The 50153-nt window shown below is 64.7% G+C and carries 41 protein-coding genes; 18 read left to right on the top strand and 23 right to left on the bottom strand.

Annotation, left to right across the window (positions count from 1 at the left end; translation table 11 throughout):
• Together ABE459_RS15370 and ABE459_RS15375 are read left to right on the top strand one after the other, a co-directional pair.
• The coding region (locus tag ABE459_RS15370) for an amino acid adenylation domain-containing protein (RefSeq protein ID WP_346648057.1) at positions 1-5136 on the top strand (5136 nt) is incomplete at its 5' end.
• A gap of 56 nt (positions 5137-5192) precedes the next feature.
• Positions 5193-6152, top strand: coding sequence for an alpha/beta hydrolase (locus tag ABE459_RS15375; RefSeq protein ID WP_323831139.1), 960 nt, complete (start codon positions 5193-5195; stop codon positions 6150-6152).
• Between the two features lie 233 nt (positions 6153-6385).
• Here the strand turns inward: ABE459_RS15375 and ABE459_RS15380 are convergent, their stop codons facing one another.
• From ABE459_RS15380 to pvdM, 6 genes are all read right to left on the bottom strand, one after another.
• Positions 6386-8776, bottom strand: coding sequence for a TonB-dependent siderophore receptor (locus ABE459_RS15380; protein ID WP_323831138.1), 2391 nt, complete (start codon positions 8774-8776; stop codon positions 6386-6388).
• Between the two features lie 302 nt (positions 8777-9078).
• Positions 9079-10731 carry a cyclic peptide export ABC transporter gene (locus tag ABE459_RS15385; protein ID WP_323831137.1) on the bottom strand — a complete coding sequence of 551 codons (1653 nt, stop codon included), beginning with the start codon at positions 10729-10731 and terminating at the stop codon, positions 9079-9081.
• 12 nt (positions 10732-10743) lie between these two features.
• The gene (locus tag ABE459_RS15390) at positions 10744-12087 is read right to left on the bottom strand and encodes a SidA/IucD/PvdA family monooxygenase (RefSeq protein WP_323831136.1); all 1344 of its coding nucleotides are present in this window, start codon (positions 12085-12087) and stop codon (positions 10744-10746) included.
• A 110-nt stretch (positions 12088-12197) separates the two neighbouring features.
• Positions 12198-13082 (bottom strand): formylglycine-generating enzyme family protein, encoded by an 885-nt coding sequence (locus ABE459_RS15395; protein ID WP_323831135.1) that lies wholly within the window; start codon positions 13080-13082, stop codon positions 12198-12200.
• A 13-nt stretch (positions 13083-13095) separates the two neighbouring features.
• Positions 13096-14373 carry an aminotransferase class V-fold PLP-dependent enzyme gene (locus ABE459_RS15400; protein WP_323831134.1) on the bottom strand — a complete coding sequence of 426 codons (1278 nt, stop codon included), beginning with the start codon at positions 14371-14373 and terminating at the stop codon, positions 13096-13098.
• Positions 14374-14390: 17 nt separating this feature from the next.
• On the bottom strand, positions 14391-15737 hold the full coding sequence (gene pvdM / locus ABE459_RS15405; RefSeq protein WP_125858320.1) for a pyoverdine-tailoring dipeptidase-like protein PvdM: 1347 nt from the start codon (positions 15735-15737) through the stop codon (positions 14391-14393).
• Positions 15738-15917: 180 nt separating this feature from the next.
• Here pvdM and ABE459_RS15410 point away from each other — a divergent pair, with 180 nt between their 5' ends.
• From ABE459_RS15410 to ABE459_RS15420, 3 genes are all read left to right on the top strand, one after another.
• Positions 15918-16352, top strand: a complete 435-nt coding sequence (locus ABE459_RS15410; protein WP_323831133.1) for a hypothetical protein — start codon at positions 15918-15920, stop codon at positions 16350-16352.
• A gap of 60 nt (positions 16353-16412) precedes the next feature.
• Positions 16413-16907 (top strand): GNAT family N-acetyltransferase, encoded by a 495-nt coding sequence (locus tag ABE459_RS15415; protein ID WP_323831164.1) that lies wholly within the window; start codon positions 16413-16415, stop codon positions 16905-16907.
• A 451-nt stretch (positions 16908-17358) separates the two neighbouring features.
• Positions 17359-17991 (top strand): LysE family translocator, encoded by a 633-nt coding sequence (locus ABE459_RS15420; protein ID WP_125463698.1) that lies wholly within the window; start codon positions 17359-17361, stop codon positions 17989-17991.
• Positions 17992-18027: 36 nt separating this feature from the next.
• Here ABE459_RS15420 and pbpG read toward each other — a convergent pair whose 3' ends face one another.
• A complete protein-coding gene (gene pbpG / locus ABE459_RS15425) occupies positions 18028-18954 on the bottom strand; it encodes a D-alanyl-D-alanine endopeptidase (RefSeq protein WP_125463699.1) in 927 nt (308 codons plus the stop codon).
• 272 nt (positions 18955-19226) lie between these two features.
• On the opposite strand from pbpG, the gene ABE459_RS15430 reads away from it, so the two are divergent.
• Positions 19227-19523, top strand: coding sequence for a hypothetical protein (locus tag ABE459_RS15430; RefSeq protein ID WP_323831132.1), 297 nt, complete (start codon positions 19227-19229; stop codon positions 19521-19523).
• A 908-nt stretch (positions 19524-20431) separates the two neighbouring features.
• Here the strand turns inward: ABE459_RS15430 and ABE459_RS15435 are convergent.
• From ABE459_RS15435 to ABE459_RS15445, 3 genes are all read right to left on the bottom strand, one after another.
• Positions 20432-20758 carry a DUF2388 domain-containing protein gene (locus ABE459_RS15435; RefSeq protein ID WP_323831130.1) on the bottom strand — a complete coding sequence of 109 codons (327 nt, stop codon included), beginning with the start codon at positions 20756-20758 and terminating at the stop codon, positions 20432-20434.
• A 157-nt stretch (positions 20759-20915) separates the two neighbouring features.
• A complete protein-coding gene (locus ABE459_RS15440; protein WP_323831129.1) occupies positions 20916-21098 on the bottom strand; it encodes a hypothetical protein in 183 nt (60 codons plus the stop codon).
• A gap of 101 nt (positions 21099-21199) precedes the next feature.
• Positions 21200-21544, bottom strand: coding sequence for a hypothetical protein (locus ABE459_RS15445; RefSeq protein ID WP_110994624.1), 345 nt, complete (start codon positions 21542-21544; stop codon positions 21200-21202).
• 162 nt (positions 21545-21706) lie between these two features.
• Here ABE459_RS15445 and ABE459_RS15450 point away from each other — a divergent pair, with 162 nt between their 5' ends.
• Entirely contained in the window at positions 21707-22528 is an 822-nt protein-coding gene (locus ABE459_RS15450; RefSeq protein WP_323831128.1) for a shikimate 5-dehydrogenase, read from the top strand.
• Positions 22529-22704: 176 nt separating this feature from the next.
• Here ABE459_RS15450 and ABE459_RS15455 read toward each other — a convergent pair whose 3' ends face one another.
• The 3 genes from ABE459_RS15455 to ABE459_RS15465 form a co-directional block, all read right to left on the bottom strand.
• Positions 22705-22947, bottom strand: coding sequence for a hypothetical protein (locus tag ABE459_RS15455; RefSeq protein WP_125463705.1), 243 nt, complete (start codon positions 22945-22947; stop codon positions 22705-22707).
• A gap of 94 nt (positions 22948-23041) precedes the next feature.
• Positions 23042-23569 (bottom strand): lactoylglutathione lyase, encoded by a 528-nt coding sequence (gene gloA, locus ABE459_RS15460; protein WP_110994621.1) that lies wholly within the window; start codon positions 23567-23569, stop codon positions 23042-23044.
• A gap of 207 nt (positions 23570-23776) precedes the next feature.
• Positions 23777-24136 (bottom strand): histone-like nucleoid-structuring protein, MvaT/MvaU family, encoded by a 360-nt coding sequence (locus tag ABE459_RS15465; protein ID WP_110994653.1) that lies wholly within the window; start codon positions 24134-24136, stop codon positions 23777-23779.
• Between the two features lie 356 nt (positions 24137-24492).
• On the opposite strand from ABE459_RS15465, the gene ABE459_RS15470 reads away from it, so the two are divergent.
• Positions 24493-25782 (top strand): OprD family porin, encoded by a 1290-nt coding sequence (locus ABE459_RS15470; RefSeq protein WP_258706343.1) that lies wholly within the window; start codon positions 24493-24495, stop codon positions 25780-25782.
• A gap of 65 nt (positions 25783-25847) precedes the next feature.
• Positions 25848-26597, top strand: a complete 750-nt coding sequence (cobF, locus tag ABE459_RS15475; RefSeq protein ID WP_125858325.1) for a precorrin-6A synthase (deacetylating) — start codon at positions 25848-25850, stop codon at positions 26595-26597.
• A 30-nt stretch (positions 26598-26627) separates the two neighbouring features.
• On the opposite strand, the gene ABE459_RS15480 is transcribed toward cobF, so the two are convergent.
• Together ABE459_RS15480 and ABE459_RS15485 are read right to left on the bottom strand one after the other, a co-directional pair.
• Positions 26628-27842, bottom strand: coding sequence for a glycosyltransferase family 4 protein (locus ABE459_RS15480; RefSeq protein WP_323831127.1), 1215 nt, complete (start codon positions 27840-27842; stop codon positions 26628-26630).
• Positions 27843-28257: 415 nt separating this feature from the next.
• Positions 28258-28608 (bottom strand): response regulator, encoded by a 351-nt coding sequence (locus tag ABE459_RS15485; RefSeq protein ID WP_323831126.1) that lies wholly within the window; start codon positions 28606-28608, stop codon positions 28258-28260.
• A gap of 257 nt (positions 28609-28865) precedes the next feature.
• Here ABE459_RS15485 and ABE459_RS15490 point away from each other — a divergent pair, with 257 nt between their 5' ends.
• Genes ABE459_RS15490 through ABE459_RS15510 form a run of 5 tightly spaced genes read left to right on the top strand, consistent with a single transcriptional unit; the run spans position 28866 to position 35374 of the window.
• The gene (locus ABE459_RS15490) at positions 28866-32333 is read left to right on the top strand and encodes a response regulator (RefSeq protein WP_346648058.1); all 3468 of its coding nucleotides are present in this window, start codon (positions 28866-28868) and stop codon (positions 32331-32333) included.
• A 4-nt stretch (positions 32334-32337) separates the two neighbouring features.
• Complete coding sequence (locus ABE459_RS15495; protein WP_110994616.1) at positions 32338-33159, top strand: protein-glutamate O-methyltransferase CheR; 822 nt, start codon at positions 32338-32340, stop codon at positions 33157-33159.
• Positions 33156-33731, top strand: a complete 576-nt coding sequence (locus tag ABE459_RS15500; RefSeq protein ID WP_125463711.1) for a chemotaxis protein CheB — start codon at positions 33156-33158, stop codon at positions 33729-33731. Before ABE459_RS15495 ends, ABE459_RS15500 begins: the two co-directional genes overlap by 4 nt.
• Complete coding sequence (locus tag ABE459_RS15505) at positions 33725-34951, top strand: hybrid sensor histidine kinase/response regulator (protein ID WP_125858330.1); 1227 nt, start codon at positions 33725-33727, stop codon at positions 34949-34951. Before ABE459_RS15500 ends, ABE459_RS15505 begins: the two co-directional genes overlap by 7 nt.
• Before the next feature lie 45 nt (positions 34952-34996).
• The gene (locus ABE459_RS15510) at positions 34997-35374 is read left to right on the top strand and encodes a response regulator (RefSeq protein ID WP_125463713.1); all 378 of its coding nucleotides are present in this window, start codon (positions 34997-34999) and stop codon (positions 35372-35374) included.
• Positions 35375-35459: 85 nt separating this feature from the next.
• On the opposite strand, the gene ABE459_RS15515 is transcribed toward ABE459_RS15510, so the two are convergent.
• From ABE459_RS15515 to ABE459_RS15535, 5 genes are all read right to left on the bottom strand, one after another.
• The gene (locus ABE459_RS15515) at positions 35460-36191 is read right to left on the bottom strand and encodes a proteasome-type protease (RefSeq protein ID WP_258646228.1); all 732 of its coding nucleotides are present in this window, start codon (positions 36189-36191) and stop codon (positions 35460-35462) included.
• Between the two features lie 68 nt (positions 36192-36259).
• Positions 36260-37057, bottom strand: a complete 798-nt coding sequence (locus ABE459_RS15520; RefSeq protein WP_323831124.1) for a transglutaminase family protein — start codon at positions 37055-37057, stop codon at positions 36260-36262.
• Positions 37054-38004, bottom strand: coding sequence for an alpha-E domain-containing protein (locus tag ABE459_RS15525; RefSeq protein WP_125463716.1), 951 nt, complete (start codon positions 38002-38004; stop codon positions 37054-37056). The genes ABE459_RS15520 and ABE459_RS15525 overlap by 4 nt, the downstream gene beginning before the upstream one ends.
• 3 nt (positions 38005-38007) lie before the next feature.
• Positions 38008-39417, bottom strand: a complete 1410-nt coding sequence (locus tag ABE459_RS15530) for a circularly permuted type 2 ATP-grasp protein (RefSeq protein ID WP_125463717.1) — start codon at positions 39415-39417, stop codon at positions 38008-38010.
• A 394-nt stretch (positions 39418-39811) separates the two neighbouring features.
• On the bottom strand, positions 39812-40516 hold the full coding sequence (locus ABE459_RS15535) for a FadR/GntR family transcriptional regulator (protein ID WP_125463718.1): 705 nt from the start codon (positions 40514-40516) through the stop codon (positions 39812-39814).
• Between the two features lie 273 nt (positions 40517-40789).
• On the opposite strand from ABE459_RS15535, the gene ABE459_RS15540 reads away from it, so the two are divergent.
• Genes ABE459_RS15540 through ABE459_RS15555 form a run of 4 tightly spaced genes read left to right on the top strand, consistent with a single transcriptional unit; the run spans position 40790 to position 43615 of the window.
• Entirely contained in the window at positions 40790-41578 is a 789-nt protein-coding gene (locus tag ABE459_RS15540; protein ID WP_323831123.1) for a transporter substrate-binding domain-containing protein, read from the top strand.
• Between the two features lie 9 nt (positions 41579-41587).
• A complete protein-coding gene (locus tag ABE459_RS15545; protein WP_323831122.1) occupies positions 41588-42253 on the top strand; it encodes an amino acid ABC transporter permease in 666 nt (221 codons plus the stop codon).
• Positions 42250-42900: an amino acid ABC transporter permease gene (locus ABE459_RS15550; RefSeq protein ID WP_189654566.1), complete on the top strand. Its 651-nt coding sequence runs from the start codon at positions 42250-42252 to the stop codon at positions 42898-42900. Before ABE459_RS15545 ends, ABE459_RS15550 begins: the two co-directional genes overlap by 4 nt.
• Positions 42887-43615 carry an amino acid ABC transporter ATP-binding protein gene (locus ABE459_RS15555; protein ID WP_258646232.1) on the top strand — a complete coding sequence of 243 codons (729 nt, stop codon included), beginning with the start codon at positions 42887-42889 and terminating at the stop codon, positions 43613-43615. Before ABE459_RS15550 ends, ABE459_RS15555 begins: the two co-directional genes overlap by 14 nt.
• A 251-nt stretch (positions 43616-43866) precedes the next feature.
• Here ABE459_RS15555 and ABE459_RS15560 read toward each other — a convergent pair whose 3' ends face one another.
• From ABE459_RS15560 to mexE, 3 genes are read right to left on the bottom strand one after another with little or no spacing between them, the layout of a single operon-like run.
• The gene (locus ABE459_RS15560; RefSeq protein WP_323831121.1) at positions 43867-45282 is read right to left on the bottom strand and encodes a TolC family protein; all 1416 of its coding nucleotides are present in this window, start codon (positions 45280-45282) and stop codon (positions 43867-43869) included.
• Complete coding sequence (locus ABE459_RS15565) at positions 45279-48458, bottom strand: efflux RND transporter permease subunit (protein WP_346648059.1); 3180 nt, start codon at positions 48456-48458, stop codon at positions 45279-45281. The genes ABE459_RS15560 and ABE459_RS15565 overlap by 4 nt, the downstream gene beginning before the upstream one ends.
• A 12-nt stretch (positions 48459-48470) precedes the next feature.
• Positions 48471-49712, bottom strand: coding sequence for a multidrug efflux RND transporter periplasmic adaptor subunit MexE (mexE, locus tag ABE459_RS15570; protein WP_125463725.1), 1242 nt, complete (start codon positions 49710-49712; stop codon positions 48471-48473).
• Between the last annotated feature and the right edge of the window lie 441 nt (positions 49713-50153).

A 50153-nucleotide genomic window follows, 5' to 3' on the forward strand; every position in this document is an offset into this window, starting at 1 on the left:
CTGGAACACCACGATGCGCTGCGTTTGGGCTTCGTGCAGGAGCAAGGCCAGTGGCAGGCGACCTACCACGGCCTGCCTGAAGGCAGCGTGCTGTGGCGCCGCGAGGTGGCCGATGCCGCCGCACTGGAGGCGCTGGGCCGTGAAGCCCAGGCCAGCCTGGACCTGGCTAGCGGCCCGCTGCTGCGGGCGGTGCTGGCCGAGTATCAAGGCGAACAGCGGCTGCTGCTGGTGATCCATCACTTGGCGGTGGATGGTGTGTCGTGGCGGATCCTCTTCGAGGACCTGCAACAGGCTTACGAGCAAGGTACGCAAGCCCAACTGCCAGCGCGCACCAGCAGCGTGCGCGATTGGGCGGGGCAACTGCAGGACTACGCCCGAGGCGACGCGGCGCAACAGCAACTGGATTACTGGCAAGCGCAACTGCAAGGTGTCGACACCGACCTGCCGTGCGAACGCCCTGAAGGCAGCCTGGCCAACCAGCACGGCCGTTCGGTGGCCACCCAGCTGTCGCGGGAAACCACCCGCAAGTTGCTGCAAGAGGCCCCGGCGGCCTACCGCACCCAGGTCAATGACCTGCTGCTGTGCGCCCTGGCCCGAGTCATCGGGCGTTGGAGCGGGCGTGACGACACGCTGATTCAACTGGAAGGGCACGGCCGCGAGGCGTTGTTCGACGCGCTGGACCTGACTCGTACGGTAGGTTGGTTCACCAGCCTGTTCCCGGTTCGTCTGGGCCGCTGCGAGGCACTGGGCAGCAACCTGCGCCTGGTCAAGGAGCAACTGCGAGCGATCCCGGACAAGGGCCTGGGCTGGGGCGCGCTGCGCTACCTGGGCGACGAAAGCGTGCAGGCCGACCTGGCAGCGCTGCCGGTGCCGCGCATCACCTTCAACTACCTGGGCCAGTTCGACGCAAGCTTTGCGGGCGAGGACGGCGCGCTGTTCGTGCCGGCCGGCGAAGCCGTGGGCCCGGACCAGAGCCCGCTGGCGGCACTGGGCAACTGGCTGACGCTCAATGGCCAGGTGTACGGCGGCGAGTTCAGCATGGGTTGGCGTTTCAGCACGCAGATGTTCGACGAAGCCACCGTGCAACGCCTGGCGGATGACTACGGTCGCGAGCTGGAAGCCCTGGTCGAGCACTGCTGCACCTTGCAGGAGCGCTCGGCGACGCCGTCGGACTTCCCGCTGGCCGGCCTGGACATGACCGGGCTGGACAGCCTGCCGGTGCCCCTGGCGCAGATCGAGGACATCTACCCGCTGTCGCCGATGCAGCAGGGCATGCTGTTCCACACCCAGGAAAGCAGTGGCGCCGACCTGTACATCAACCAGATCAGCGTGCCGGTGCAAGGGCTCGACCTGCCGCGCTTCGAGGCGGCCTGGAACCAGGTGATCGCCCGTCACGAGATCCTGCGCACCGGTTTCTGCGCCGCCGCGACCCTCGCCCAGCCGTTACAGCTGGTGCGCCGCGAGGCCAGGCTGGCGTTGCAGGTGATCGACTGGCGCGACCGCGAGGCCGACCCGGCGGCGCTGCAAGCCGTGGCAGCGGCTGAATGTGCCAAGGGCTTCGACCTGCTGCAGGCGCCGCTGACCCGGATCACCCTGGTGCGCACTGCCGAGGACGCCTACCAGCTGATCTGGACCAGCCACCATATCCTGATGGACGGCTGGAGCACCTCGCGCCTGCTGGGCGAAGTGTTCCAGGCCTACGCCGGGCAGGCACTGCCGGAGCGCCAGGGGCGCTACCGCGATTACATCGACTGGCTGCAGCGCCAGTCGGCCGAGGCCGACGAGCAGTTCTGGCGTGCACGCCTGGCCGACCTGGACGGGCCGACCCTGCTGGCCGGCACCCTGGCGCCACAGCCGGCACCGGGCGAAAGCGGCCATGGCGCGCTGTACCTGAACTGGGACGCGGCCGCCACGGCGCGCCTCAAGGCCCAGGCCCAACGCCTGCGGGTGACCAGCTACACGCTGATCCAGGCCACCTGGCTGCTGCTGTTGCAGCGCTACAGCGGGCAGTCGAGCGTGTGCTTCGGCGCCGTGGTGGCGGGCCGTCCGGCCAGCCTGGCGGGGGCCGACGAAATGCTTGGCCTGTTCATCAACACCTTGCCGATCGTCCAGACCCTCGACCCGCAATTGTCGGTGGGCGAGTGGCTGACGCAATTGCAGGCCTACAACCTGGAGGCCCGCGATCACGAGCACGCGTCGCTGGCGGATGTCCAGCGCTGGTCAGGGCAGGGCGGACAGGCGCTGTTCGACAGCATCGTGGTGTTCGAGAACTACCCGATCGACGAGCGCCTGGCCGATGCCGGTGACGATCAGTTGCGCTTCGGCGAGGTCAAGGGCCGCGACGTGACCAACTACGCCATGGACCTGGCGGTCAGCCTGGGCAGCACGCTGTCCATCGAGTTCCTCTACCTGCGCGAGCGCTTCACCGAAGCGGCCTGCGCCCAGGTGATGAGCAGCTTCGAAGTGCTGCTGCTGGCCATGCTCGACGATGCCCAGGCGACCCTGGGCAGCCTGGGCGTGCTCGATGCCCAGGCCTGTGATGGGCTGCAACGCGGTAACGTGCTGGCCGCCGGCGAACCTGAGCCGCTGCTGGTGCATGCCATTGCCCGCCAGGCCGCCCTGCGCCCTGATGCCGAAGCCGTGACCTGCGCAGGCCAGAGCCTCACCTATGGGCAGCTCGAGCAACGCGCTGCGGCACTGGCCACACGCCTGCTGGCCGCCGGCGTCGGGCCGGAGACCCGCGTGGGTGTGGCGCTGGAGCGCTCGGTGCAGATGATCGTGGCCTTCTATGCGGTGATGAAGACCGGTGCGGCCTATGTGCCGCTGGACATCGACTACCCCCGTGAGCGCCTGGACTGGATCATCGAGGACTCGGCGATGAGTGTGCTCATTACCGAGAGCCGCGTCAGTGCCCGCCTGGGCGACACGGCGGTGGCGCTGTGCATCGAGCTGGACACCGTGTCGCTGCCGAGCGCCGCGCAGGCGGTGGTGTCGAGCGCACGCCCGGGCAACCTGGCCTACCTCATCTACACCTCGGGTTCCACCGGCAAGCCCAAGGGCGTGGCGGTGTCCCAGGGTGGTATCGCCATGCATTGCGCGGCGATCGCCGAGCGTTACGAGATGGGCCCGCACACCCGTGAGCTGCTGTTCATGTCGTTCGCCTTCGACGGTGCCCAGGAGCGTTGGCTGTCGACCCTGCTGCGCGGTGGCTGCCTGGTGCTGCGCGACAACCAGCTGTGGACCGCCGAGCAGACCTGGCAGGTGCTGCACGAGCAGGCCATCACTATCGCCTGCTTCCCGCCGGCCTACCTGCAGCAACTGGCCGAGTTCGCCGAAGGCCGTCAGCCGCCGGCGGTGGACATCTACTGTTTTGGCGGTGACGCGGTGGCCCAGGCCAACTTCGACCTGGTGCGGCGCAACCTGCGCCCGCGCTGCCTGACCAACGGCTACGGCCCGACCGAAACGGTGGTCACGCCGCTGCTGTGGAAGGTCGCTGCCGACGCCCGTTGCGAGGCTGCCTATGCGCCGATCGGCACCCGGGTCGGCGAGCGCACTCTGTATGTGCTCGACACCCACCTCAACCCGCTGCCGACCGGCGTGGCCGGTGAGCTGTACATCGGTGGCGAGGGCGTGGCGCGGGGTTATCACGCCCGCCCGGGGCTGACCGCCGAGCGTTTCGTGGCCGACCCGTTCAGCGCCGGTGGGCGCCTGTACCGCACCGGGGACCTGGTGCGCCAGCGGGCCGACGGGGTGTTCGACTACCTCGGCCGCCTGGACAACCAGGTCAAGGTGCGTGGTTTCCGCATCGAGCTGGGCGAGATCGAAGCGCGCCTGCGCCAGCAAGCGGGGGTGCGTGACGCGGTGGTGATCGCCCGTCGCGAGGACAGCGGCGACCAGTTGCTGGGCTACGTGGTGACCGCAGCAGATGGCCCGGCGGAGCAGGCCCTGCGTGAAGCGTTGCAGGCGCAGCTGCCGGACTACATGGTGCCGAGCCGGATCATGGTGCTCGATGCCTTGCCGCTGAACCCCAATGGCAAGGTCGACCGCAAGGCCCTGCCACAGCCGGGCGCCAGTGAACGCCATTACCAGGCGCCGCGCAACTTCGCCGAACGGGCGTTGGTGGAGGTCTGGCAAGAGGTGCTGGGGGTCGAACGGGTTGGCGTGACCGACAACTTCTTCGAGCTGGGCGGCGACTCGCTGCGCATCCTCAAGGTGCTCGGCAAGCTGCGCGGGCGCAGCGACCTGGGCCTGGAGCTGAAGCTGCGCGACCTGATGACCCGGCCGACCATTGCTCAGCTCAGTGGCTATGACGAGCAGCAGGAGGCCGTGCTTGACCCGCTGCTGTTGCTCAACAGCCCAAGCCCGGCGCGCCCGGCGCTGTTCTGCCTGCACGCCGGCTTCGGCACGGTGTTCGACTACGAGCCGCTGGCTCGCCAGCTGGAGGGGCGCCACAGTGTCTACGGGTTGCAGTGCCGCATGCTGCTGGACCGTGATTGGCAGGATGATTCGCTGCAGGGCATGGCCATCGACTATGCCCAGTACATTCGCCAGAAACAGGCCGATGGCCCGTACCTGCTGCTGGGCTGGTCGCTGGGTGGCACGCTCGCGGTGCTGGTGGCCGAAGAGCTGCGGCGCCAGGGCCAGGAGGTCGGCTTCGTCGGCCTGGTCGACAGCTTCATCCCGGGGCAGGGCGCCAGCCTGGTCGGTGATGACGAGGAGCTGCGCAGTTTCCTGGCCGTGACCCTGCAGTGCGAGGCCGAACAGTTGCCGGCCGTGGTTTGCCCGCAGCCGTTGCAGGTGACGCCACTGGCCGAGACGATCGGCCAGGCGCAGGCACAGCTGGCCAGCGCCACGGGCTTCGATGCACAGGACCTGGCCCAGGGCTTCGTGGTGGCCATGCGCCTGAAAGCGCTCAGCGAACAGCAGGGCGACTTGCCTACGCTGGATGTGCCAATCCACTGCTGGTGGGCCGGTGACGCGGCCAGCCAGGCGGCGGTGGCGGCGTTCGAGGCCGGGCTGGGCCAGGTGGCGCAACGTCACTGGCTGAACACCACGCACTTCGCCATCCCACGCCATGCGGCCCTGCTGCGGGCTGTGCATGAGTACCTTGGCAGCCTCGAGACCATCGCCGGCTGATACCCCTGGGCCCTGTTTACAGGGCCCGGTTCTTTTCATCGTTGAAGGATTGAATGATGCCTGTGCATCCTGACCTGGCCGTGTTCCTCGAACTGGCCGAACTGGGCCGCCTGAGCGGCGCCACCCGTGCCTTGCACGAACTGCCTGTAGACCAGGCGCGCGAGGTGTTCGAGCAGGCCTCGGACATTCTCGACCCGACCCCGCCGGGCGACCTGCAGGTGACTGCCCACGAAGTGCTGCTGGACGATGGCCAGGTGCTCGCCGCGCGGCTGTACCGGCCACAGGGCGCTCAAGGGGCGCTGCCGGTGATCTTCTACCTGCACGGTGGCGGTTACGTGGTCGGCAGCCTCGATTCCCATGACTCGATCTGCCGTCGCCTGGCCGCCGGTGGGCGCTTTGCGGTGTTCGCGCCGGCCTATCGGCGTGCCCCGGAGCACCCGTTCCCGGGGCCGCTGGACGATGTGCGCGGTGCGGCCAACTGGCTGGCCGGGCAGGCCCAGGCCCTGCAACTGGACGCTGGGCGGGTGATCTTTGCCGGCGACAGTGTCGGCGCCAGCCTGGCCACGGTGCTGGCGATCATCGCGGCACGCGAGCCCGAGCGCCTGCAACTGCAGCCCAAGGGGCAGTTGCTGCTGTACCCGGTGACCGATATCAGCCGTGAACGTGCTTCGCATCAGCAGTATGCCGAGGGCTACCTGCTGGAGACCGAGACCCTGCGCTGGTTCTACAAGCAGTACCTGGGTACTGCGGGGCGTGCCGATGACTGGCGGGTGTCGCCGTTGTTGCAGGCCGACCTGAGCGGCCTGGCGCCGGCCTACCTGGCGGTGGCCGAGTACGATCCGCTGTTTGATGAGGGTTTGGCGTACGCCCAGGCGCTGCGTGAGCAGGGCAATGCATTGACGCTGCAGGTGGCCGAAGGGCTGACCCACGACTTTTTGCGGATGTCGGGCATGGTGGAAGAGGTTGGGGCGATTTATGCCGGGCTGCTGGACTGGGCCTCGGCCAGGGTGGCTTGAGGGATAGCGCAGCTTTTCAGATCGTGGGGCTGCTTTGCAGCCCATCGCGGCACAAGGCCGCTCCTACAGGGGGATCGCAATCTTCTGTGGGAGCGGCCTTGTGTCGCGATGGGGCGCGTAGCGGCCCCGGCTATGCGGGATGAATCAGTGAAATCGGCACCCTCACAATCAGCGTGAGCGGGCCTGAAGAGCAAGCCCCCTGCCTCAGGCAGGGGACCGGTGACGCGGGGGATTTACCACTTGTAAGTCAGCTCGGCGACCACGCTGCGGCCTTCACCCAGGTTGCACGCCTGGTAGAAGAAGCAGGAGGCCACGTAGTACTTGTTGGTCAGGTTGTTGACGTTGACGGCGGCCTGGGCCCCGCGCAGGCTCGGGTCGAGCTTGCCCAGGTCGTAACGCACGGCGGCGTCATACAGGGTGTAGGACGGGACCTTGAAGGTGTTCATGCTGTCGCCGAAGGTCCAGCCGGTGTAGCGCACGCCGGCACCGACGCTCAGGCCCTGCAGCGGGTCGAACGGGATGGCGTAGTCAGCCCACAGCGAGGCCAGCTTGGCCGGCGCCTTGAACGGGCGCTTGTCTTCGTTGCCGTCGTTGCTCTTGGTGACTTTTACGTCGCTGTAGGACAGCGAGCCGGTCAACTTCAGGTCGTCCATCACGGTGGTGATGGCTTCCAGTTCCACACCCTTGGAGCGGATTTCGCCGGTCTGGATGCTGTTGAACAGGTCTTGCGGGTCGGTGGTGACCGCGTTCTGCTTGGTCAGGTCGTAGACCGACAAGGTGATCTGGGTGTCGGTGCCTGGTGGCTGGTAGCGCACACCCACTTCGTACTGCTTGGCGGTTTCCGGCTCGAATGGCTTGCTGCCGCGGGCAGGCCCGGTGGTGCCTACGACCGGGTTGAACGACTCGCTGTAGCTGACGTACGGCGCAAAGCCGTTATCGAACAGGTAGACCAGGCCGGCGCGGCCGGTGAAGTCACGCCAGTGCTGGTCGGCCGTCTCGATGTCGGTGAAGCGGTCTTCGGTCTGGGTGCGTGCGCGGTCTTCGCGGCCGCCCACGGTCAGCACCCAGCGGTCCCACTTGAGCTGGTCCTGGAAGTAGTAGCCGACCTGGGTGCTGCGCTGCAGGTTGTTGACCCAGCTGGCGTTGACCGAGGTGTCCACCGGGCTGCCGTAGGTCGGGTCGAACACGTTGATCGGCGTTGCATTGCCCCAGCGCTCGTTACGCACCGACTTGCTCCAGCTGTAGTCGATGCCGAACAGTGCGGTGTGGGAGATCGGGCCGGTGTCGAAGCTGGCTTGCAACTGGTTGTCCAGTGCCAGGTGGCTGCCGTAGGCGTGGCGGATCTGCCACTGGCGGTTGATCGATGCACCGGGCACGCCATCGGGGCCGGTGATCAGGCCGGTCGAGCTCAGGCCGAAGGAGCGCGCCAGGTAGTTCTCCTGGTTGTCGAAGTCGCTCCAGCGCACGTTCTGGCGCACGGTCCAGGTGTCGTTGAACTCATGGCTGAACTCGTAGCCCAGCGAGGTGCTTTCGACTTCCTCGAAGTCGAAGCTCGGCTCGCCGACGAAGCGGTCCATGGGCACCTTGCCGTACGGGCTGGAACCGTTGACGGCGGCCCAGGGGATGGTGGTCGGGGCCAGGGCCTTGTTCTTCTGGTACGACGCCAGCACGGTCAGGCTGGTCTGGTCGTTGGGGCGCCAGGTGAAGCTGGGGGCGATGTAGCCGCGATCGTCGTCGGTGTGGTCGTACAGGCCATCGGCCTCGCGGCCCAGGCCGACCAGGCGGTACATCAGGGTCTTTTCGTCGTTCAGGGCGCCGCTGACATCGAACTTGGCCTGGCGGCGGTGGCCGGTGCCGGCGGAAAGGCCGAACTCGCCACGGTCATAGTCGGTGGGGCGCTTGGAGATCGAGTTGACCATGCCGCCGGGATCGGCCTGGCCGTACAGGATCGAGGTCGGGCCTTTGAGCACTTCGACGCGCTCCATGCCGTACGGCTCTTCGCTGAACATGCCGAAGAAGCCCAGCGGGCGCAGGCGCAGGCCATCGCGGTAGGTGAAGGAAATGGCGTAGCCGCGCAGGTAGATGTTGTCGGCGGCGTTGTTGGCGCCGCCGGAGTCGGAACGCACGCCGGAGGTGTAGCGCAGTGCCTCGTCCAGGCGCTGCACGCCCATGTCGTCCATGCGCTCGCGGGTCACCACCGAGATGGCCTGGGGGTTTTCCAGCATCGAGGTGTCGGTCTTGGTGCCGGTGGCGGTGCGGCGGGCGACGTAGCCCTTGGTTTCACCCCACGGCGAGTCGTCGACGCGGGTGGAGGACACCACGCTGGCGTCCAGGGTCATGGCGCCGGCGTTGTCCTGGCCGAGCACCGTCAGGGTGCTGCCGTCGAGGGTGTAATGCAGTTGGGTGCCGCCCAGCAGCTGGCGAACGGCCTGGTCCACGCTGAGCCGGCCACGTACGCCCGGGGTGCTGAGGTTGCCGAGGGTGTCGGGGCTGTACAGCACCTGCAGGCCGGTCTGGTCGGCCAGTTGCATCAGCGCGCTGGCCAGGGACTGTGCGCCGATGTTGAATTCGTAGGTCTGGCTCTGTGCCTGGGCTGCCAGCGAGGTCCCGAGTGCCGAGACCATCACAGCGGCAGGCAGACCCAAGGACAGGGAGCGTCGGAGGTACAAGGCGCGGGCAAGCGGTGAAAGGGTAGGGCGGGACTGCACGTGTGGATGCTCCGGTATGTTAAGTGGGAATAGTTTTTATTAGCTTTCAATGAAACGAACGAGCGATGAAAAACCGGATGGATTTGTGAAAAAAAAATGAAAAGAGCTGAAATGAGGGTGGCGTGACGGCGCCGGTGTTCGCCGGCAAGCGGTCTAGCGCAGTGGTTGCAAGGGGGAGGTGGGGCTGCCAGGCAGCCCCGGGAGAAGGCCTGCGGGGGTCAGGCGGTTTGTGCGTCGGCGACCACTTTGCCGCGCTCCAGGCGCAGCAACTGGTCGGCCACCGGGAAGTAACGGTCGTCGTGGGAGATGACGATGATGGTCTTGCCCAGGCGTTTGAGGTCGGGCAGCAGCTCGGTGTAGAACACCTGCCGGAAGGTCGGGTCCTGGTCGGCGGCCCACTCGTCGAACACCAGCACCGGGCGCCCTTCCAGCCAGGCGTTGAGCAGGGCCAGGCGCTTGCGCTGGCCGGTGGACAGGTCGGTGGTGCTGAAGGCGCCGTCAAGCAGTTGCACCTTGTGCGCCAGTTGCAGGCGCGCCAGGTACTTCTGCGCATCGTCCGGGGTGGCCTGTGCACCGCCGATGACTTCGTCGAACAGGTAGTAGTCGGCGAACACCGTGGTGAACAGCTGGCGATAATCGTCACGGTTGCTGGCCACCACGGGCTGGCCATTGACCGCGACATGCCCTTGGTGGGGTTCGTAGAGCCCCAGCAGCAGTTTGATCAGGGTGGTCTTGCCACAGCCGTTGCCGCCGACGATGAACAGGATCTCGCCGGGTTTGACCTTGAAGCTCACCGGCCCGACCGTGAACGGCTCGATGCCGGGGTTGGTCGGGTAGGTGTAGGTGACGTCGACCAGCTCCAGGCTGTGCAGCGCCTTGTGGTTGGCCTGGGGGGCGTTTTCCAGCAGCAGGTGCGGCTCGGGCGAACTGAACCGCTGCGACAGCTCGGCGATGCGGCGCAGGGCGATCTGTGCTTTGCTGATGATCGGCAAGGTGGTGATCAGGTGCTCCAGCGGGCCTTTCATGTACAGCAGCACCAGGACGAAGCCGCTGATCACCGACTTGTCGTTGGCCGGCCACATCGATTGCAGGGTCAAGGCCAGGCCGATGACCAGGAAGAACAGCATCGAGCCCAGGCTCTTGGCGATCACGAAGGTGTTGATCGAGCGCACCTGGGTATCGCGGATGCCATCGGCGGTCTCGCGGATGCCGTGGTTGAGCATGCGCTGGCGGCGGGTGCGGTGGATGCGCAGCTCCTTGGCGCCCTCGGCGATGGCCTGGTAGTGCTTCTGCAACTGGTCCTCGGCGTCGCGGGCGGCGACGAAGCCGCGGATGCCGCGGGCCCGTGCGGCGTACTGGATGACGCTGCCGACACCCACGGCCAGCAGCACCAGCAGGAACATCGGCAGCGACAGGTAGGCCAGGTAGCCCAGGCAGCCCAGGGTCACGGTCAGGGAGATGGCCAGCGGGGCGAACACGTAGGCGAAGTCGCTGACCGTGTCGACGTCATGGGTGAGCACCGGGATCAGCCGATGGCTGCGGTACTGTTCGATCTGCTCGATCGGCGCGGCCAGCACCTTCTCGCCCAGCTGCTTGCGCAGCGCGGCGATCACATGCTGGCCCACATAGTTGGTGCCGATGTCCGAGCAGATGCTGCTGACCAGCGCCACCACGCACAGGCCGATGAAGGCCAGCACCACGCCTTGCTGCAAGCCGCCGTCGCTGTGCAGGCCATTGTTGATGGTGGCAAGCAGCGCGGTGATGCTCAGGCCGCCGAGCATGCCCAGCAGGGTGGCGATGGTCACCGTCGGCCAGAACGGGCGCAGCAGCCCCAGCAGTTGGCGCAGCGCCCCGGGAGGTTGAGGACTCATGGAGGCTTCCTGTCAGGCGCGGGTGAGGGCAATGGCGGCTGCGTGCAGGGGCACGGCCTCGGCGTGCTGCGCCAGCGCCTTGTACAGCGATTCGCCGATTTCCGCCGCGCGGCTTGGCAGCACCGACAGCAAGGTGTCGCTCAGGCCGTGGCTGGTTTCGCAGAAGCCTTGCAGGTACACCGGCGCCTGCAGCTCGGCGCTGCTCAGGGCGCGGTAGTCGCGCTCGACGCTGAAGTCCTGCAGGTAGCCTTGCAGCGGGGCCAGCAGGTCACGGTGCGAACGGCGCTCGTAGCCGGTGGCGAGGATCACCGCGTCGTAGCGGTGGGTCTGCGACTGCTGGGTGGCCAGGTCCTGCAGGGTCAGCTCGATGCCTTCGGCGGTGGCGGTGGCGGCCTGCACCTGGCGGCGGCAGAGCACGGCGTGGCGGTACTGGTGGGCGACCTTCTGGCGGTAGAGGATGCCGTAGATGCGTTCGAGCAGGTCGATGTCGACCACTGAGTAGTTGGTGTTGTGGTACTCGGCGATCAGCTTCTGGCGGTCGGCCTGTTCCTGGTTGAACACCAGGTCGGTGTAGTCCGGGGCGAAGATCTCGTTGACGAACGGGCTGTCGTCGGCGGGCTTGAGGGCGCTGGAGCGCACAATCATGTCGACCTTGACCGAGGGGAAGCTGTCGTTGAGGTCGATGAAGGCCTCGGCGGCGCTCTGCCCGGAGCCGACGATGGCGATGCGCATCGGCTTGCCCTGGTTGCAGGGCAGGGTGGCCAGGCTGCTCAGGTAGGTGGAGTGGTGGAACACCCGTGGGTCATCCTTGAAGGCGCGGAAACTGTCCGGGACCTTGGGCGTGCCGCCGCTGCCGACTACAACCGCGCGGCTCAGGCGGGCGTGTTCGCGGCCCTGGGCGTCACGCGAGATAACCCGCAGCTGGCGCACTTTGCCGGCGTCCAGCACTGGCTCGATGCGGGTCACTTCTTCGCCGTACTGGGCCTGGGTGGCGAAGTGCTCGGCGGCCCAGCGCAGGTAGTCGTTGTACTCCAGGCGGCAGGGATAGAAGGTGCCCAGGTTGATGAAGTCGGCCAGGCGCTGCTTCTGGTGCAGGTAGTTGACGAAACTGTAGGGGCTGGTGGGGTTGCGCAGCGACACCAAGTCCTTGAGGAAGGAGATCTGCAGCTCGCTCTGGGTGGCCAGGGTGTTGCCGTGCCAGCGGTAGTCGCTCTGTTTGTCGATGAACAGTGCATCGAGGGCGTGGCCGTGGGTTTCGGCGAGTTCTTCCAGGGCAATGGCCAGGGCCAGGTTGGAAGGGCCGAAGCCCACGCCGATGAGGTCGTGGACCTGCTGGGGGGAATGGGGCTGGCTCATGCTATCGGTTCCTTGAGGTGGCGGGGGAGGCCTTTGGCGCTCACCCCGGGCTGCGGGAGTACATCGATAGAACGAGAAGCGGTGGGGACAATTTAGCGTGGGCCAGGCCCTCAGAGTTCGCGTACGACCCTGAAACCCAGCCAGTCGCCGGGCCGCCGGGGGACCATCACGTTGCGGTTGCCGGAACGGGAGAAGATTGGTGCTTCGCCCCAGTCGTTGCCGCGCACCTGCACCAGTTCGCAACTGTCCGCGCTACGGGTGGAATGGCCCCAGGCGCTGCCGTCGGTGGGGGCACCGACATAGTTGTCGTGCAGGCAATCGGCGACCCATTCGTAGACATTGCCGTGCATGTCGTACATGCCGAAGGCGTTGGGCGGGAAGCTGCCCACCGGCGAGGTGAAACTGTAGCCGTCCTTGGGCCCGTAGACGTTGGCGTGCTGGCTGATTTCGTAGTCGGCACCTGGGTCGAGGGGGAAGGGGAACGGGCCGGTACTTCCGGCGCGGGCGGCGTATTCACGTTCCGCTTCGCTGACCATGCGGTAGGTCTTGCCGGTCTTCTTCGACAGCCACTCCACGTAGTCCTGCACGTCGTAGTAGGTCATGCACACCGCCGGCTGCCGCGGGCCCTGCTTGTAGGTCGGCTTGCTGGCGGTGCACTTGCGCCCGGGGCGTACGTCGCCGTCATGGATCACGGCGCCGCTCTGCTTGATGTAGGTGTCCCACTCCTCGGCGGTGACTTGGAAGCGGCTCATGGCGAACGACTTGGCGAAGGTCACCTTGTGCATCGGGCCTTCGTCGTCCTGGCGGCCCTGTTCGTCGTCGGGGGTGCCCATCATGAAGCTGCCGGCCGGCAGCACGACCATCTCCGGGCAGGCGCCGGTGCAGTCACGGAACACCGTGCCGGGCGTGGGCGCCGGCGTGGTGGTGGCCAGCGCCGGCAGGCTGCAGGCGGCGAGCAGGGCGGCAAGGGTAAGGCGAGGCAAGGCAGTGTGCATGGAAGATCCTTTTCTAGAGTTGCTGGGTGACCAGGGCCATGACCCGGTCAATCTGCTGCTCGTCATTGAGCAGCCCCGGGGCCAGGCGAATGACCGGGCCGACTTCGCGGTACACCGCATCGCACATGACCTTGTTGGCGATCAGCTGCGCGGCGAAGGCGTCGGGGTCCTTGCCGGGGACGCGGAAGAAGGTGAAACCGGCGGAGAACTCGGGGCTGCGTGGTGTCACCAGTTCGATCTGGCGGTGTTCGGCCAGGCGCTCCTTGAGCAGGCTGTTGAGCTGGTGGATGCGCGCCTGGACGTCGGCCTTGCCCAACTGCAGGTGCAGCTTGAAGGCCTCGCTGGTGGCCCAGCGGTGCTCGAAGGCGTGGTAGCCGCCGGGGGTCATGATGGTGGCGAAGTCTTCGTCGCGGGAGAAGGTGGCGACGCTGGGGGTGAGGTGCTCCATGCCGGTGGACGCGGCGCAGATCAGGCCGGTGCCGCGGGGGCCGAACATCCACTTGTGGGTGCCGGCGATGAAGTAGTCGCAGTTGAAGTCGGCGAAGCGCGCGTTCTCCACGCCGAAGCCGTGCACGCCGTCGACCACGTAGAGGATGCGCTCGGCTTCGCTGCGGTTGCGGTTGTGCCGGCGCACCAGTTCGCCGATCTCGCCCACCGGCAGTTTGACGCCGCTGCTGGAATGCACCCAGGTCATGCCAAGTACCCGGGTTTCGGGGCGGATGCTCTGGTCGATGGTGCTCAGCACCTGGTCGGTGGAGACGTTCCAGGGTTTGTCGAACAGGCGGATCTTGCGGACCTGGGTGCCTTGGCGGCGGCTGCGAAATTCCAGGGCTTTGTAGGCTGAGTAGTGCTCGTGCTCGGTGATCAGGATTTCCTGTTTCGGGCCTACCTGCAGGCCGCTGTAGATCATCGCCAGGCCTTCGGTGGTGCTGCCGGTCAGGGCGATCTGGCGGGGCCCGACTTCCAGGTAGCGCCCGGCCCATTCGCGTACTTCGTCCTCGCGCTGCCATTCGTACTGGCTGTTCCAGTCCATCAGGGCGGCGGGGTTGCGGTCGAGGTCGGCGCGGTGGCGGTCGATGGCCGCCTGCACGGGGCGGGCGTGGGCGGTGATCAGGAAGTTGGCGAAGTGCAGGGTCTGCGGGTCGAGCGGGAACAGCTCGCGCAGGTTGCGCCATTTGTCGGTGCCGGCCAGCGGCTTGGCGCTGCCGGCCGGTGCCTGGGCGTGGGCGAGCAGGGGCAGGCCGGCGGCGAGGACGCCGGCTTGCTTGAGGAAACTGCGACGGTTGGTCATGAAGGGTTGGGCCTTGCTCAGCGGGTGGCGACGGGTTGTGCGGATTTCTGTACCTGTTCCCAGGCGCGCAGGAAGTTGCCCGCCCAGAGTTTTGCGATGTCCGTCTCGCTGTAGCCGCGGGTCAGCAGTTCGGCGGTGACGTTGCGGATTTCGCTCACGTCCTTCCAGCCTTCCAGGCCGCCGCCGTCGTTGAAGTCGGAACTGATGCCGACATGGTCGATGCCTACCTTTTTCACCGTGTAGTCGATGGCGTCGACGTACTGCTTGAGGGTGGCCTTGGGTTCTTCTTCGAGGATGCCGTACAGCGAACTTGCGTACTCGCCGAAGCGCGACTCGGGCCAGATGGCGATCACCGCGTCGCCCGGCATCAGGGCGTTGGCCAGGCCTTGCAGCGGTTGCAGGTCGAAGCGCGCGCGCAGGGCGTCGAGCTTGTCCAGCACCGGCTTGCCCAGCGGCTTGAGGTACTGGCCGAAACCGACCACCTGGATCACCCCGCCGCTGGCCTTGATCAGCTGCATCTCGTGGTCGGAGAGGTTGCGTGGGATGTCCACCAGCGCCCGGGGCGCCGAGTGCGAGGCGACCATCGGTGCGCGCGACAGGCGGGCGACGTCTTCCAGGGCCTTTGTCGACATCTGCGACACGTCGATGATCACGCCCAGGTCGTTGAGGCGCTTGACCGCTTGCTCGCCCAGCGGCGACAGGCCGCCGAGGGCGTCGGCGGTGTCGTTGAAGAACGGCAGCGGGCGCGAGGAGTCGGCCCAGTCGTTGTTGCCGGTGTAGCTGAAGCCGAACATGCGCATGCCGCGTGCGGCCCACAGGTCCAGTTGGGCGACGTCATGGCCCAACGGGTAGGCGTTGAGCATGCTGATGAAGATGGCGAACTTGCCCTCGCCGTTGAGGCGGCGGAAGTCGGCGGGGGTGTAGGCGATGCCGACCTGGTTGGGGAAGTCGCGGACCATGCCGCTGATGATCTTGTAGCGCACCTCTTGCTCATGACGCGCGGCGTCGACGAAACCGGGGGTGGGGCGGTGCGGGGCGTTGGGGCCATTCCAGATTTCCGGCCAGCCAAAAATGGTCAACGCGGCGCCCGACAGGCGCCCGCGGTTGGCCTTGACCAGGTCGAACTGGGTCGGGCCGTCCTTGTCCAGTTCGTTGCCGGCGCTGCCCAGGTCCAGCGGCACGGTGACGTGGCTGTCGAAGGAGAGCATGTGTTCGTGCAGGGCGTTGGCCTGTTCGACGATCTGGCGCGGGTAACCGGCCTCCCGGCCTTGCCAGTAGAAGTAGCCGGCGGCGCTGCCCAGGGCGACCGCCAGGGCCAGGGGCAGGCCGATGTACAGGGCTTTGCGGGAACGGGTCTTGGTCATTGCCATCTCGTTGCAGGGCTGATCGGGTGCCTGCCGGTGGCGCACGGGCGCCCAGGCAGGGTTCGGGTATCAGGTGGACGAATGGCGGGGGGGTAAATTTATCCACGCGTTGGCGTTCATGTTTCGCTGTGGCCTGCCGATATGCAGTCATCGGAAGGACCCTGGCAGAGGAATAGGGACATGGTTAATTTCACGCTCATCAACATCGCCGGCGCCGCGCCGACGCTCAATACCACCGCTCAGAACGGCACAACCCAGGCCGGCAGCGGCACTCAGGAAGCAGCGCCGCTGAAGATCGACCCCAAGCTGTTCAAGGCTGATGCCGACGCCGGGCCCAGCATCGAGACCGACGAAAGCTCCGATCCGCCCGAGGTCAAAGAGCTGCGCGAGATGATCGAGCGGCTGCAGAAGCAGCTGGCCGAAGAGCAGAAGCAGTTGGCCGCGATGATGGCGAAGCAGCACGACGACCCGGCGAGCCAGGCGGCGATTGCTGCCAAGCAGGCCAGTATCACCACCCTGATCGGGCAGATCTCGGCGGCTACCGCGCAGTTGCTGGAGACCCTGAACAAGCTTGGCAGCAGCAGTGCCGGTGGTTCGGTCGACACCGTGGCCTGACCTTCGCCGGGCTGATTGGGTATGCTGGCGGCCCGTGATGAACGAGCCGCCGCAACGCCGATGCCGACCTGGACGCTGAGCACCGCCACCCACCGCAATGCCCGCGAGGTCGTCGATTTCATCGATACCGCCCGCCGTGGGCTTTTCCCGATGCTCGCCGATTCACCTATGCCCAGGGACCTTGCCTGTTTCGAGGAAAGCTACCTCGAGGGGGAGGGGCTGTTTCTGGTCGCCCATGACCAGGGGCGGTTGGTGGCATGCATCGGCTACCTGCCGTATGACCATCGCTTTGACCAGCTCGATTACCGCGCTCGCCGTACCGTGGAAGTGGTGCGGTTGTTTGTTGTGCCCGAGTATCGGCGCCATGGGCTGGCAAGGGAGCTGTTTGCCGCGCTGCGCGCGGCGGCGCAGCGCGCTGGGGTTGAGTGGCTGTACCTGCATACCCATCCGTTTTTGCCGGGGGCGATTCGGTTCTGGGAGGGGCAAGGGTTTGCCATTGTGGATGTGGAAGGGGATCCGGTTTGGCGGACTACGCATATGCAGAGGGTGGTGTGATGGCTGGGGGGCTGGCTTGAGAGCGCATGTGGGCCACCAGTGTTCGCCGGTGTTTTTGCAGCGCCTGTGAGATCGAGCGCCGCCCGCGCGGCGCATCGCGGGGCAAGCCCGCTCCCACATTTGTTTCGGGCCAATTATTCCTGTGAAAGTACCGGCGCCTGCCTTGGTGCATGCCTTGAGTCATGTGGGGCGGTTGCAACGCCCATGTTGAAGCCGCGTCGTACCAACAAGGCGGACCAGGTGATAGCACAGGAGAGACTGGCCCGAAACAGATGTGGGAGCGGGCTTGCCCCGCGATGCGCCGCGCGGGCGGCGCTCGATCTTGAGAGCGCTGCAGATCTATCGCCATACACTTGGTGGCTCATATGCGATCCCAAGCATGGATCAGCGTTTCAAGGCGGGATCATCTGCGGATACACTTCGCCCACTCACCACCACAAGGACGTGCACGATGCCTGAACTCACCAGCCTGCTGGCCTTCGCCCTGATCTGCCTGGGCATGGTCCTCACCCCCGGCCCGAACATGATCTACCTGATCTCCCGCTCGATCTGCCAGGGCCGTGCGGCCGGGCTGATTTCGCTGGGCGGCGTGGCCCTGGGCTTCGTCATCTACATGCTGTGCGCGGCACTGGGCATCACCGCGCTGGTGATGGCGGTGCCGCTGGCCTACGACGCGCTGCGCATCGGCGGCGCCTTGTACTTGCTGTACCTGGCCTGGCAGGCGCTGCGCCCGGGTGGCCGCTCGCCGTTCCAGGTGCGCGACCTGCCGGCGGACAGCCCGCGCCGGCTGTTCGGCATGGGCCTGTTGACCAGCCTGCTCAATCCCAAGATCGCGGTGATGTACCTGTCGCTGATGCCACAGTTCATCGAACCGGGCCACGGCAGTGTGCTGGCCCAGTCGCTGGTGCTGGGCTGCACGCAGATCATGATCAGTGTGTCGGTGAATGCGTTGATCGCGGTGATGGCTGGCTCCATCGCCGTGTTTCTCGCCGGGCGGCCGGTGTGGCAGCAGGTTCAGCGTTGGCTGATGGGGACCGTGCTGGCGGGGCTGGCCGTGCGCATGCTGGCCGAAGGCCGCCGCTGAAGGCGTGCCCCGCGTCCTGCGGGGCGGTGCGGGATTTCAGTCCTGAACCAGGCGCGGGCGGGCCTGGCGCTCGCTCTTGTACTGCATGGCGACCGACGGCGCCGCCTTGGCGCTGCCGGTTTCCAGCCATTGGCGCATGCGGCTGGCATCGGCGAAGTGGGTGTACTTGCCGTAGGCGTCGAGAATCACCATGGCCACCGGGCGGTTGTCCATCCGGGTCAGCAGCACCAGGCAGTGGCCCGCCTCGTTGGTGAAGCCGGTCTTGGTCAGCTTGATGTCCCAGTTGCTCTTGTTGACCAGGTGGTCGGTGTTACGGAAGCCCAGGGTGTAGTTGGGTTTGCGGAACGCCACGGTCTTTTCCCGGGTGGTCGAGAGTTCGCCGAGCATCGGGTACTTGCGCGAGGCCATCAGCAGTTTGGCCAGGTCCTGGGCGGTGGACACGTTCAGCGTCGACAGGCCGGTCGGCTCGACGTAGCGGGTATGGCTCATGCCCAGTGCGCGGGCCTTGGCATTCATGGCCTTGATGAACGCGCCGTAGCCACCAGGGTAGTGGTTGGCCAGGGTGGTGGCGGCGCGGTTCTCCGACGACATCAGGGTAATCAGCAGCGTCTCGCGACGGTTCAGCTCGCTACCCAGGCGCACCCGCGAATACACGCCTTTCATCTCCGGGTTGTTGGCGATGGTCATGCTGAGCATTTCGTCCATGGGCAGCTTGGCGTCGAGCACGACCATCGCGGTCATCAGCTTGGTGACCGAGGCGATGGGGCGCACGCGATCGGCGTGGCTGGCGTACAGCTCCTGGTTGGTGTTGAGGTCGATCAGCAGGGCGCTGCCGGAGGCCAGGTGCAACTTGCTGGGGTCACGTTGGGCCTGGGCCGGGGGTTGTGCAGCAGCGGTCGACGGGAGGGTCGCAGTACCTGTGAGCAACAGCAGCAGGCTGAGGATGGACAGGGAAGTTTTCACGTTGAGGCTCACTAAATGTTGGTATGTCGTTGGCTGTGCAAGGGTTTTCCCCCAAAAACCGATGCATTGTGGAGTATGGCTTAAAGGCTGTCGAATGCCTTATATCCAAAGGGCGCAAGGTGAACGAAATTTAATCCTGTACCGATTCTGTACCCATTACCTTCTCTTCCGGCTTGGCGATTTTTGGCCCGGTCGTTGGTGCAGGGCGCTGGCGGCCAGCGCCAAATTGGACTACTGCTTCCGTCTCGATCAATCCACTCGAGGAATGTGAGATGAGCCGACTACTGCTGGGCGTCATGTTGGTTGCGTCGGGCGCTGCTCAGGCTGGAGTTCCGCTGGTGAACGCCACGTGCCCAGGCAACATCGAGGTGCACGCCGACAAGGGTGGCCCTATCTACATCAATGGCAAGGAAGGCAAGCTGAAGAGGTTCAACGACAACTATTTCGAAGCCAAGGGCAGCGGTGTGACGATCTCGCTGTCGATCAACCCGGACGGCTCTGCGAGTGTTTCTTATACCGGTAAGAACCGAGCCAATGGCATCTGCCAGGTGAAGGGTGATGGCTCTTGAGGCGCTGTCGGGCAGAGCCGAAGTTCTACTTGCGGATCAGCAGGCCTTATCCGATGCGACATAGGCCATGACTGGGCTGACCTGTGAGTGAGCTTGCCAGTCACTCACAGGCTCTGCGCTTCAACGGCGAGACGTGCGCGGTTATACCCGCTCTCCCTTGGCCCACAACTGCTGCCTCCAGTTGTTATTCCAGTTCCTTTGATGCACTTCGACTGCGGAACCATCCCGGGGCGCTTTGCGAGCCTCAACTTTAGCCAGGATTTGCGCACTTATATCAATGGTCTTGGCGTAGTTTTGTCGATTGAACGCTATCGTGGCACTGAAACTCTCTGCGTCGAAGACTTCAATCTGAGCGTCGGCTAACTCATTGGCCTGTTTTACCAAGCGTTCAGATCCATTCAGTACCTTGAGCAGCCGGTCCGCTTGGTCCTTGCTGAGTTCATCAGCGTTAACCAGGACTATTTCCCTGGCCGCGTTGACACTGAAACCGAAAGATAGCCCCCTTAAGTCAGGGTGGTCGGTAGAGACTTTTTCAAGGACATCTAGATAAGTCGATTCGATCTGCGCGTCCGCAGCGCGGCGGCGAACATGTGCTACCTCGGCTTGGATTGACCTCGGTAGGCTTGGTGGCACGCCAAATCTGGGCGGATTTGTTGTCGGTGACAGTAAATGAATTGAATGTTGGAATGTTACTCATGGAAAATCCCTTTCGTCGGCATCCTGGTTTTTAGTGCGTCGACAGGGCCCTCCAATTCTTTAGTTTGAGCGTGACGAAGACCAAGGGTTCATTGGCATTGGCCGCGCACTGAACTCAGCGAAACCCGAAAAACACTGCTGGAGTACTATTGAGTCGCTGTCGAGTACCTTGTATCCAATACGTGCAACGCGTGCTTGTTTGATCCTGCAAGTCAATATGTCGTCACGATCGCCAAGGCCAATTGCTGGTCATTCATCAATGGCGCAGGAGCGTTTTCATGGTAATGGCGCACTGCCTGTTCGAACTGTGCGCCGCGAATATTCCCCTCCGAACCAATGAAGGCCAGGGCATCTGACTTGGCGGACTTGAAGATCTCGGGGATCAGCGTCGTCAGCCCGGTGGTTCCCGCGACAAGGATCGACGGCGCTATCGTGGTGATAAACAGTGCCTGGTCGAACGGGTTGTCACGAGGCTCTGCCAATGCGCTGTTGCTTGACCATGCAAGGATCGCGATCGCCATTATCTTCCAAGCATCCATGCCCTACCGCTTCCCTGCTGTCTGGTTGAAAGGTTGCCACCCTAGCAGGCCTGGTTGCCGCGCAGAAGCCGCCGCTGTTTTGTGCAGGCAAAAAAAGCCCGCCATGAAGGCGGGCGAGGGGACGCTTGGGGGAGCAACACACAACAACAGATTCGGTTCAGGCCATAAGGCAGCTGTCGAGCAATTGCCCGGCCAGGGTCTCGGCCGAGGAGCGGGTGGTCAACGGGCCGCTGATGGCTTCGCCGTTGCGCATCAGGTACCAGCACGCCAGCTGGCCTTGGGCACGCAGGCTGGCCGGTACGGCGCTGCCGATGACGGACATGATCTGGATGGGGGCCATGGGGGATCTCCTGTGAAACATGGCCCCACATTACGCAGACGCCGTGAAGGTTTGAAATCGATGGCTTCGATAGTGGTCATTGATTTCATCAACTGTGCCGACTACCAGCGAGGCGGGCCGTAGTAGACCGGCGGCGGGCCATAGTAGCGGCGATACACCGGTGGCGGCGGTGCCGGCACATACTGTTCGACCACGTAGGGCTGGTAGTACACGGGCGGCGGCGGTGCTTGCACATAAACCGGTGGCGGTGGGTAATAGGCGGGTTGGCGCTCGACGTAGACGGTACGGTCATGCCCACCGCTGACGGCTGCCCCGACCACCGCGCCCACCACTGCCGCGCCGATCACCGGCCCCGGGCCATACCAGCCGCCACCGTGGGCGGACGCCTGCCCGCTGACGGCCAGCGCGCCGACCAGCAGGGCGATTCCGGGGATGAAACGCTTCATGGTCAATCCTCGCAAGACAACCCCACGCTTGGGGCCTGATTACTATGACCGCAGTCAGGGTCAAGTGAGCGCAGGGGAAGGGTAAAGGTTGTGTAAGGGGCGACAGGCGGCAGCCTCTGTTACGCTCAGTCAATCGTTTCAGCAGCCTCGACAGGAGCGGCAATGATCCCATCCCCCAGCAGCGCCACCGTGTTGTGCATTTCCCTGGCCGGACGCCCCGGTACCTTCGGCGTGCGTTTTCACAATCACCTCTACCAGCAGCTCGGGCTGGATTACTACTACAAGGCCATGACCACCCAGGACCTGCCTGCCGCGGTGGCCGGTATTCGCGCCCTGGGCATTCGCGGCTGCGGTGTGTCGATGCCGTACAAGGAGGCCTGCATGGCGCTGGTGGATGAGGTTGATCCGTCTGCGCTGGCGATCGAGTCGGTCAACACGCTGGTCAACACCGACGGTCACCTCAAGGCCTACAACACCGACTACCTGGCGGTACGTCAGCTGCTGCAGCGCCACCAGGTCGACCCTGGCACCGCCTTTGCCTTGCGCGGCAGCGGCGGTATGGCCAAGGCGGTGGCCAGTGCGCTGCGTGATGCGGGCTTCGCCAACGGCACCATCGTTGCCCGCAACGAACAGGCCGGGCGGCACCTGGCGGATGTCTGTGGCTATGGTTGGTTGCCCGAGCTGGGCGACCTGTGCCCGCCGATGCTGGTCAATGTCACGCCGATCGGCATGGCTGGCGGGCCGGAGGCCGATCAGCTGGCGTTTTCGGAAAATGCGATCGCCGCGGCCGAGCGGGTGTTCGACGTGGTGGCGATGCCAGCGCGCACACCGCTGATCCTGCGGGCGGAAACGCTGGGCATACCGGTGATCACCGGGCTTGAGGTGATCGCCCTGCAGGCACTGGAGCAGTTCGTGCTGTATACCGGGGTGCGGCCGTCGGACGAGCAGGTGGCGGCGGCGGTGGCCTTTGCCCAAGGCGGCTGAATGCAGGATTACGCATGGTTTGAAGCCAGCGCGGTCGGTGTAGGAGCGGCCATGTGTCGCGAAAGGGCTGCGCAGCAGCCCCGGCGATTTCTGCTTTCACACTGAAACCCTGGGGCCGCTTTGCGGCCCTATCGCGACACAAGGCCGCTCCTACAGTGGGCGTGCATACGCTGGGCTCAAAACACCTTGTGCCCGTCATCCAACTGATGATCCACCAGCGCCCGGCCATGGGCCAGGGACACATGCTGGGCGTTTTCCAGGTCGGCGAAGAATTTCATCGGCAACGACAGGCGCTTGCTGGTATGCCCGCCTGGGTCGGTAATCAGGCAGCCGGCGGCATAGGGCAGGGGGGAATCGGGGTGGGGCATCACACTGGCGGTGATGGTGTGCTCGCGGTATTCACAGTGAAGGGTTTGCATCGTCCTTACCTCGCTGTGGCTATGGAAGGGTTACTTCCATATACCACGGCAAGGGGCCGGTAGTTCCCGGCCCGACGAGCGCAAGCGCCGTCTGTCAGTCTTTCAGCGCGGTCGGTTGGATGACTTCGACCCAGTAACCATCCGGGTCCTTGACGAAGGCCAGGTGGTTCATGCGGCCATCGGCCAGGCGCTTCTGGAAGGGCACGTCCAGCGCCTCGAAACGCGCGCAGGCTTCGCGTACGTCCGGCACCGAAATGCAGATGTGGCCAAAGCCGCGCGGGTCGGTGTTGCCGTTGTGGTAGGCGAACTCAGGGTCGTTCTCGGTGCCGTGGTTGTGGGTCAGTTCCAGCACGCCAGGGATCGATTTCATCCACTGGTGGCGCTCGGCGTCGTCGGCAGGGATCTGCGCCGGGTCGACCAGGGCCAGGAAATACAGGCTGAAGGCCGCTTCCGGGAAGTCGCGCTTGTCCACCAGGCGGAAACCCAGCACGCGGGTGTAGAAGTCCAGCGATTTCTCGATGTCCTTGACCCGCAGCATGGTGTGGTTGAATACGAATTGGGCGGTGGCGGTGTCTGGCTGGGCGGTGACGCCGGGCAGGGTGTTCAGATCATGCAGGCTCATGGGGGACTCCAGAATCAGGGCCTAAAAACAGAGGGGCATGATACGGCAGTCAGCCTCGAGCGCAAACGAAAGCGCCCTGCATGAGTGCAGGGCGCCGGAATTAGAGGCCCGCGTGTGCGGGCGCGTGATGGGGTCGCTAGTCCTTTAGCTGGTTCGATACTGTTACAGCTCTTGTGAAAAATGTGTGAAGCCGGTGTTGATATTTCATCAGCGAACCCAGCTTTCCACGGTCTGCGCCCCGTACTGTTCTTTCCAGGCCTTCAGCCCACGGTGGTTGCCGCCTTTGGTCTCGATCAGCTCGCCGGTGTGGGGGTTCTCGTACACCTTCACCACACGCGGGCGGCGTTGCTGTTTGGCGGCAACTGCCGGGCCCCGTGCGGTCGCTTTGGGGTCGAGAATGGCGATGATGTCGCGCAGGCTCTTGTCATAGCTTTTCATCAGGCCGACTAGTTTCTGCTCGAATTCGATTTCGCGTTTGAGGCCGGCATCCTTTTTCAGCGCTTCCAGTTGTGCCATCTGTTCCTGTAGCGCTTTTTCGGCAGCACGAAACTCTGCAAGTCTGGACACTGTCATCACTCCTGTAAGTCTGCCGTGGCATGGCGTAACGAACATGGAAATCACACTAGACGCCGGCCACGCGGGTGGGTATTGCTGTTCGCTGTTAGTGAGTGTAGTAGTCGCGGGCAGGGGGGTAAACAGTAAACTTTCAATTGATTATCCGGGAACTTTGCCGGTTTTTCGCAACCGCTTTGAAATTGCTTCAACAGCTGCTCTCGGCTGCGCTAGACCATGGTCCAATGGCTCATTCCAGAGCCTTCGGGGCAAAATTGGCGATGATGGTCGAAATCTGTTCGTTCATCCCGTAGTGCCGGTGCAGGTGGCTGCCCGGATTGTTTTTTGCCTTTCTCTGGATGTTCCCTCGCATGTTTGCCCCTTTTCCTCTCGCCCCCGGGCGCAGTGTTGCCGGCTTGTTCTTGCTGTGCGCCGGTATCAGTGCCCAGGCTGCCGGTTTTGTTGAAGACAGCAGTGCCAAGATCGAAGCCCGCAATGTCTATTTCAACCGCGACTTCCGTGATGGTCACAGCAGTTCCAGCCAGGGCGCGTCGAAGCGCGAAGAGTGGGCGCAAGGGTTCATCCTCAATGTCCAGTCCGGTTATACCCAAGGCCCGGTAGGCTTCGGGGTGGATGCCTTGGGGATGGTCGGTTTCAAACTGGACTCCAGCCCTGCTGACAGTAACAGTGGGCTGCTGCCGTCGTCCGGGCATGACCCGCGCCACTCCGCCGACCAGTACGCCAAGATGGGAATTGCCGGCAAGGTGAAGGTCTCCGAGACCGTGCTCAAGTACGGTTCGATGATGCCGGACGTACCCCTGCTCAAGTACAACGATGGCCGTTTGTTGCCGACCATGTTCCACGGTGCCTGGCTCACCTCCGAAGAAGTGCGTGACCTCAAGTTCACCCTGGCGCGCCTGAACCAGTACACCGCGCGGGACTCCACCGACCGCCAGGACATCCGCGTGCACTGCAAGAACAAGCGCTACGCCTGCGATATCGAGGCCGACCACTTCGACCTGGGCGGCATCGATTACCGCTTCAACGAGCGTGTCAGTGCCCAGTACCAGGTGTCCAAACTCGAGAATATCTACCGCCAGCACTTCCTCGGCCTGGTTGCCAGCCAGCCGCTGCAGGTGGGTACGCTGTCGGCCGACCTGCGCCTGATCAAGAGCGATGACATCGGCAACGCTCGCGCCGGCAACATCGACCACCGCGCCTTCAGCGGCATGCTCGGCTACAGCCTGGGCGGCCACAAGCTCAGCGCCGGTTGGCAGCGCATGTATGGCGAAAGCGCCATGCCGTACCTCGACGGCACCAACCCGTACCTGGTCAACTACGCCCAGGTCAACGACTTCGCCGCCGCCCAGGAGCGCTCCTGGCAGCTGCGTTACGACTACGACTTCAAGGCCATTGGCGTTCCCGGCCTGACGTTCTTCACCCGCTATATCAACGGCGACAACATCAAGGTGCCGGGCAGCACTGCCGAAGGCAAAGAGTGGGAGCGCGACACCGAGCTCAAGTACCAGGTGCAAAGCGGCACCTTCAAGGACGTCAGCGTGCGCCTACGCAACTCCACTTACCGCAGCAACTACGAAAAGTGGGCGCGGGACATGGACGAGACGCGGGTGATCGTCAGCTACAACTTCTCGGTGTTCTAAGCCCCCCTTTGCCAAAAACCGGTGGCCATCCGAGAATGACCGCCGGTAACCAGGCAGGGCAGGTGATGAAGCAACTTCTGTTGATTGGTATCGGCCCGGGCGACCCGCGCCAGGTCACCTACGAGGCCGTCGAGGCCATGGGCCGTGCCACGGTGTTCTTCGTGCTCGACAAGGGGCAGGAGAAGGACGAACTGGTGGGCCTGCGCAAAACCATCCTCGAACGCTACCTGCCTGATGGCGGCTACCGCCTGGTACAGGTCGCCGACCCACGGCGCGATGCCCAGGCAGCGGACTACGTTGCGGCCGTGCACGACTGGCACGTGCAGCGCGCCGCGCTGTATGCCCGGCTGATCGAGGACGAGCTCGGTGCCGATGATGTCGGCGCTTTCCTGCTCTGGGGTGAGCCGGGGCTGTATGACAGCACCTTGCGCATCCTCGAGCTCGTGCGTCAGCGTGGCCTTGCGCTGGCGCTTCAGGTGATTCCTGGCATCAGCAGTATTCAGGCCCTGGCGGCCAGGCATCAGGTTCCCCTCAATCGCATCGGCGAGCCGTTGACCGTGCTGCCGGGCCGTCGCCTGGCTGGGCAGGCGCGGATCGACAATGCGCTGGTGATGCTCGATGGCCAGTGCGCGTTTGCCGCACTGGAGGACCCGCAACTGACGATCTACTGGGGGGCCTACCTGGGCACGGTCGATGAGCTGTTGATCGCCGGGCCGCTGCAACAGGTCAAGGCGCAGATTCTCGACGCTCGCGAGCAGGCCCGGCGGCGCAAGGGCTGGATCATGGACACCTACTTGTTGCGCCGCGAACCCTGAGGCCGTGCTGCCGCGTCGTCAGGCAGCCGGTTATCGGCGTTCGCGCCGCAACATGGCCCCGACGAAGTTGTACAGCCGCTGTTCGTGCAGATGAACGAGGCTGTGTTCAATACGCCCGAGGAGCACGGTGGCATGCCGCTGACGGTCGAAGCGTGCCTTGAGCAGCGGCTCGCAGGCGTCCTGCGCCCGTTGCCACTGTGCCGCGTCGCCGTACAGCTGCGCGGCCGCCTTGGCCAGCCCTTCGGCGGTGTCGGCAACGCTGCCCGGCCAGGGGTGCTGCCCTTGGATACCCTCCGCACCCAGCGGCGTGGTCACGCAGGGCGTGCCCTGGCGCAGCGCCTCGAGCAGCGGGCCGTCGATGCCCGCACCGGACCTTAGTGGCGCCAGGTACACACGGGCGCTGCCCAGCAGCGTCTCGACGCATGGCGCCTCGCCCATTACATGCAAACCCTGCTCCGGGGCATGCAAGGCCATGCTCCTGGCTGACGGGTTGGCGCCATGGAGGTACAGCTGCGCTTCAGGCAGCTCGCGGCGCAGCACCGGCCAGAGGTTGTGCCTGAGCCACAGCAGCGCATCATGCTGGGCCGCCGAGGCGAAGTCGCCCAGGCACACGAAGTGCTGGCGCTCGGCGAACGGGCGCGAGGTAACGGCTGGCTCGACCATCGGCGGGCAGTAATGCAGCAGGTAATCCGGCACACCGAAGCCGTTGACCAGCAGGTCGAACTCGGCTTGCGAGGTGAGTAGCGTCAGGTCGCAGCGCCAGATGGCCGCCAGTTCACGTTGGGTCAGTTCGCTGGGCGCCATCTGCCGATACAGGTCCGGGCCGCTGGTGGCGAACAGGGCGCGGAAGTCGTTTGGGTCGAGGCCTTCGATCAGGCGGCGGCGCAGCAGTTGTTGGCGCGTCTCGCGCAGGCTTTGCAGGCCGCCGGTGAGTAGCACGCGCAGGGCTTGAGGGATGTGCTGGGTGACCTGGCTGGCGTAGCGCTCTTCGCTGGTGAAACTGTCGAACAGCACCACGTCTGCGTTCTGGCTCGTCAAGAAGTCCTGATCATCAGCGCGGATGTGCTGCTCGATCATGCCAAGTGCCGCCAGGTCGGCCTTGCGCTCGCAGGGTTGGGCCGAGCTGGCGAAGGTAACCTGCCAGCCGCCGGCCAGGAAGGTTTGGAGAATCTGCTGCAGGTGCTGGCCGGCGCTGCAGGCCTGTGGCTCGGGCCAGCGGTGGCTGAGGACCAGGAGATGGGGCATGGGGGAGGGCCTTGGGGCAAAGGGCGCTATTTAAGCATATGGGGGATGGGGTGGGCTGGCATGGGCATGACGGGGCATTTCCAGCGCCTGTGAGATCGAGCGCCGCCCGCGCGGCGCATCGCTGGCAAGCCAGCTCCCACATTTGTTTCGGGCCAATTTTGCCTGTAAGGGTACCGCTGCTCGCCTTGGTGAATGTCTCAAGTCAGGCGGGGCGCCAGTGGTGCCCACTTCAATACCGCGTCGTACCAACAAGGCGGACAGCGATGCAGTCACAGGAGTGACTGGCCCGAAACAGATGTGGGAGCTGGCTTGCCAGCGATGCGCCGCGCGGGCGGCGCTCGATCTCACAGGCGCAACACCTCTCACGGCGAGCACCTCGCAGCCCCACATCAAACCAGGAAGAAAGCACCCCACCTCAACCCGCCCCAAGAATCTCCCGCACCTTGTCCCGCAACCGATCGATGCTGAACGGCTTGGCAATCATGTACATGCCATCAGGCACATTCACGTTCTCGGCAAAGCCACTGGCAAACAGCACGGGCAGCAGGGGCCGCAACTCACGGGCCTTGCCCGCCAGCTCTTCACCGCGCATATCCGGCAAACCGACATCGGTCATCATCAACGCCAGCGATTGCCCGGCATTTTCGAGAACCTTCAGTGCAGCAGCGGCATTGTCCGCCTCGATGGTCGTGTAACCCAGTTCGTCGAGCACTTCGACTATCAACATACGAACGATGTCGTCATCCTCGACTACCAGAAGATGCATTGTACGGATCCTGTTTCGCGTAAGGGGTATCTACTCTGTGCCCGTGGCGGAGTAGAAGTTCCCCAGCTTAACGGCGTGTGCAATCAGATGGAACGATTGGCGCACAGCGCCTTCAAATACTGGCTAAATGCCCTGCCAGAACCGCCAAAGCTGGTTAGACTCGCTGTATTCCCGGTCGGTGTGGCGCAGGGTCTTACACTTGCAGGATGTAGCCGCCAACACTGTTCAATGGACTTTTTTCGCTCGGGCCTTATCACATGATGCAAACAGCCTCGATGGATCAACGCAGCTTTCGCAAGCTACTCGCCCGCAACGTCGGCCTGCCGCTGGGCGTAGGGCTGCTGGGCGCCGTGGCGTTTGTGGCGGTGATCAACTACCTGCTCTCGGCCATGCAATGGGTCGAACACACCGATCGGGTGATCGGCAATGCCAACGAAACGGTCAAGCTGTCGATCGACATGGAAACCGGCATGCGCGGTTACCTGCTGACCGGCGAAGAGCGTTTTCTTGACCCCTACGAGGTGGCCAAGCCACGCATTTTCAGCGGCCTGGACAGCCTCAAGGGGCTGGTGGCGGACAACCCGCAGCAGGTCGAGCGGATCGAGCGGCTGATCGCGCTGCAACGGGAGTGGAACAACTTTGGCGGCGAGATGATCAACCTGCGCCGTAGCAAAGGTGACTATCAGCTGCCGATCGGCTCCGGTCGTGGCAAGCGCATCACCGACGAGATCCGCAAGGAATTCGACAGCTTCATCAGCACCGAACAGCAACTGCGCATGGCACGCAACGAGAAGGTCAGTGCGGTCACGGTTACCGCCATCTCGGCTTTCGTGCTGTTCATCGTCGCCCTGAGCGGGCTGCTCGCCTTCCTTGGGCGGCGCGACCTGCTGGCGCTTTCGGCAAGCTACGCCGACAACCTGCAGGCGCAGCAGCGCTCTGCCGAGGGCCTGGAGCACCAGGCCTGGCTGCGCGCCGGGCAGACCCAACTGGGCGAACAGATGATGGGGCAACTGACGCTGCCCATGCTCGGTGACAATATCCTGCGCTGTTTCGCCGGCTACCTGGGGAGCGTGGTCGGTGCCCTTTATGTGCGTGACGAGCACGGGCACCTGGTGCGGGTGGCCAGCTACGGTCTGGATGCCGAGCAGCAAGGCAAAGATCAGGTGCTGGGGGAGCATGGCGGCCTGTTGGCCCAGGCCGTGATGCAGGGACGGCTGATCCGCCTGGATGACCTGCCCGAGGATTATTACCAGCTCAGCTCCGGCCTTGGCCGTGGTTTGCCGCGCAGCGGCCTGCTGATGCCGGCGCGGGATGATGGCCGCATCAATGGGGTCGTGGAAATCGGCTTCCTGCGCCCATTGCACGACCGTGATGTCGAGCTGCTGGAACGAGTGGCCGAGAACATCGGCATCTCCATCGAAAGCGCCCGCTACCGCCAGCGCCTGCAGGAAGTGCTGGCCGAGACCCAGCAGCTCAACGAGGAACTGCAGGTCCAGCAGGAGGAGCTCAAGTCTGCCAACGAAGAGCTGGAAGAACAGTCGCGGGTGCTCAAGGAGTCCCAGGCCTACTTGGAGACGCAACAGGCGGAACTGGAGCAGACCAACGAACAACTGGCCGAGCGCACCGATGCCCTGGACCGCAAGAACAGCGAGCTGAACCAGGCCCAATTGGAGTTGCAGGCGCGCGCCGACGACCTGCAACGGTCGAGCAAGTACAAGTCGGAATTCCTCGCCAACATGTCCCACGAGCTGCGCACGCCGCTCAACAGCTCGCTGATCCTGGCCAAGCTGCTGGCCGAGAACGGCGAGGGCAACCTCAGCCAGGAGCAGGTCAAGTTCGCCGAGTCGATCTACTCGGCTGGCAACGACCTGCTCAACCTGATCAACGACATCCTCGACATCGCCAAGGTCGAGGCCGGCAAGCTTGAAGTGCGCGCCGAAACCACCCCGCTGGAGCGCCTGGTCGAAGGCCTGCAGAGCATGTTCCGGCCGCTGGCCCAGGACAAGGGCCTGGACTTCGAGGTACAGCTCGAACAACCCCTGCCGGCGACGCTGTTCACCGACCGCCAGCGCCTGGAGCAGATCCTCAAGAACCTGCTGTCCAACGCTGTCAAGTTCACCGAGCGCGGCCAGGTGAGCCTGCGCATCAGCCACCAGGTGGGCATGGGTATCGTGTTCGCCGTGCGCGACACCGGCATCGGCATTGCCGCCGACCAGCAGCAGGCGATCTTCGGAGCTTTCCACCAGGTCGACGGCACCAGCAACCGCCGCTATGGCGGCACCGGGCTGGGCCTGTCGATCTCGCGCGACCTGGCCCACCTGCTCGGCGGGCAGATCAGCGTCGACAGCAGCCCGGGGCAGGGCAGCGTGTTCAACCTGATCCTGCCCGAGCATTACGAGCCTTCGGGCGAGCAGAAAACCGTGCACAGCCTGCGCCCGGCGGTCGATGAGCTACCCCCGGCGCCGCAGGTGGTGGTACCGGCGCGTGCCGAACGGCCGAAACCTGCGTTCACCGACGACCGCGAACTGGCACCGTTCAGCAACCGCTGCATCCTGGTGGTCGAGGACGAACCGAACTTTGCTCGCATCCTCTACGACCTGGCCCACGAACTGGGCTACAGCTGCCTGGTGGCGCAGAGCGCCGACGAAGGCTTCGAACTGGCCGCCCAGTACCTGCCCGACGCCATCCTGCTGGACATGCGCCTGCCCGACCATTCCGGGCTCACCGTGCTGCAGCGCCTCAAGGAGCAGGCCGGCACCCGGCATATCCCGGTGCATATCATTTCGGTGGAAGACCGTGTCGAGGCGGCCATGCACATGGGCGCGGTGGGCTACGCGGTAAAACCCACCAGCCGCGACGAGCTCAAGGCGGTGTTCGCTCGCCTGGAGGCCAAGCTTACCCAGAAGCTCAAGCACATCCTGCTGGTGGAAGACGACGACCTGCAGCGCGAGAGCATCGCCCGCCTGATCGGCGACGACGACATCCAGATCACCGCCGTGGCCCTGGCCCAGGACGCCCTGGCGCTGCTGCGCGAGAACATCTACGACTGCATGATCATCGACCTCAAGCTGCCCGACATGCTCGGCAACGAGCTGCTCAAGCGCATGACCGCCGAGGACATCCGCAGCTTCCCGCCGGTGATCGTCTACACCGGGCGCAACCTCACCCGCGAGGAAGAGGCCGACCTGCTCAAATACTCGCGCTCGATCATCATCAAGGGCGCACGCTCGCCGGAGCGTCTGCTCGATGAAGTCACGCTGTTCCTGCACAAGGTCGAGTCGCAGCTGTCCAACGAGCGCCAGCGCATGCTCAAGACCGCGCGCAGCCGTGACAAGGTGTTCGAGGGGCGCAAGATCCTGCTGGTGGACGACGATGTGCGCAACATCTTCGCCCTCACCAGCGCCCTGGAGCACAAGGGCGCCATCGTCGAGATCGGCCGCAACGGGCGTGAAGCCATCGAGGTGCTCGAGGCCAACGACGACATCGACCTGGTGCTGATGGACGTGATGATGCCGGAGATGGCCGGCTACGAAGCCACCCGCCTGATCCGCCAGCAGCCGCGCTGGCGCAAGCTGCCGATCATCGCCGTGACCGCCAAGGCGATGAAGGACGACCAGCAGCGCTGCCTGCAGGCCGGCGCCAACGATTACCTGGCCAAACCGATCGACCTGGACCGCCTGTTCTCGCTGATCCGCGTGTGGCTGCCGCAATTGGAGCGAATCTGAAATCTTGACCAGTGAACGCAACACCGACATTGAAATCCGGCTGCTGATCGAGGCGATCTACCTCAAGTACAGCTACGATTTTCGCGACTACTCCGGCGCTTCGATCAAGCGCCGGATCCTGCACGCCCTGCGCCAGTTCGACTGCCGCACGGTGACCGCGCTGCAGGAGCGCGTGCTGCACGACCCAGGCATGTTCATGGAGCTGCTGCAGTACCTGACGATCCCGGTCAGCGAGATGTTCCGCGACCCCGGCCACTTCCTGGCGCTGCGCAACGAAGTGGTGCCGCTGCTGCGTACCTGGCCCTCGATCAAGATCTGGATCGCCGGTTGCAGCACGGGCGAGGAGGTCTATTCCATGGCCATCCTGCTGCGTGAGGAGGGCTTGCTGGAGCGCACCATCCTGTACGCCACCGACATCAACCCGCACTCGCTGGAGCGTGCCAAGCAGGGCATCTATTCGCTGCAGAGCATGCGCGAGTACGAAGAGAACTACCGCAAGGCCGGTGGCCGGCGCGACTTCGCCGAGTACTACACCGCCGCCTATGGCAACGCCATCATGGACAGCAGCCTGCGCGACAACGTGACCTTCGCCGACCACAGCCTGGCCACCGACAGCGTGTTTTCCGAGACCCAGCTGGTGTCGTGCCGCAACGTGCTGATCTATTTCAACAAGACCCTGCAGGACCGCGCCCTGGGGTTGTTCCACGAGTCGCTGTGCCACCGCGGCTTCCTGGTGCTGGGCAGCAAGGAATCGGTGGATTTCTCGGCCTACAGCGACGGTTTCGAGCCGCTGGTGCGGCCTGAACGGATCTACCGCAAATCATGAACGGCGTGCGTGCGGTGGTCATCGGCGCCTCGGCGGGCGGCGTCAGCGCGCTGTTCAGCGTGCTCGGCGCGTTGCCGCAAGGTTTCGCCATCCCGGTGATCTGCGTGCTGCACCTGCCGGACAACCGCCACAGCCAGCTGGCCGAAGTGCTGCAGCGCCGCCTGCACCGCCCGGTACGCGAAGCCTGCGACAAGGCACCTATCGAAGCGGGGCTGATCTACGTCGCCGGGCCCCGTTACCACCTGTCGGTGGAGCAGGACCTGACGTTGTCCCACAGCCAGGAAGAGCCGGTGCATTTTTCCCGGCCGGCCATCGACTACCTGTTCGCCTCGGCGGCGGACGCCTATGGCCCGGGCCTGCTCGGTATACTGCTGACCGGTGCCAACGAAGACGGCGCCCGTGGGCTGTTACAGATCAAACAAAGGGGCGGCCGGACCGTGGTCCAGGACCCTCGCGATGCGCAGGTCGCGCTGATGCCGGAGGCCGCCCTGGCCCTGCACCGCCCCGACCATATCCTTTCCCTGAGCGGTATCGGGCAGTTGCTCGCCACCTTGGAACCCCACGCATGTTAAGCAACATCACTGCCAAACTGCTGATCGTCGACGACCTGCCGGAAAACCTGCTGGCCCTCGGTGCCCTGATCCAGGGCGAGGACCGCGAGGTCCACCAGGCCCAGTCGGCGGAACAGGCCTTGTCGCTGCTGCTCGACCACGAGTTCGCCCTGGCCATCCTCGACGTGCAGATGCCCGGCATGAACGGCTTCGAACTGGCCGAGCTGATGCGCGGCATGGAGAAGACCCGCAACGTGCCCATCGTCTTCGTCACGGCTGCCGGGCGCGAAATGAACTACGCCTTCAAGGGTTATGAAAGCGGCGCGGTGGACTTCCTGCACAAGCCGCTGGATACCGTCGCGGTGAAGAGCAAGGTATCGGTGTTCATCGACCTGTTCCGCCAGCGCAAGGCCCTCGACCGCCAGTTGCAGGCGCTGGAGCACAGCCGCGCCGAACAGGAGCAACTGCTGGCGCAGTTGCAGGTGGCGCGCGGCGAGCTGGAGCGAGCGGTGCGCATGCGCGACGACTTCATGTCGATCGTCTCCCACGAAGTGCGTACCCCGCTCAACGGCCTGATCCTGGAAACCCAGCTGCGCCGCATGCACCTGTCGCGCGGCAACCTGGCGGCGTTCAGCGAAGACAAGCTCAAGGCCATGGTCGAGCGTGACGAACGGCAGATCAACAGCCTGATCCGCCTGGTCGAGGACATGCTCGACGTGTCGCGCATCCGCACCGGCAAGCTGTCGATCCGGCCCAAGGCCTTCGACCTCGGCCAACTGGTGCAAGGCCTGGTGCAGAACTTCAGTGCTCAGGCCAGTGCCCTTGAAACCCATATCGAACTGCAGCGTTGCCAGACCCTGCACGGTGAGTGGGACGAGTTTCGCATTGAGCAAGTGCTGGCCAACCTGCTGTCCAATGCCTTGCGCTATGGCGAGCGCAAGCCGGTGCAGGTGCGTTTGTTCGAGGATGGCGCCATGGCTTGCGTGCAGGTGCAGGATTCAGGCATCGGCATCAGTGCGCAGAACCAGCAGCGGATCTTCCAGCAGTTCGAGCGCGTCGCCGCCCAGCAGGCCAGCGGCGGGCTGGGCCTGGGGCTGTATATTTCCGAGCAGATCGTATTGGCCCATGGCGGGCGGATCCAGGTCGACAGCAGCGAGGGCAGCGGTGCCACCTTCAGCGTCTACCTGCCGTTGCCACGGGTGCAGCAGCAAAGCGACCACACACAGGCAACCTCGGCGTAGTGCCGGGGTCTGATTGCCATCTGAGTTGAATGTGAAGGCGTTGTCATGAGCGAAGATGCACAAGATGTCGTATTGATCGTCGAGGACGAACCGGCGATCCGCATGATCCTGCGCGATTACCTGGCGGGCGAGGGCTACCACGTGCTGGTGGCCGAAGACGGCGAACAGGCGTTCGCGATCCTGGCCAGCAAACCGCACCTGGACCTGATGGTCACCGACTTTCGCCTGCCGGGCGGCATCACCGGGGTGGAGATTGCCGAGCCTGCGGTGAAGTTGCGGCCTGAGCTGAAGGTTATCTTCATCAGTGGCTACCCGGCGGAGATCCTCGAGTCGGGCAGCCCGATCGCGCGCAAGGCGCCGATCCTGGCCAAGCCGTTCGACCTGGATACGCTGCATGAGCAGATTCAGGTGTTGTTGCGTTAGGGATAGGTTTTGCATTTGGCTTGTGATTGCCGGGGCGCAAAGCGCCCCCCAGCATTAGCAGCCGTTCACCGAAACCCGCGAACGGTCACCCCATGTACTCCCCAGGCGGCGCCGGCAATTCGCCCAGCAAATCCCGCAGCCCCGCACACCACTGGCTGCGAATCTGGCTGTAGTAAGGATCATCCTGGGTAATGCGATAACTCTGGGTCGGCCCGAACGCATCCTTGCGATACACCAGCAAATCCAGCGGCATGCCCACCGACAGGTTGCTGCGGATGGTCGAGTCGAACGAGATCAACCCACAGCGCAATGCCTCGTCCAGTGATGTGCGGTAGGTCAGGTTGCGGTCGAGGATCGGCTTGCCGTACTTGCTTTCGCCCAGTTGCAGGAACGGTGTGTCCTCTGTGGCCTGAATGAAGTTGCCTTGCGGATACACGCTGTAGACCCCCATGGGCCCACCGGCAATCTGCCCGCCCACCAGCAACGAGCAGCTCAGGTCGACCTTGCTCGCCAGCTTGCTGCGGTCGCGGGTGACCACCTCGCGAATGGTCGCGGCCACCAGCACGGTCGCGTCGTACAGCGTGCGCACGTTCAGCAGATGGCTGCCCGTGCCGTTGCAGCGCTGGCGCAGCAAGTTGACCACCGATTGCGAGGTGGCCAGGTTGCCCGCGCTCTGCAGGACGATCAGCCGCTCGCCGGGGGTGCTGAAAATGAACAGTTTGCGAAAGGTCGAGATCTGGTCGATCCCGGCGTTGGTGCGCGAATCGGAGACAAACACCAGCCCGTCGGCCAGGTGCATGGCCACGCAGTACGTCATGTGATTTACCTGTGTAGATTGAATGACCCCGGCGTCACTGCAACGACGGGGTCGGTGGGGGGCTTGGCTTACTGTTGCTGCCCCTGCAGCAGCGACCGGACCTGGACCTGCGCCAGCATCGACTCGGCGCCGCCGCCCCGGCGCATGCCGCGGACCGGGCAGGCGTCGAGGTAGTCCAGGCCCACCGCCAGTTTCAGGTGGCGATCGGGCCTGGCCAGGCGGTTGGTCACATCGAAGCTGTACCAGCCATCGCCCAGCCAGGCCTCGGCCCAGGCGTGGCTGGCCAGGTGGCTGGCATCCTCGGTGCACAGGTAGCCGGACACGTAGCGCGCCGGTATCCCCAGGCTGCGGGCGCAGGCGAGGAAGGCATGGGTGTGGTCCTGGCACACGCCCACCCCGGCGGCGAAGGCCTCGGCAGCGGTGCTGTCGACCGCCGTCGCCCCTGGGCTGTACGGCATGCGCTCGGCCAGCCGCTCCATCAGCATGACCAGCGCGGCACGGTCGCGGCGGCTAGCGCAGTGTTGCCTGGCAAAGTCGATCAGCGCTGCGTCGGCCTGGGTCAGGCGGCTGGTGCGCAGGAACGGCAAGGGCGACTGGCTGTCGTGCTCGACCTCGAGCGTGGGGTCGATCTCGACCTGGCCCTGGGCACTCAGCGCCAGGGCGCTGTGCGGCTCTTCCAGGGTCAACACGTGCAGCACGTTGCCGTAGGGGTCGAGCTGGCTGCGCACCTGCTTGGGCATCTGCACCTGCCAGGCGAGGATCTGCTGGCGGGCGTTGCTCTGCGGCGTCAGGCGCAGGAACTGGATGCTGGCGCTCACCTGGTTGGCGTAGGTGTAGCGGGTGTCGTGGTGGATGGCGAGCTTCATACGACCTCCAGGTAGGAGTGGTGAACGGTCTGGCTGAGCTGGCGAATGCGCTCGATGAAGTCGGTCAGCCACGGGTGCAGGCCGGCTTCGAGGATTTCGTCGATGCCGGTGTAGCGCAGCCGCGCATTGAGCTCGGCGGCCATGCGCTGCGAGGCGCGGCCACTGGTGCTGGGCAGGCCGGCGAGGATATGGTCCAGCTCCTCGATGCAGGCATGCAGCGAGCGCGGCACATCGGCGCGCAACAGCAGCAGCTCCGACACCTGGCGGGCGCTGGGCGCGTTGCGGTAGATCTCGTTGAACGCCTCGAACGACGACAGCGCGCGCAGCAGGGCGCTCCACTGGTAGTAGCCACGGGCCGAGTGGTCGCTGACCTCTTCCGATGCCTCGCCGAACATTTCGTAGCGCACATCCAGCAGGCGCAGGGTGTTGTCCGCTCGCTCCAGGAAGGTGCCCAGGCGAATGAAGCAGTAGGCGTCGTTGCGCATGATGGTGCCCGCCGTGGCGCCGCGGAACAGGTGCGAGCGCTCCTTGACCCAGTCACAGAACTGGCTCATGCCATAGCGTGCCAGGCCGTTGCTGGCGATGTTGCGCATCTCCAGCCAAGTGGCGTTGATGTTCTCCCACATGTCGCCGGTGATCCGCCCGCGTACCGCATGGGCATTGGTGCGCGCCGCCTGCAGGCAGCAGTAGATGCTGCCGGGGTTGGTCTCGTCGAAGGCGAAGAAATGCAGCATGCGCGCGGTGTCGAGCTCAGCGTGGCGCTGGTTGTAGTCATCCAGGGTGCCGGCCGCCAGCAACGACATGGCCAGTTCGGCGCGGCCGTCGCTGCGCCCGGCCTGGGGCATCAGCGACAGCGAATAGCTGACTTCGAGCATGCGCGCCAGGTTCTCGGCGCGCTCCAGGTAACGGGACATCCAGTAGAGGTCCGAAGCGGTTCTTGAAAGCATGTGTCAGTCCTCCACTACCCAGGTGTCCTTGGTGCCACCACCCTGGGACGAGTTCACCACCAGCGAGCCTTCGCGCAGCGCCACCCGGGTCAGGCCGCCGGGCACCAGGCGGGTTTCGCTGCCCGACAGGACGAAGGGCCGCAGGTCGATATGGCGCGGGGCGATGCCGTTCTCGACGAAGGTCGGGCAGGTCGACAGGCTCAGGGTGGGTTGGGCGATGTAGGCTTCGGGGCGGGCTTTGAGGCGCGCGCGGAAGTCTTCGATTTCTGCCGCCGTGGCCGCCGGCCCGACCAGCATGCCGTAGCCGCCGGAGCCCTGGGTTTCCTTGACCACCAACTCCGGCAGGTGGGCCAGCACGTGGGACAGCTCCTTGGGGTTGCGGCACTGCCAGGTCGGCACGTTGTTGAGGATCGGCTCCTCGTCGAGGTAGAAGCGGATCATCGCGTCGACATAGGGGTAGATCGATTTGTCATCGGCAAGCCCGGTACCGATGGCATTGGCCAGCACCACGTTGCCCGAGCGGTAGGCCGCGATCAGGCCGGGCACCCCCAGCATCGAGTCGGGGTTGAACGACAGTGGGTCGAGGTAGGCATCGTCGAGGCGCCGGTAGATCACGTCCACCTGCCTGGGGCCGGCGGTGGTGCGCATGAACACATGGTCGTCGCGCACGAACAGGTCGGCGCCTTCCACCAGTTCCACACCCATTTCACGGGCCAGGAAGGCATGTTCGAAGTAGGCGCTGTTGAAGCGGCCCGGGGTCAGCACCACGGCGGTGGGGTTTTCCAGCGGGCTGGCGCTCTTGAGGGTATCGAGCAGCAGGTTGGGGTAGTGGTCGATGGGCGCCACCCGCTGGCTGGCGAACAGCTCGGGGAACAGGCGCATCATCATCTTGCGGTCTTCGAGCATGTAGCTCACACCGCTGGGCGTGCGCAGGTTGTCTTCGAGCACGTAATAACTGCCATCGCCGTCGCGCACCAGGTCGACGCCAGCGATGTGGGCGTAGAGGTCGCGGTGCAAGTTCAGGCCTTGCATGGCGATCTGGTAGCCCTCGTTGGCCAGCACCTGCTCGGCTGGGATGATGCCTTGCTTGAGGATGTGCTGGTCGTGGTAGACGTCGGCCAGGAACAGATTCAACGCCTGCACCCGCTGGATGCAGCCACGCTCGACTTTCTGCCATTCGCTGGCCTTGATGCTGCGGGGGATGATGTCGAAGGGGATCAGGCGCTCGGTGCCCTGTTCGTCGCCATACAGGGTGAAGGTGATGCCGGCGCGGTGGAACAGCAAGTCCGCTTCGCGCCGGCGCTGCGCCAGCAGCTCGGGCGGTGTGTCTGCCAGCCAGCGCGCAAACGGCTGGTAGTGGGGACGGCAGGCACCGTCGGCGTCATACATTTCATTGAAAAAAGCTCGGGACATACCGCACTCCTTGCCGCACAAACCCACGGCATTTTCCTGCAACTTGGCTATTTCACGATGCGAGATCCTGCGAGCAAAAATGAGTTCTGGTTTTTATCGGCACCTCAGTGTGCGTTGACAACTTCCTGCTGCGCGTCGAGCGGGCGATGCGTTGCGCAGGTAAACAAAGTCTTTGCAATGGAAGTGCCGGAAATCCAATAAGCCGCGAATCAGCTGATTATTTTTAAAAACAATCGCTGGCGCGCTTTATTTATTCAATAAAGCGACGCTTTTGGCTGGGGGAGGCGGGGTGGGTTTGTTTGCGTGCTGACGGCCTGCCAGGCGGGCCCGCGCCAAAACGGGGCGTGGCAGGCCGGCGTTGGTGTTTTTGAACCAATACGGGGAGGGCGGCCGCTCAGGCCGAGAATACGATCCCGGTACGCAAGGCGGCACTACGGATATGTTCCTGCATGGCTTTCTGCGCGGCAGGGGCCGAATGCCTGGCCAGCGCGTTGAGGATCTTCTTATGCTCTTTCCAGGTTTCCATGGCCCGTTCCGGGCGAATGAATGGCAACTTCTGGCTCTCTATGTAAATGGCCTCGCTGGCCATGACTATCTGCAGCATTGCCAGGTTGCCACTGGCCTCGAGAATGCCCCGATGAAAGGCGAAGTCCAGGCGCGCCGCCGCTTCGAAGTTGCGCGCCTTCAACTCGATGCCCATGGCTTCGACATTCTCCGCCAGTGCATCGAGGGCCTCGGTGGTCAGGCCATTGGCAGCCTGGCCAGCGGCAAAGCCTTCGAGCACATAGCGCAACTGGAAGGTATCGGCGGCCGATACCTGGGCTGCAAACGGCCAGGCAAATCCTGAAGCCGAGGTTGGCTGCTCAGCTTTCTGCGCTTTGACGAACACCCCTTTGCCCGGTTGCACGCTGACCACGCCCATGGCACTCAAGGATGACAGAGCCTCACGCAGTGACGCACGGCTGACCCCCAGGTTCTGCGCCAGTTCGCGTTGCGCGGGCAGTGCGTCGCCCGGCTGGTATTCGCCCTCGTCGATCAGGCGCTGGATGGCCTGTAAAGCGAGTTCGGGAACGGCGCCGCGAAGGGGGGTGTCGAGCATCGGTACAGACCCATCCAATCAAAGAAGCTGCCGTTTTACGACGTTCTTTACCGTGCACGCAAGTTTGGCCCTGTGCTGGTGCAACGGCGCGGTCGCTGCCATTTAACGGGGATTTTTCGGCAGGATGGCGGGCACGAGGGCGTCAACTGTTCAGACCAGTAATACCGCCAAGCACGAGGCCTGCGGGCGATTTCCCGGTGTTTTGCAGCGTCATGGCACGTCGGCTGCAAGGGTTCAGCAAACAGCTGCCCATCACCACCCGAGGTCTTGACCATGAACACTATGCGCAAATGCCTGCTGGCCACACTGCTGTGTGGCAGTGCCCTGATGCAGTCGATCGCCCACGCCGATACCCTCAGCGACATCAGCCAGCGCGGTGTGCTGAAGGTTGCCGTGCCCCAGGATTTCCCGCCGTTCGGCTCGGTCGGCCCCGACCTGAAACCGCGCGGCCTGGACATCGACACGGCGCAACTGTTGGCCGACAAGCTCGGGGTAAAGCTGGCCCTTACCCCGGTCAACAGCACCAACCGCATCCCCTTCCTGACCACCGGCAAGGTCGACCTGGTGATCTCGAGCCTGGGTAAGAACCCGGAGCGCGAGAAGGTGGTGGACTTCTCCAAACCCTACGCGCCGTTCTACCTCGGCGTGTTCGGCCCCGAAGCCAGCAGGATCGACAGCCTCGATGCGCTCAACGGCAAGACCATCAGCGTCACCCGTGGCGCCATCGAAGACATGGAGCTGAGCGCGGTGGCCCCGCAAGGCGCGACCATCAAGCGTTTCGAAGACAACAACTCGACCATCGCCGCCTACCTGTCCGGGCAGGTCGACCTGATCGCCAGCGGCAGCGTGGTGATGTCGGCCATTGCGGCGAAGAACCCGGCCAAGGTGCCGGTGCTCAAGCTCAAGCTCAAGGACTCGCCGGTGTACGTGGGCATGGCCAAGGAGCAGCCGGCGCTGCGCGCCAAGGTCGATGAAATCCTGGTGCAGGCCAAGGCCGACGGCAGCCTTGGGCGCAATGCCGAGAAGTGGCTCAAGCAACCGTTGCCCGCCGATTTCGAGTGACCTTGAACGATGGCCTATCAATTCGATTTCGCCGCCGCATTGCAGCAGGGCGACCTGCTGCTCAAGGGCGCGCTGTTCACATTGGAACTGACCGCGATCGGCACCCTCGCAGGCGTTGCCCTGGGCATCGTCGGCGCGCTGGTGCGGGCCTGGCAGCTACGGCCGTTCAACTGGCTGTTCGGGGTGTATGTGGAGCTGATCCGCAACACGCCGTTCATCGTCCAGCTGTTCTTCATCTTCTTCGGCTTGCCGGCCCTTGGCGTGCGCATGAGCGAATGGCAAGCGGCGGTGCTGGCGATGGTGATCAACCTTGGCGCCTATTCCACCGAGATCATCCGCGCCGGCATCCAGGCCATCCCGCGTGGGCAGCTGGAAGCCGCCTCGGCGCTGGCGATGACGCGTTTCGAGACGTTCCGCCACGTGATCCTGCGGCCGGCCCTGGCCAAGGTGTGGCCGGCGCTGTCGAGCCAGATCGTCATCGTCATGCTGGGGTCGGCGGTGTGTTCGCAGATCGCCACCGAAGAGCTGTCGTTCGCCGCCAACTTCATCCAGTCGCGTAACTTCCGCGCCTTCGAGACCTACCTGCTCACCACCTTGCTGTACCTGGCCATGGCCATTGGCGTGCGGCAATTGCTGAACCTGTTTGGCCGGCGCGTGATCGTGGGGAGACGCTGATGGATTTCACCTTGTGGGATATCGTGCGCAACCTGCTCACCGGGTTGCAATGGACCTTGCTGCTGTCGCTGGTGGCGTTCGTCTGCGGCGGCGCCATGGGCTTGCTGATGCTGCTGGCGCGGATCAGCGACAACGGCTGCTTGCGGGTGTTGGCCCGTGGCTACATCGAGCTGTTCCAGGGCACGCCTTTGCTTATGCAGCTGTTCATCGTGTTCTTCGGCATCGCCCTGTTCGGCATCGATGTGTCGGCCTGGGCGGCGGCGGCGGTGGCATTGACGCTGTTCACCAGTGCGTTCCTCGCCGAAATCTGGCGCGGCTGCGTCGAGTCGATCCCGCGCGGGCAGTGGGAGGCCAGCGCCAGCCTGGCGCTGAGCCGTGGCGAGCAACTGCGCCATGTGGTGCTGCCCCAGGCACTGCGCCTGGCCGTGGCGCCGACCGTGGGCTTTTCGGTGCAGGTGGTCAAGGGCACGGCAGTGACCTCGATCATCGGTTTCACCGAGCTGACCAAGACCGGCGGCATGCTGGCCAACGCCACCTTCGAACCTTTCCTGATCTACGGCCTGGTGTCGCTGGGCTACTTCATCCTGTGTTTTCCACTGTCGCTGGGTGCCCGCCACCTGGAGAGGAGGCTGCATGCCGCTGGTTAGCGTTTCTGCGTTGCACAAGTACTACGGGGACAACCACGTGCTCAAGGGCGTCGACCTGAGCATCGAGGAAGGCGAAGTGGTGGCGATCATCGGCCGAAGCGGCTCGGGCAAAAGCACCTTGCTGCGTACCTTGAACGGGCTGGAGTCGATCAATGACGGTGTGATCGAAGTCGACGGCGAATACCTGGACGCGGCACGCGCCGACTTGCGCAGCCTGCGCCAGAAGGTCGGGATGATTTTCCAGCAGTTCAACCTGTTCCCGCACCTGAGCGTGGGCGAGAACGTGATGCTGGCGCCGCAGTTGGTGAAGAAGACGCCCAAGGCCGAGGCCCGGCAACTGGCACGCAGGATGCTGGAGCGGGTAGGGCTGGAAGCCAAGTTCGATGCCTATCCCGACCAGCTGTCCGGCGGCCAGCAACAGCGCGTGGCGATTGCCCGGGCGCTGGCGATGTCGCCCAAGGTGCTGCTGTGCGACGAGATCACCTCGGCGCTCGACCCGGAGCTGGTGAGTGAAGTGCTCGGCGTGGTGAGGGGGTTGGCCAAGGAGGGCATGACGTTGGTGATGGTCACCCATGAAATGCGCTTTGCCCGCGAGGTGGGGGACAAGCTGGTGTTCATGCACCAGGGCAAGGTGCATGAGGTTGGCGACCCGAAGCGTTTGTTCGATGCACCGAAGACGGCGGAGTTGGCGAATTTTATTGGGAGTGTCGGCTAATACAGCGCTATCCCTGTAGGAGCGGCCTTGTGTCGCGATAGGGCTGTGCAGCAGCCCCGGCTATCTGGATCAGGTGAAGATCGTCGGGGCCGCTTTGCGGCCCTTTCGCGACACAAGGCCGCTCCTACAAACGATCGCGTTCATTCGGTGGCATTTGTAAACCGCCATAAAAAAGCCCCGACAACCAAGGCCATCGGGGCAAACGGTTGGGGGAGGATCCAACCAAAGGAGCTTTCAATTCAACAGGTCACTCAGCGCGTACTGGCCACCACCTCCGGCTGCCAGCCACCACCCAGGGCCTTGTAGATCGCCACGATGCCGCTGTACAGCTCGACCTCGCCCTGGGCCTGGGCGTCTTCGGCGCTCAGGCGTTCGCGCTCGGCATCGAGCAGCACCAGGTAATCCACCGTCCCTTCGCGGTAGCGCACCGAGGCCAGCTCGGCGGCCTTGCGGCTGGCATCGCTCTGGCGCATCAGCGCCAGCAAGCGCTGCTGGCGCTTGCCATAGTCGCTGAAGGCGTTGGCCGACTCTTCCAGGGCCAGCAGCACCTGCTGCTCATAGTTGGCCAGTGCCCCGTCGGCATCGGCCTCGGCGCCACGCAGGCGGGCGCGCACGCTGCCCAGGTCGAATGCCGCCCAAGTGATGCTCGGGCCCAGCGCCCAGGCGTTGGAGGCGGCCGAGCCGATCTGCGAGCCGCGCGCGGCGGTGAATCCGAGGAAACCGCTGAGGCTCACCCGTGGGAACAAATCGGCGGTGGCCACGCCCACATTGGCGGTGGCCGCGGCCAGCTGGCGTTCGGCGCTGCGGATGTCCGGGCGGCGGCGCAGCAGCTCGCCGGGGTCGCCCACCGGCAGGGCCTTGGCGATGGCCGGCAGGGCCTTGGGCGACAGGTCCACGGTCAGGGCGTCCGGGCGCTGGCCGAGCAGGGTGGCGATGCGGTTCTTCGCCCGCACCTGAACCGCCTGCAACTGCGGCACGGTGGCTTCGACACCGGCCAGGCGAGCGTCGGCGCGCACCACATCGAGCTCGTTGCCGACCCCGGTGTCACGCAGGGTGACGGTAATGTCGCGCGATTGCTGCTGGGTCTTGAGGTTGGCCACGGCGATCTGCTCGCGCAGCTGGGCGCCGCGCAATTGACCGTAGGCATCCACCAGCTCGGCGATCAGGCTGACCTGCAGCTGCTGCAGGTCGGCCTCGGCGGCCGCCTCCTGCGCTTCGCTGGCTTCGATCTGGCGCTGGATACGGCCGAACAGGTCGAGCTCCCAGGCCATGTCCAGGCCCAGGTCGTAACGCTCGCTGTTGACCCGACGCTCGGACTGGCCGGGGATCTGGCCCTTGCCCAGGTCGCTGCTGGCGCGGCTGTTGACCACCGGCAGTTGGTCGTTGGCGGCGTCGTCGCGGATCGCCCGCGCCGCTTTCAGGCGGGCGAAGGCGATGCGCAGGTCGCGGTTGCCATCCAGCGAGGCTTGCACCAGCTGGTTCAGCACCGGGTCGTCGAACTGCTTCCACCACACGCTCTCGAAGCGGCTGCGGTCGAAGGCCTTGGCTTCAAGGCTGCTGTCGAGCCTGGCCGGCTCCGTGGCCGGGGCCTTGTAGTCCGGGCCCACGGCGCAGGCCGCCAGGGCCAGCGCCAACAGGCTCGGGGTCAGGGGTTTGAGCAGGTTCATGCATGGTTCTCCAGCGGCAGTGCGCGCTCGGCCTTGCGGGCCTGGCGACGCTCGACGAAGCGGCGGATCAGGAAGAAGAACACCGGGGTCAGGAACAGGCCGAACACGGTCACCCCGATCATCCCCGAGAACACCGCCACACCCATGGCGTGACGCATTTCCGAGCCGGCACCGGAGCTGAACACCAGCGGCACCACACCCATGATGAAGGCGATCGAGGTCATCAGGATCGGCCGCAGGCGCAGGCGGCAGGCTTCCAGTACCGCAGCCAGCGGGTCGAGGCCCTTGGCCTGTTCATCCTTGGCGAACTCGACGATCAGGATCGCGTTCTTGCACGCCAGGCCCACCAGTACGATCAAACCGATCTGGGTGAAGATGTTGTTGTCGCCACCCGAGATGATCACGCCAGTGATGGCCGACAGCAGGGTCATCGGCACGATCAGGATCACCGCCAGCGGCAGGCTCCAGCTTTCGTACTGGGCCGCCAGCACCAGGAACGCCAGCAGCACGCACAGCGGGAACACGAACAGCGCGGTGTTGCCCGAGAGGATCTGCTGGTAGGTCAGGTCGGTCCACTCGAAGGTCATGCCGTTGGGCAGCTCTTCTTTGAGCAGTTTCTCGATCGCCGCCTCGGCCTGGCCGGAGCTGTAGCCAGGGGCTGCGGCGCCGTTGATCTCGGCGGTGATGAAGCCGTTGTAGTGCATGACGCGGTCAGGGCCCGAGGTATCGCTGACCTTGAGGAAGGTCGCCAGCGGGATCATCTCGCCCTGGTTGTTGCGCACCTTCAACTGGCCGATCTGCTCGGCGTCGAGGCGGAACTGCTGTTCGGCCTGGACGTTGACCTGGTAGGTGCGGCCAAAGCGGTTGAAGTCGTTGGTGTACAGCGAGCCCAGGTAGACCTGCAGGGTGTCGAAGATGTCGGTGATCGCCACGCCGTGGGTCTTGGCCTTTTCCCGGTCGATGGCGGCATCGACCTGGGGCACGTTGACCTGGTAGCTGGTGAACAGGCCCGCCAGCTCCGGCACGTTGTGGCTCTTGGCGATGATGTTCTGGGTCTCTTTGTACAGCGCTTCGTAGCCCAGGTTGCCACGGTCCTCGATCTGCAGGCGGAAGCCGCCGATGGTGCCAAGGCCTTGTACCGGCGGTGGCGGGAAGATCGCGATGTAGGCGTCCTGGATATCGGCGAACTGGGCGTTCAAGGCTGCCGCGATGGCCGCCGCCGACTGGCTCGGGTCCTTGCGCTCGTCAAACGGCTTGAGCGGGGTGAACACGATGCCGCTGTTGGGGCTGTTGGTGAAACCGTTGATCGACAGGCCCGGGAAGGCCACCGAATCGGCCACACCCGGTTGCTTGAGGGCGATCTCGCTCATGCGCTTGATCACCGCCTCGGTGCGGTCGAGGCTGGCGGCGTCAGGCAACTGGGCGAAGGCCACCAGGTACTGCTTGTCCTGGGCCGGGACGAAGCCGGTCGGAGTGGTCGAGAAGCCCAGGTAGGTCAGGCCCATGAGGCCGGCGTAGACGAACAGGGCGATGCCGCTGGAGCGGATGACCCGGCGCACGCCACCGACGTAGCCATGGCTGGCGCGGTCGAAGAAGCGGTTGAACGGGGCGAACAGCCAGCTGCCCAGCAGTTTTTCCAGGAACCGCGAGAAACGGTCCTTGGGTGCGTGGTGGTCCTTGAGCAGCACGGCGGCCAGGGCCGGCGACAGGGTCAGCGAGTTGAACGCCGAGATCACGGTGGAGATGGCGATGGTCAGGGCGAACTGCTTGTAGAACTGCCCGGTAAGGCCAGAGATGAACGCCGCCGGCACGAACACGGCGCACAGCACCAGCGCCGTGGCGATGATCGGCCCGGTCACTTCGCTCATGGCCTTTTGCGTGGCCTCCAGCGGTTTCAGGCCCAGCCCGATGTTGCGTTCGACGTTCTCCACCACCACGATGGCGTCGTCCACCACGATACCGATGGCCAGCACCAGGCCGAACAGCGACAGGGCGTTGAGCGAGAAGCCGAACAGGTGCATCACCGCGAAGGTACCGATCAGCGACACCGGCACGGCCAGCAGCGGGATGATCGAGGCGCGCCAGGTCTGCAGGAACAGGATGACGACCAGTACCACCAGGATCAGTGCTTCGAACAGGGTGTGCACCACGGCCTCGATGGAGCCACGGACGAACACGGTCGGGTCATAGACGATGCTGTAGTCCATGCCCTCGGGGAAGTCCTTCTTCAGCTCGGCCATCTTCGCCCGCACTTCGTCGGAGATCTCGATGGCGTTGGAGCCTGGGCGCTGGAAGATCGGGATGGCCACCGCCGGCTGGTTGTTCAGCAGCGAGCGCAGGGCGTACTGGCTGGAGCCGAGCTCGACCCGGGCGATGTCCTTCAGGCGAGTGATTTCGCCATCGGCGCCGGCTCGGATGATGATGTTCTCGAACTCTTCCTCGTTGACCAGGCGGCCCTGGGTGTTGATCGACAGCTGGAAGCTGGTGGAGCCGGGGGCGGGCGGGGCGCCCAGCTGGCCGGCGGCGACCTGGCGGTTCTGTTCGCGGATCGCGGCCACCACATCGCTGGCGGTCAGGTTGCGCGAAGCGGTCTTGTTCGGGTCGAGCCATACCCGCAGCGAGTAGTCGCCCATGCCGAACAGTTGCACGTCGCCCACGCCACCCAGGCGAGCGAGCTTGTCCTTGATGTTGAGGATGGCGTAGTTGGACAGGTAGAGCATGTCGTAGCGGTTATCCGGCGAGGTCAGGTGCACGACCATGGTCAGGTCGGGCGAGGCCTTGTCGACGGTGATACCGATACGCGTCACTTCTTCCGGCAGCTTCGGCTGGGTACGGGTCACCCGGTTCTGCACCTGCACCTGGGCGTTGTCCAGGTCGGTGCCCAGGGCGAAGGTGATGGTCAGGGTGAGCTTGCCGTCGGCGGTGGACTGCGAGGACATGTACAGCATGTTCTCGACACCGGTGATGGCCTGCTCCAGCGGCGCGGCGACGGTTTCGCCGATGACCTTTGGGTTGGCGCCGGGGAAGTTGGCGCGCACCACCACGGTGGGCGGCACCACTTCGGGGTATTCGCTGATCGGCAGCTGGAACAGCGAGATCGAGCCCGCGATCAGCAGCACCAGCGACAGCACCGCGGCGAAGATCGGCCGGGTAATGAAGAATTTCGAGAAGTTCATCGGTGTTGTCCCTTAACCGCGTGGCGCTTGGGCGCTGGCGACTTTGACGTTGGCACCCGCGACTTTCGGCGCCGGGTTGCTGGCTTCGAGGGCCTGGCGCTGCTGGGCGAGGGCGGCGAGGGTCTGTTCGCTGGCCATCTGGGTTTCCTCCGGGGTGACTGGCGAGCCAGGGCGCACGCGCTGCAGGCCCTTGACCACGATGCGGTCGTCCTTGCCCAGGCCACTGCGCACGATGCGCAGGCCTTCGAGCTTCGGTCCCAGTTCCACGGCGCGGTAGGCAGCCTTGTTGTCCTTGTCCATGACCAGCACGAACTTCTTGCCAAGGTCGGTGCCGACCGCTTCGTCGTTGATCAGCACGGCGTCGTACTGGGCGCTGCCGACCAGCTTCAGGCGTGCGTACAGGCCGGGGGTGAACTGGCCGTCGCGGTTGTCGAACACGGCGCGGCCACGGATGGTGCCGGTGCGCGGGTTGACCTGGTTGTCGACGAAGTTCATCTGGCCCAGGTGCGGGTTGCCGGTTTCGTTGGTCAGGCCCAGGTACACCGGGGTGCTCTGGCCGCGCTGACCGTCGCGCGCCAACTGGGTGTACTTGAGGTACACGCGCTCGTCGGCGTCGAAGTAGGCGTACACCTTGTCGGTGGAGACCACGCTGGTCAGCGGTGTGACATCGGCGCTGACGATGTTGCCGGCGGTGAACTGGGCGCGGCTGACGCGGCCGCTGATCGGCGCGGTGACCCGGGTGAAACTCAGGTTCAGGCGGGCCAGGTCCAGTTGTGCCTGGATGGCATCGACCCCGGCACGGGCTTCGGCGGCGGCGCTGCTGCGCGACTCGGCAAGCTCGGCGGAGATCGCGTTGCTGTCGCGCAGGCGCTCGCCACGGCGGGCCTCGTTGGCGCTGCGGATGGCGGTGGCCTTGGCCTGCTGCACCTGGGCTTCGAGGCGGCGTACTTCAGCCTGGAACGGGCGTGGGTCGATCTGGAACAGCAGGTCGCCTTTTTTCACCTGGGCACCTTCGGTGAAGGCCACCAGGTCGATCTGGCCAGAGACCCGTGGGCGCACCTCGACGGTTTCCGGCGCTTCCAGGCGGCCGGTGAACTCGTCCCATTCGTTGATCGGCTGCTCGATCACCTTGGCGACGCTGACCTTCGGTGCGGCGGGAGCCTGCATGGCGTCTGGTGCGCGGCCACAGGCGCTGAGCACCACCACTGCCAGGGCAGCGAGGGGGAAGCGCAAGGGTTTGAGTGAGTGATCCATGGAGAACTCCGCCAATGTATTAGTAGTGGGCGGAGTGTGAGTGTGTTGCGCGCGACGCACGAATCGAACGCAGCGAAGGTTATTATCACGGGCAATGATATGAGCGATGGCGTTATCGATGATGACGCATGGTCAGGAGCATCAAGCCATCGATTCAGGTCATGCCGAAGTGCCGGATAACCGATGTTTCGTGCGGTAATGAACACCCTGTTTGAGCAACTGGTCATTTCGCAAGATTTAACGTACCGCTAGCTCATCCCTTTCCCGTCGATGCCTCGACGCGTTCCGACATACAGAGCGGTATCTGCTCATCATCATTTCGCCTTCCCAAGCCATGGCCAGGAAGGCTAGCCCCATGACCACCCTCACCGAGCACGACGTCGAGCTCGCCATTGCCCCCCTCGAAACCCTGCTCAGCGAGGACCTCGGTCTCGCCGCTGC

The organism is Pseudomonas sp. TWI923 (assembly GCF_039673365.1).
Lineage (GTDB): Bacteria > Pseudomonadota > Gammaproteobacteria > Pseudomonadales > Pseudomonadaceae > Aquipseudomonas > Aquipseudomonas sichuanensis.

Bases quoted from the DNA above. Each gene is read 5' to 3' on its own strand.
- ABE459_RS15415 (WP_323831164.1), top strand. From the start codon at position 16,413: ATGCCGACCTGGACGCTGAGCACCGCCACCCACCGCAATGCCCGCGAG.
- ABE459_RS15545 (WP_323831122.1), top strand. From the start codon at position 41,588: ATGGCCTATCAATTCGATTTCGCCGCCGCATTGCAGCAGGGCGACCTG.
- ABE459_RS15565 (WP_346648059.1), bottom strand. From the start codon at position 48,458: ATGAACTTCTCGAAATTCTTCATTACCCGGCCGATCTTCGCCGCGGTG.
- mexE (WP_125463725.1), bottom strand. From the start codon at position 49,712: ATGGATCACTCACTCAAACCCTTGCGCTTCCCCCTCGCTGCCCTGGCA.
- ABE459_RS15380 (WP_323831138.1), bottom strand. From the start codon at position 8,776: ATGGTCTCGGCACTCGGGACCTCGCTGGCAGCCCAGGCACAGAGCCAG.
- ABE459_RS15470 (WP_258706343.1), top strand. From the start codon at position 24,493: ATGTTTGCCCCTTTTCCTCTCGCCCCCGGGCGCAGTGTTGCCGGCTTG.
- ABE459_RS15530 (WP_125463717.1), bottom strand. From the start codon at position 39,417: ATGTCCCGAGCTTTTTTCAATGAAATGTATGACGCCGACGGTGCCTGC.
- ABE459_RS15510 (WP_125463713.1), top strand. From the start codon at position 34,997: ATGAGCGAAGATGCACAAGATGTCGTATTGATCGTCGAGGACGAACCG.
- ABE459_RS15485 (WP_323831126.1), bottom strand. From the start codon at position 28,608: ATGCATCTTCTGGTAGTCGAGGATGACGACATCGTTCGTATGTTGATA.
- ABE459_RS15455 (WP_125463705.1), bottom strand. From the start codon at position 22,947: ATGCAAACCCTTCACTGTGAATACCGCGAGCACACCATCACCGCCAGT.
- ABE459_RS15505 (WP_125858330.1), top strand. From the start codon at position 33,725: ATGTTAAGCAACATCACTGCCAAACTGCTGATCGTCGACGACCTGCCG.
- ABE459_RS15385 (WP_323831137.1), bottom strand. From the start codon at position 10,731: ATGAGTCCTCAACCTCCCGGGGCGCTGCGCCAACTGCTGGGGCTGCTG.
- ABE459_RS15520 (WP_323831124.1), bottom strand. From the start codon at position 37,057: ATGAAGCTCGCCATCCACCACGACACCCGCTACACCTACGCCAACCAG.
- ABE459_RS15395 (WP_323831135.1), bottom strand. From the start codon at position 13,082: ATGCACACTGCCTTGCCTCGCCTTACCCTTGCCGCCCTGCTCGCCGCC.
- gloA (WP_110994621.1), bottom strand. From the start codon at position 23,569: ATGAGCCTGCATGATCTGAACACCCTGCCCGGCGTCACCGCCCAGCCA.
- cobF (WP_125858325.1), top strand. From the start codon at position 25,848: ATGAAGCAACTTCTGTTGATTGGTATCGGCCCGGGCGACCCGCGCCAG.
- pvdM (WP_125858320.1), bottom strand. From the start codon at position 15,737: ATGACCAAGACCCGTTCCCGCAAAGCCCTGTACATCGGCCTGCCCCTG.
- ABE459_RS15490 (WP_346648058.1), top strand. From the start codon at position 28,866: ATGATGCAAACAGCCTCGATGGATCAACGCAGCTTTCGCAAGCTACTC.
- ABE459_RS15450 (WP_323831128.1), top strand. From the start codon at position 21,707: ATGATCCCATCCCCCAGCAGCGCCACCGTGTTGTGCATTTCCCTGGCC.
- ABE459_RS15420 (WP_125463698.1), top strand. From the start codon at position 17,359: ATGCCTGAACTCACCAGCCTGCTGGCCTTCGCCCTGATCTGCCTGGGC.
- ABE459_RS15480 (WP_323831127.1), bottom strand. From the start codon at position 27,842: ATGCCCCATCTCCTGGTCCTCAGCCACCGCTGGCCCGAGCCACAGGCC.
- ABE459_RS15410 (WP_323831133.1), top strand. From the start codon at position 15,918: ATGGTTAATTTCACGCTCATCAACATCGCCGGCGCCGCGCCGACGCTC.
- ABE459_RS15515 (WP_258646228.1), bottom strand. From the start codon at position 36,191: ATGACGTACTGCGTGGCCATGCACCTGGCCGACGGGCTGGTGTTTGTC.
- ABE459_RS15390 (WP_323831136.1), bottom strand. From the start codon at position 12,087: ATGAGCCAGCCCCATTCCCCCCAGCAGGTCCACGACCTCATCGGCGTG.
- ABE459_RS15555 (WP_258646232.1), top strand. From the start codon at position 42,887: ATGCCGCTGGTTAGCGTTTCTGCGTTGCACAAGTACTACGGGGACAAC.
- ABE459_RS15375 (WP_323831139.1), top strand. From the start codon at position 5,193: ATGCCTGTGCATCCTGACCTGGCCGTGTTCCTCGAACTGGCCGAACTG.
- ABE459_RS15430 (WP_323831132.1), top strand. From the start codon at position 19,227: ATGAGCCGACTACTGCTGGGCGTCATGTTGGTTGCGTCGGGCGCTGCT.
- ABE459_RS15445 (WP_110994624.1), bottom strand. From the start codon at position 21,544: ATGAAGCGTTTCATCCCCGGAATCGCCCTGCTGGTCGGCGCGCTGGCC.
- ABE459_RS15560 (WP_323831121.1), bottom strand. From the start codon at position 45,282: ATGAACCTGCTCAAACCCCTGACCCCGAGCCTGTTGGCGCTGGCCCTG.
- ABE459_RS15535 (WP_125463718.1), bottom strand. From the start codon at position 40,516: ATGCTCGACACCCCCCTTCGCGGCGCCGTTCCCGAACTCGCTTTACAG.
- ABE459_RS15525 (WP_125463716.1), bottom strand. From the start codon at position 38,004: ATGCTTTCAAGAACCGCTTCGGACCTCTACTGGATGTCCCGTTACCTG.
- ABE459_RS15400 (WP_323831134.1), bottom strand. From the start codon at position 14,373: ATGACCAACCGTCGCAGTTTCCTCAAGCAAGCCGGCGTCCTCGCCGCC.
- ABE459_RS15540 (WP_323831123.1), top strand. From the start codon at position 40,790: ATGAACACTATGCGCAAATGCCTGCTGGCCACACTGCTGTGTGGCAGT.
- ABE459_RS15500 (WP_125463711.1), top strand. From the start codon at position 33,156: ATGAACGGCGTGCGTGCGGTGGTCATCGGCGCCTCGGCGGGCGGCGTC.
- ABE459_RS15440 (WP_323831129.1), bottom strand. From the start codon at position 21,098: ATGGCCCCCATCCAGATCATGTCCGTCATCGGCAGCGCCGTACCGGCC.
- ABE459_RS15435 (WP_323831130.1), bottom strand. From the start codon at position 20,758: ATGGATGCTTGGAAGATAATGGCGATCGCGATCCTTGCATGGTCAAGC.